Source organism: Arthrobacter arnarulunnguaqae (assembly GCF_051262515.1).
Lineage (GTDB): Bacteria > Actinomycetota > Actinomycetes > Actinomycetales > Micrococcaceae > Arthrobacter_N.
The window spans coordinates 1-57,671 of sequence record NZ_JBIMER010000003.1; the positions used below are offsets into that span (position 1 = coordinate 1).

The 57,671-nt window shown below is 66.0% G+C and carries 44 protein-coding genes and 2 pseudogenes (1 of these 46 running past the window's edge); 29 read left to right on the forward strand and 17 right to left on the reverse strand.

The genetic code is table 11. The features are described from left to right. Nucleotides 1–918 precede the first annotated feature (918 nt). The gene (locus tag ACHAAJ_RS03805) at nucleotides 919–1,218 is read left to right on the forward strand and encodes a hypothetical protein (protein WP_435726600.1); all 300 of its coding nucleotides are present in this window, start codon (nucleotides 919–921) and stop codon (nucleotides 1,216–1,218) included. Between the two features lie 526 nt (nucleotides 1,219–1,744). Here ACHAAJ_RS03805 and ACHAAJ_RS03810 read toward each other — a convergent pair. The 3 genes from ACHAAJ_RS03810 to ACHAAJ_RS03820 form a co-directional block, all read right to left on the reverse strand. Further along, nucleotides 1,745–2,455, reverse strand: a complete 711-nt coding sequence (locus tag ACHAAJ_RS03810; protein WP_435726601.1) for a hypothetical protein — start codon at nucleotides 2,453–2,455, stop codon at nucleotides 1,745–1,747. 368 nt (nucleotides 2,456–2,823) lie between these two features. Then, nucleotides 2,824–3,792 (reverse strand): hypothetical protein, encoded by a 969-nt coding sequence (locus ACHAAJ_RS03815; protein WP_435726602.1) that lies wholly within the window; start codon nucleotides 3,790–3,792, stop codon nucleotides 2,824–2,826. A gap of 171 nt (nucleotides 3,793–3,963) precedes the next feature. Beyond that, complete coding sequence (locus ACHAAJ_RS03820) at nucleotides 3,964–5,034, reverse strand: endonuclease VII domain-containing protein (RefSeq protein WP_435726603.1); 1,071 nt, start codon at nucleotides 5,032–5,034, stop codon at nucleotides 3,964–3,966. On the opposite strand from ACHAAJ_RS03820, the gene ACHAAJ_RS03825 reads away from it, so the two are divergent. Next, complete coding sequence (locus tag ACHAAJ_RS03825; RefSeq protein ID WP_435726604.1) at nucleotides 4,964–5,149, forward strand: SOS response-associated peptidase family protein; 186 nt, start codon at nucleotides 4,964–4,966, stop codon at nucleotides 5,147–5,149. The genes ACHAAJ_RS03820 and ACHAAJ_RS03825 overlap by 71 nt on opposite strands. Nucleotides 5,150–5,241: 92 nt before the next feature. Here ACHAAJ_RS03825 and ACHAAJ_RS03830 read toward each other — a convergent pair whose 3' ends face one another. Beyond that, a complete protein-coding gene (locus ACHAAJ_RS03830) occupies nucleotides 5,242–5,634 on the reverse strand; it encodes a Fic family protein (RefSeq protein ID WP_435726605.1) in 393 nt (130 codons plus the stop codon). 165 nt (nucleotides 5,635–5,799) lie between these two features. On the opposite strand from ACHAAJ_RS03830, the gene ACHAAJ_RS03835 reads away from it, so the two are divergent. The 3 genes from ACHAAJ_RS03835 to ACHAAJ_RS03845 all read left to right on the forward strand — a co-directional run bounded on the left by ACHAAJ_RS03835 (nucleotide 5,800) and on the right by ACHAAJ_RS03845 (nucleotide 12,051). Then, nucleotides 5,800–5,988, forward strand: a complete 189-nt coding sequence (locus tag ACHAAJ_RS03835) for a hypothetical protein (RefSeq protein ID WP_435726606.1) — start codon at nucleotides 5,800–5,802, stop codon at nucleotides 5,986–5,988. Between the two features lie 569 nt (nucleotides 5,989–6,557). Further along, nucleotides 6,558–7,712: a hypothetical protein gene (locus ACHAAJ_RS03840; RefSeq protein WP_435726607.1), complete on the forward strand. Its 1,155-nt coding sequence runs from the start codon at nucleotides 6,558–6,560 to the stop codon at nucleotides 7,710–7,712. Nucleotides 7,713–9,687: 1,975 nt separating this feature from the next. Further along, a complete protein-coding gene (locus ACHAAJ_RS03845; RefSeq protein WP_435726608.1) occupies nucleotides 9,688–12,051 on the forward strand; it encodes an AAA family ATPase in 2,364 nt (787 codons plus the stop codon). 91 nt (nucleotides 12,052–12,142) lie between these two features. Here the strand turns inward: ACHAAJ_RS03845 and ACHAAJ_RS03850 are convergent, their stop codons facing one another. Continuing rightward, nucleotides 12,143–12,763 carry an Rv1352/Rv1906c domain-containing protein gene (locus ACHAAJ_RS03850; protein WP_435726609.1) on the reverse strand — a complete coding sequence of 207 codons (621 nt, stop codon included), beginning with the start codon at nucleotides 12,761–12,763 and terminating at the stop codon, nucleotides 12,143–12,145. A gap of 993 nt (nucleotides 12,764–13,756) precedes the next feature. Here ACHAAJ_RS03850 and ACHAAJ_RS03855 point away from each other — a divergent pair. Next, entirely contained in the window at nucleotides 13,757–14,017 is a 261-nt protein-coding gene (locus tag ACHAAJ_RS03855) for a DUF8108 domain-containing protein (RefSeq protein ID WP_435726610.1), read from the forward strand. 337 nt (nucleotides 14,018–14,354) lie between these two features. Here ACHAAJ_RS03855 and ACHAAJ_RS03860 read toward each other — a convergent pair whose 3' ends face one another. Both ACHAAJ_RS03860 and ACHAAJ_RS03865 read right to left on the reverse strand, forming a co-directional pair. Then, a complete protein-coding gene (locus ACHAAJ_RS03860; RefSeq protein ID WP_435726611.1) occupies nucleotides 14,355–15,155 on the reverse strand; it encodes an ATP-grasp domain-containing protein in 801 nt (266 codons plus the stop codon). Between the two features lie 361 nt (nucleotides 15,156–15,516). After that, entirely contained in the window at nucleotides 15,517–16,875 is a 1,359-nt protein-coding gene (locus ACHAAJ_RS03865; protein WP_435726612.1) for a putative endonuclease domain-containing protein, read from the reverse strand. A 1,400-nt stretch (nucleotides 16,876–18,275) separates the two neighbouring features. On the opposite strand from ACHAAJ_RS03865, the gene ACHAAJ_RS03870 reads away from it, so the two are divergent. The 4 genes from ACHAAJ_RS03870 to ACHAAJ_RS03885 all read left to right on the forward strand — a co-directional run bounded on the left by ACHAAJ_RS03870 (nucleotide 18,276) and on the right by ACHAAJ_RS03885 (nucleotide 23,881). Continuing rightward, nucleotides 18,276–18,425: a hypothetical protein gene (locus tag ACHAAJ_RS03870; protein ID WP_435726613.1), complete on the forward strand. Its 150-nt coding sequence runs from the start codon at nucleotides 18,276–18,278 to the stop codon at nucleotides 18,423–18,425. 38 nt (nucleotides 18,426–18,463) lie between these two features. Then, a complete protein-coding gene (locus ACHAAJ_RS03875; protein ID WP_435726614.1) occupies nucleotides 18,464–20,209 on the forward strand; it encodes a DUF262 domain-containing protein in 1,746 nt (581 codons plus the stop codon). Continuing rightward, nucleotides 20,206–22,506, forward strand: coding sequence for a DUF262 domain-containing protein (locus ACHAAJ_RS03880; protein WP_435726615.1), 2,301 nt, complete (start codon nucleotides 20,206–20,208; stop codon nucleotides 22,504–22,506). The genes ACHAAJ_RS03875 and ACHAAJ_RS03880 overlap by 4 nt, the downstream gene beginning before the upstream one ends. A gap of 610 nt (nucleotides 22,507–23,116) precedes the next feature. Continuing rightward, nucleotides 23,117–23,881, forward strand: coding sequence for a DUF4839 domain-containing protein (locus ACHAAJ_RS03885; protein WP_435726616.1), 765 nt, complete (start codon nucleotides 23,117–23,119; stop codon nucleotides 23,879–23,881). Nucleotides 23,882–25,015: 1,134 nt separating this feature from the next. Here the strand turns inward: ACHAAJ_RS03885 and ACHAAJ_RS03890 are convergent. The 3 genes from ACHAAJ_RS03890 to ACHAAJ_RS03900 all read right to left on the reverse strand — a co-directional run bounded on the left by ACHAAJ_RS03890 (nucleotide 25,016) and on the right by ACHAAJ_RS03900 (nucleotide 29,181). Continuing rightward, complete coding sequence (locus ACHAAJ_RS03890; protein ID WP_435726617.1) at nucleotides 25,016–26,563, reverse strand: hypothetical protein; 1,548 nt, start codon at nucleotides 26,561–26,563, stop codon at nucleotides 25,016–25,018. Nucleotides 26,564–27,781: 1,218 nt separating this feature from the next. After that, the gene (locus tag ACHAAJ_RS03895) at nucleotides 27,782–28,936 is read right to left on the reverse strand and encodes a DUF6414 family protein (RefSeq protein WP_435726618.1); all 1,155 of its coding nucleotides are present in this window, start codon (nucleotides 28,934–28,936) and stop codon (nucleotides 27,782–27,784) included. Then, nucleotides 28,933–29,181: a hypothetical protein gene (locus ACHAAJ_RS03900; protein WP_435726619.1), complete on the reverse strand. Its 249-nt coding sequence runs from the start codon at nucleotides 29,179–29,181 to the stop codon at nucleotides 28,933–28,935. Before ACHAAJ_RS03900 ends, ACHAAJ_RS03895 begins: the two co-directional genes overlap by 4 nt. Nucleotides 29,182–29,545: 364 nt before the next feature. On the opposite strand from ACHAAJ_RS03900, the gene ACHAAJ_RS03905 reads away from it, so the two are divergent. Beyond that, nucleotides 29,546–30,217 carry a hypothetical protein gene (locus ACHAAJ_RS03905; RefSeq protein WP_435726620.1) on the forward strand — a complete coding sequence of 224 codons (672 nt, stop codon included), beginning with the start codon at nucleotides 29,546–29,548 and terminating at the stop codon, nucleotides 30,215–30,217. 822 nt (nucleotides 30,218–31,039) lie between these two features. Here ACHAAJ_RS03905 and ACHAAJ_RS03910 read toward each other — a convergent pair. After that, on the reverse strand, nucleotides 31,040–32,569 hold the full coding sequence (locus ACHAAJ_RS03910; protein ID WP_435726621.1) for a hypothetical protein: 1,530 nt from the start codon (nucleotides 32,567–32,569) through the stop codon (nucleotides 31,040–31,042). 108 nt (nucleotides 32,570–32,677) lie between these two features. Here ACHAAJ_RS03910 and ACHAAJ_RS03915 point away from each other — a divergent pair. The 3 genes and pseudogenes from ACHAAJ_RS03915 to ACHAAJ_RS03925 all read left to right on the forward strand — a co-directional run. Continuing rightward, nucleotides 32,678–33,183: pseudogene (locus ACHAAJ_RS03915) on the forward strand (IS30 family transposase); the annotation flags it as partial. Nucleotides 33,184–33,473: 290 nt separating this feature from the next. Beyond that, nucleotides 33,474–33,638: a hypothetical protein gene (locus ACHAAJ_RS03920; protein WP_435726622.1), complete on the forward strand. Its 165-nt coding sequence runs from the start codon at nucleotides 33,474–33,476 to the stop codon at nucleotides 33,636–33,638. A gap of 52 nt (nucleotides 33,639–33,690) precedes the next feature. Then, on the forward strand, nucleotides 33,691–34,440 hold the full coding sequence (locus ACHAAJ_RS03925) for a hypothetical protein (protein ID WP_435726623.1): 750 nt from the start codon (nucleotides 33,691–33,693) through the stop codon (nucleotides 34,438–34,440). 870 nt (nucleotides 34,441–35,310) lie between these two features. Here the strand turns inward: ACHAAJ_RS03925 and ACHAAJ_RS03930 are convergent. After that, nucleotides 35,311–36,105: a hypothetical protein gene (locus ACHAAJ_RS03930; protein WP_435726624.1), complete on the reverse strand. Its 795-nt coding sequence runs from the start codon at nucleotides 36,103–36,105 to the stop codon at nucleotides 35,311–35,313. Nucleotides 36,106–36,359: 254 nt separating this feature from the next. Between ACHAAJ_RS03930 and ACHAAJ_RS03935 the strand changes: the two genes are divergently transcribed. Then, complete coding sequence (locus ACHAAJ_RS03935) at nucleotides 36,360–36,998, forward strand: hypothetical protein (protein ID WP_435726625.1); 639 nt, start codon at nucleotides 36,360–36,362, stop codon at nucleotides 36,996–36,998. 655 nt (nucleotides 36,999–37,653) lie between these two features. Here the strand turns inward: ACHAAJ_RS03935 and ACHAAJ_RS03940 are convergent. Next, the gene (locus ACHAAJ_RS03940; protein ID WP_435726626.1) at nucleotides 37,654–39,012 is read right to left on the reverse strand and encodes a protein NO VEIN domain-containing protein; all 1,359 of its coding nucleotides are present in this window, start codon (nucleotides 39,010–39,012) and stop codon (nucleotides 37,654–37,656) included. Between the two features lie 1,062 nt (nucleotides 39,013–40,074). Between ACHAAJ_RS03940 and ACHAAJ_RS03945 the strand changes: the two genes are divergently transcribed. After that, nucleotides 40,075–40,875 (forward strand): lysophospholipid acyltransferase family protein, encoded by an 801-nt coding sequence (locus ACHAAJ_RS03945; protein WP_435726627.1) that lies wholly within the window; start codon nucleotides 40,075–40,077, stop codon nucleotides 40,873–40,875. Nucleotides 40,876–41,001: 126 nt separating this feature from the next. Then, a complete protein-coding gene (locus ACHAAJ_RS03950; RefSeq protein ID WP_435726628.1) occupies nucleotides 41,002–42,384 on the forward strand; it encodes a class II 3-deoxy-7-phosphoheptulonate synthase in 1,383 nt (460 codons plus the stop codon). A gap of 48 nt (nucleotides 42,385–42,432) precedes the next feature. Here ACHAAJ_RS03950 and pknB read toward each other — a convergent pair whose 3' ends face one another. Continuing rightward, nucleotides 42,433–44,499, reverse strand: a complete 2,067-nt coding sequence (gene pknB, locus ACHAAJ_RS03955) for a Stk1 family PASTA domain-containing Ser/Thr kinase (RefSeq protein ID WP_435726629.1) — start codon at nucleotides 44,497–44,499, stop codon at nucleotides 42,433–42,435. 166 nt (nucleotides 44,500–44,665) lie between these two features. Next, nucleotides 44,666–44,914 (reverse strand): WhiB family transcriptional regulator, encoded by a 249-nt coding sequence (locus ACHAAJ_RS03960; protein ID WP_435726630.1) that lies wholly within the window; start codon nucleotides 44,912–44,914, stop codon nucleotides 44,666–44,668. A 260-nt stretch (nucleotides 44,915–45,174) separates the two neighbouring features. Between ACHAAJ_RS03960 and ACHAAJ_RS03965 the strand changes: the two genes are divergently transcribed. Continuing rightward, nucleotides 45,175–45,591, forward strand: a complete 417-nt coding sequence (locus tag ACHAAJ_RS03965) for a hypothetical protein (RefSeq protein WP_435726631.1) — start codon at nucleotides 45,175–45,177, stop codon at nucleotides 45,589–45,591. Here the strand turns inward: ACHAAJ_RS03965 and ACHAAJ_RS03970 are convergent. Further along, entirely contained in the window at nucleotides 45,588–48,836 is a 3,249-nt protein-coding gene (locus ACHAAJ_RS03970) for an FtsK/SpoIIIE domain-containing protein (RefSeq protein ID WP_435726948.1), read from the reverse strand. The genes ACHAAJ_RS03965 and ACHAAJ_RS03970 overlap by 4 nt on opposite strands. 105 nt (nucleotides 48,837–48,941) lie before the next feature. After that, a pseudogene (locus ACHAAJ_RS03975) lies at nucleotides 48,942–49,508 on the reverse strand (FHA domain-containing protein); the annotation flags it as partial. A 151-nt stretch (nucleotides 49,509–49,659) separates the two neighbouring features. Here ACHAAJ_RS03975 and ACHAAJ_RS03980 point away from each other — a divergent pair. The 11 genes from ACHAAJ_RS03980 to ACHAAJ_RS04030 all read left to right on the forward strand — a co-directional run. Beyond that, complete coding sequence (locus ACHAAJ_RS03980) at nucleotides 49,660–50,886, forward strand: TadA family conjugal transfer-associated ATPase (protein ID WP_435726632.1); 1,227 nt, start codon at nucleotides 49,660–49,662, stop codon at nucleotides 50,884–50,886. Further along, entirely contained in the window at nucleotides 50,883–51,740 is an 858-nt protein-coding gene (locus ACHAAJ_RS03985; protein WP_435726633.1) for a type II secretion system F family protein, read from the forward strand. The genes ACHAAJ_RS03980 and ACHAAJ_RS03985 overlap by 4 nt, the downstream gene beginning before the upstream one ends. Beyond that, complete coding sequence (locus tag ACHAAJ_RS03990) at nucleotides 51,737–52,678, forward strand: type II secretion system F family protein (protein ID WP_435726634.1); 942 nt, start codon at nucleotides 51,737–51,739, stop codon at nucleotides 52,676–52,678. Before ACHAAJ_RS03985 ends, ACHAAJ_RS03990 begins: the two co-directional genes overlap by 4 nt. A gap of 64 nt (nucleotides 52,679–52,742) precedes the next feature. After that, nucleotides 52,743–52,979 carry a hypothetical protein gene (locus ACHAAJ_RS03995; RefSeq protein ID WP_435726962.1) on the forward strand — a complete coding sequence of 79 codons (237 nt, stop codon included), beginning with the start codon at nucleotides 52,743–52,745 and terminating at the stop codon, nucleotides 52,977–52,979. Between the two features lie 76 nt (nucleotides 52,980–53,055). Beyond that, entirely contained in the window at nucleotides 53,056–53,403 is a 348-nt protein-coding gene (locus ACHAAJ_RS04000) for a TadE family protein (protein WP_435726635.1), read from the forward strand. After that, entirely contained in the window at nucleotides 53,396–53,827 is a 432-nt protein-coding gene (locus ACHAAJ_RS04005; protein ID WP_435726636.1) for a hypothetical protein, read from the forward strand. Before ACHAAJ_RS04000 ends, ACHAAJ_RS04005 begins: the two co-directional genes overlap by 8 nt. Next, nucleotides 53,824–54,270, forward strand: coding sequence for a hypothetical protein (locus ACHAAJ_RS04010; RefSeq protein ID WP_435726637.1), 447 nt, complete (start codon nucleotides 53,824–53,826; stop codon nucleotides 54,268–54,270). The genes ACHAAJ_RS04005 and ACHAAJ_RS04010 overlap by 4 nt, the downstream gene beginning before the upstream one ends. Nucleotides 54,271–54,348: 78 nt before the next feature. After that, nucleotides 54,349–55,470, forward strand: a complete 1,122-nt coding sequence (gene prfB / locus ACHAAJ_RS04015; RefSeq protein WP_435726638.1) for a peptide chain release factor 2 — start codon at nucleotides 54,349–54,351, stop codon at nucleotides 55,468–55,470. Nucleotides 55,471–55,737: 267 nt separating this feature from the next. Further along, nucleotides 55,738–56,187 carry an SDR family oxidoreductase gene (locus ACHAAJ_RS04020; protein WP_435726639.1) on the forward strand — a complete coding sequence of 150 codons (450 nt, stop codon included), beginning with the start codon at nucleotides 55,738–55,740 and terminating at the stop codon, nucleotides 56,185–56,187. A 54-nt stretch (nucleotides 56,188–56,241) separates the two neighbouring features. Continuing rightward, entirely contained in the window at nucleotides 56,242–57,045 is an 804-nt protein-coding gene (locus tag ACHAAJ_RS04025) for a CoA transferase subunit A (protein ID WP_435726640.1), read from the forward strand. A gap of 2 nt (nucleotides 57,046–57,047) precedes the next feature. Beyond that, nucleotides 57,048–57,671, forward strand: the 5' portion of a protein-coding gene (locus ACHAAJ_RS04030) for a CoA transferase subunit B (protein WP_435726641.1). It continues 36 nt past the right edge of the window; only the first 624 of its 660 coding nucleotides appear in the window; the start codon lies at nucleotides 57,048–57,050; its stop codon lies beyond the right edge, outside the window.

Sequence of the window (57,671 nt, forward strand, 5' to 3'; positions counted from 1 at the left end):
AATTGTTAGCGAGGGTGCGTTTTTCGACCTTGGGAAGGGAAGGGCCGGAATGAATGGAGTTGAGGACTGGCGGGCCGCGCGGCTGGTGCGCCGTTGTACTACAGTCGCGCCGCGCCGTCGTCACCGCCGGAACCCCGATCCGGGCACGGACCCTAGAGGGCACAGAGCGGATCACCTTTCCCGCGATAGCCGGCCGAGGGTTGGAGAGCTTCCGGTGCGGAGACAGACGCAGCAGGTCCCAGACAGCAACGCGAGTGCCGGCTTGTGCCCCACAGTGCGAGGTGGCGGCCGCCATAGGCCGCCCGCGGGGTTGAGGCTCTCGAGCAGTCCGAGGGAGTCCAACGAGCCAACGTGCAGCGGGGTGGTGTTGCGGCGCACCACGGTGGCCGCGCGAGCAGTCCGGGACGTGCGGATCCGGGTGATGCTGACCGGCTGGTTTGGGACTGGACGAACGGAATGATGGAATGTTGTGATTGGGGCTGGCCGGGCGTGGACGGAAGCCCGGTGAGGACGGCGGCCCATTGCGGGAGCCAGGCTGGCGCGGCGCACGATCCTGTGCCAGAGGCGGCGGACGCCGCTCGGACGAGCGGACCGATTAGGGTTCACCGCGCAGGCCAGACCAGCCCACGCCTCGCGCGTCCGTGCGATCAGGGTGGGCGGCGAGTTCCTCTCGATCTATTTCGTCGGTGGTCGTCCGTAGGCTGGCGGTATGGACTTCCTTATCAGTGTTGGTCTCATCGATTGGCCGGCCCGCAATCAGTTGGGAGCCCGCGACGCGGGACGCCGGGCAGACGAAACGCGCATGCGGATCGTTCGACGGTACCTCCTGCCCGACGGCAACGGTAAGCATGCCGCGCCTGACCGCGGAGCAGCTCCTGCCGACGATGACGGCCGGGCCGCACACGGTAAGCGCCGCTGTTGATCGCGGAGGATTGCGACGCCCGCGTTCACGGCGCTGCGCGGCTGCTGATCGAGACCGAAACGGGTAGCCGCTATCTGCTGGACCCGGTTGCCGGGACGTTGACGCGCGAACTGCGGGGAGTGCTCTCCAACGACCTCCGTCGGGACGGCGAGCCCATCAAGGTCCTGGCGGTGGTGCGCCTCAGGGTCGGTTCCCGGGCTGTGTTCGCCTTGGACTTGAGGTTGGATGGCGTGACGACCTTCCGACCGGTCACCGTCGTACAGCGCATCAGTGCCGTGCAGGATCCCGTGTCGTGACTCTGCTGGACGGTGGAGGAGGGGTGCGCGTGGCGGCGGTCATGCTATGCGTGCGTGGTTAAGGTGCGGCGTAGCCATTCCTGGTCTCTTGCGATGTGGACGCCGTCGCGGAGGATGTCGGTGAAGATGCGCGCCGGTGCGATTTGCGAGCCACGTAGACCAGCTGGCGCCGTTCGTGGGGGAGGTTACGTTGAGTGCAAGCATCAGGTCGGTGTTCGCGCGCGGATCGGGCGGTATTCGCCGCCGTCGACAAATGTCCGATAGGTTGTGCCGTTGTCCGCGGGCCCCTGACCCGAAAACGGTTGCTTGGAGCGGTTGTTCGTCCCAGACGGCGATTCAGTCGGCCAGGAATTGAACAACTCGACGCAGGAACGGCCCCTGATCGCCGTGTACCGGTGATCCTTTTCGGTCTGGCGTGAGCATGCCTTCATGATGCCACGGCGCCGTTGCCGACGTACCTGGCGATTGACAGGAATCGCTTTTTGAAGTTGATCCCCGGAGGGCGGGCCTAATCGCCGCACCACCATCAGGCCACGTCGGCGATGATGCTCCGCCATGCGCCCGGCTCGATCGCGTAGTCCGGGTCACGGGTGTCGACCGCGAGCATGGCCTGCTCGTCGTCGAGCAGGGGAGCGGCGTAGTACTGCAGGGCCAGGGACAGCGCGCGGGTCGGGAATACCGACTCGCGCCCACGGTAGCTCTGGTAGCGGAACGCGGCCCAGCGCAGGGCGCCCATGAGGGAGTAGACCATCGACTCGGCCTCCTCGGGGCTCGGGCCGATGAGCTTGTAGGAGAGTTCTGCGCGGTGCAGGGTCGCGGGCCAGCCCTTGGGGCCGGCGGCGAGCAGCGCCATGCCGGCGTCGTCGGGGGCGTCCACCAGCGCTGAGAGCAGGGCGTCCAGGCGCAGGTCGGACGAGGACGGGGGGATCAGGTCGGTGGCCGCGTCCCACGCGAGGGCGCCGCCGTCGTCCATGACGGTGTCGCCGTCCGCGGTGGTCTGCAGGTTCCGCCACGGGTCCTCGTCGGGCAGCGCCTGCATGAGCATGCTGATGGCCCCGGTGAACAGGGACGCGACCGACTGCGCCTTGGTGGTGGCGATGTCCACGATGCGGCGCTCGTACTCGACCTTGCGGCGGGCGTCGGTGAGCGGCTCGGTCACGGTGACGATCCACGCGGAGATCCAGGTTTTCTCCGTCGGGTGCAGGCGGAGGGAGTCGGGAAGGATTTGTTGGGTCATGGGGATTCTCCTTGTTTGTCGACGCGGCTTTCGCGTCCGGTAGGGCTTGAGAGCGCGGACTGCGCCGTTCGGTTCGCGTTGCTTCATCCAGACCATGCGGCCGCCCGCCAGGTGCTCTCAACGGTGTTACGCGCTGGTAGGGACCGCGGCGGGCACCGGTTCGGATCTGCGCTCATCTGCCGTTTCGTCCGTCATGCGGTCCGCACGGGTTTGGGTAGGTCAGACAGGTCGTGGGCTGCGTGGCTTGCAGCGGTCCCGTTGTCGCGGGCATGCTCGGGGCGGTTCGCCTGCACCGAAACCACCATCCTGTGAGGAGGCACTACATCGTTCGTCCTTGGCGGTTGCTGGGGTGGCGTTGGTGGTGCCGGTTACCACTGGATGCCGAAGTGGTTTCTGAATGCTCGGATGACGGCGTCCCCGTCGTCCAGATGGTCCACGGGTCGCGAGGCGGCTCCGAATTGCGTGGTGGGGGCGGTCATCCACATCAGAACGCTGGCCGGCTCGATGAGCAGCTCGTCGGCGGCGGCTTTCAGCCGGCCCATGAGCGGCCTGACCCGTCCGTCGACCAGCTGGAACCCGGGGTAGAGCACGCTGCCGTTCCTTTCGGCGCCCATGAGCATCTCGGCGCCCTCGAGGTCCTGGACCGCCGAGGCGTCAAGCAGTCCGTACTGCGCTTCGATCCGGCGCCAGACGCGGTCCCCAGCCAACTCCCGGACCCACTGGGACGCGCTAACACCTTGACGCCGGGCGGGGATGATGGCCGCCTCAATCATCCGCTCCAGCGCGGTAGGGCGCAAAGGACGACCGCCGGACCCCACGGGTGTAGGCCCTTCATCGGCCAGCGTGGCGTCGACCAGTTCGATCCACGCCGTCGCCTCAGCTGTGGCGGGCACCGTGCTCTCCCCGGGGGAGGGCAACGCAACGTCAATGCGTCCAAGCAGTTCATCGAGGCCTGATTCCGCTGCGGCCAAGCGCGCCAGGACCATCGCGCCGAGCGGGTCCCTCGACCAGACGGCTCGGGCCGAGGCGAGGAACCCCGCCCCGTCAACCGGCGAAATGTCCACGAGGGCCGAGGTGGTCCGGATTGTGGGGACACCGTTGCCGCGCAGGTCGAGAAGAAACTGCCCGGCACCACCGTGTTGCAGGCACACGAGGCTCAAGACGGGAAGCCGTTCGCCGCCACCCCGCAGGCTGCTGGACCCCGCGTCCCATCCTCCCATTGGCTCCGCTTCGGCCGGGAAGCGGGCCAACAGCGTGGCGTGCGCTCCGACCTCCAGAAGGTACACGGAGCCGGAGGCCGTTCGGAGCCGGAACGACGCGGGCCGAGGATCGTGCATTTAGTCCTCCTTAGAAGTGGTTGCTGGACCCGTCCGCTCGGACGCGGTGCGCGTCGTGGTTGCGATTAATCGCGCTGCGGGGCGCCGCTTCCGGGCGGCGGCACGGCGGCCGCCGTCCCGGAAGCAGCTAGCGCACTTGGCGCAATAGGCGTTTCAGCAACGGTCCAACCGTCACGGCACCCGGGTCGGGGCTCCGCTGGCGGGACCTGCCCAGCGGAGCGCGTACCCCAGGAGCCCTTCGATACGGCGCGGATCCTCACCGAGGTGCCCCAGCGATACGTTGCATCCGAAGCAGAGCAGCGCGCGCACGGCTCCGGTTCCATGATCGTGATCGACGTTCAGGCTCTTCTTCTCGGCCGGTGGTCCGCCGCACGCGGCGCACAACCCGCCCTGTGCCGCGAGCATGGCATCGAATTGCCCCCGGGCCAACCTGTACGTCCGGGCCCGGACATACTCGCGCACTGCGCGGCGGCAATCCGGGCAACGGCAACCGGAGACGTAACCGGAGCAGGTCCCGTGCGCATGCGTCCCCTCGGCGGCCTTCCGCGCCCGCCATTGAGCCAAGTATTCACGGTGGGCACCCTTACACAGGTCGCAGCGGCACCCGGAGGTGTACGAGGAATTTGTGCCGTGAATGTACGCGCCGGCCTTCTCGTGCCGAGCCGCGCGCTTGACCCTATACGCCCGGCCCCCCGCTTGGCACAATGCGCACCGGCATCCCATCGTGTACCCGGTCAAGGTCGCGTGCGCGTAACCGCCCGTGACCCTTTTCTGCGCCCGGTACGCTTGCGTCGCCGCGCTGTGGGCCGCCCGGCATTCCTTACAGCGGCATCCGGTTCGGTATCGCGAAGTCTTCCCATGCGCGCTGCCCGGCAGTTGTGCCATTTTCTCCCCATTCCCTACGTAGCGCCCCCATGGCGCCTGGTCGGAGACTACGGAAAGGGTCCGACAGTTTGGACCAGCGCGCTTTTCCTTCGGTGCCGTGGGCACCTCGGCCAGCCGGCATGGACGTTGCCGCTCCCGGACGTGCCGGCACAGCGTCTCTCCCGGGGACGCCGACGCTTCCGTAGCAGCTAGCGATGGCCACAAGCACAGGAGGCTGCCCCGCAGCCCCAGCTGGTCGCTAAACGCCCGCGCCACGCGTTCGTAGCCGGGCACTGGCCGGTAGCCATTGGGCCACCCCGAACCGATCGGTGGTCTACCGATTCTGACCCGGCCGGCGGCGGACGCGCTCGGGCACATCCACGACCGCACTCCGGTGATCGTCCCGCCGGACCTGCAGGGGGACTGGTTGGATCCGGGCACGACGTCGAAGGACGACGTCCGGTCGCTGTTGGAGGCGATCCCGGACCTGTAGCTGGTGCCCCGGGTGATCGGCAAGGAGGTCGGCTCGGTCCGCAACAACAGGGCGGAGCTGACCGCCGCGGCGGGTTGAGTGTGCAGGGCCTTTCAGCGCCGGGTTGGTTGGCTGGCGCGGGCCGCGAATGCGTCGAGGGCGGCGAGGATGTCGGTGGCGACCCACACCTGTGTTCCACGGACCTTTCCGGCGGGCTTCAGGATTCCGGCGGCCACCAGCCGCTCAGCCGACCGGAAAGCGGTCGCGGCGGGCATCGAGGTGTGCGCGCCGAGCAGGGCTGCCGTCACCGCTGGCTCGGCGGGGAGGAGCTCCAGGACACGGTGAACCGAGGAGGGGCTGCGGGGTACGCGGTCCCGGTAGCCGGCCACCACCGCGCGGACCTCGGAAACGAGCTGCCAGCGTAGCGTGCGCAGCGAATGCGGGGGAGGGGCGGGAATGGGGGTGGCAGACCACCGACTTGCGAACGTACGCAGGGGCACACCCATGCAGGTGGGAGACGGCCGCCGCTCTGCGGGGTCCGACGGAGGAATCGAACCGCGTCTCGGTTGCCCATGGGTGCCTGCCAGGGGTTGGTTCATCCGGTATCTGGCGGGCTTCTCCCAACGCGTCGGAGCCGGTCGCTAGGCTGGCATCAACGAAGGGGCGGACTGATGGAAGCGTATATCGGCCTAGCGGCCCAGATGCTGTGGAGCGTCATCATGCTCGGCGTGTCCTTCTACTTCGTACGCGAGCTCATACGGGGACGCCGGCAGGAGAAACACGATGCAGCCATGCGCAGCGCGTGGCTGCGGGCCAAGCTCGACGAGGTCCGGGCGAAGTCCCGCCAGCGCGGCTTGTAATACGCTCTGCCGGCCGTCGCCGCGCCCGCCGAATCCCAGGGGCTCGTATCGGTGGCCACCCCGTGACGCAGTGCCCCCGGCGGGGCGCTCCACCTTCGGGAATCTCGCTCCCCAGACCGGCTGCGAACCGAACACAAACCCGGCCACTCTCACGGTGTATACAACCGAGAGGGAAATCCCGTGCGTGTAAACCCCATAGCGCTTCGGCACACCGCCAGTGCCGATGTGAACCGCCTGGCCAACGCGGCGGCGGCGGCGTGCCTTCGGCATGCCCGACCAGCCGTTGCCCCGGACGGACACGCTCCCACGCTGGATGCCCGACGTGGCCGCGCGCGGACGAGCTACCGCGACCCCGCGCCGGGTTTGGCCTCCTGGGGTGGGGGACCGCGCGGCGATTCGGCAGGCAACCCTGCCAACGGAGCGAGGCGCAACGTCGGAAATGATCCGTTGGGGATCATCCACTACCGCCCCGGGGGCAGCCACCTCGACTCGCCTGCCGGTGAGTCCGCGATCGCCACCCTGTCGCGCATTTTGGCCCGCCGCTGGATCGCCGGCTGCCGGGGCCAGCGATGACCGGCTACCCGGCGTTCGTGGTCCATTCGCGCGCCGACCCCCGGGCGCTGTCGACCGTCGAACGGAACGACCCGTACTGGACGGAGAGCTGGGTCTCCGGATCCCAAGCGGTGTGGTCGCCGGCGGGCAACCCCCGGGGTGGGACCGGCCTGACCCCGGAGACAGCCCTGCGGCTCTTCTCCGATGTCCGCCGCCGGGCGACCGCCCTGGGACTGCTCGCCTGCCTGGACGCCTGGGGGACCGTGACTGCCGAGCAGGCCGCGGTCATCACGGGGGACATGGCGCTGCTGGACCGGCGCACGATGGTGCCGCGCGCGCTGGAAACGCTCGGTCTCCTGGAGATGGGGACCTATGCGAACCGGCAGTTGCGTCGCGGTTCCACGAGGCCCGTGTGGCTGTACCGGCGAAAGCCATTCGGGCACCGCGCACTCGCGGGTCTGGCCAAGGAGCTCACCGACGGCGAGGTCCGCGCGGTGACGGGGGGCCTCCCATGGTCCACCGGCGCCTCGTTTGACCGGCACAACATACTGGCCGTCGAGCTGGCCATCCGTGCCGCCGAGTACCTCCCGGTCTGCGCGGTTTTGGGGGAGAAGTACGGCCAGGCCAACATGCTCACCGCGCAGCCGACCGGGGCGTACACGCACCGCGCCGATGCCCTCCTCATTCGACAGGACGGCCTGCGCATCGCGATCGAGGTGACTGCCTCCCGTTCCGCCCGGTTCGATGCCAAGGTCGCCCGCTGGGTCCGCTTCATGGAGCGCGAACCGCTCGCCACAACCGGCCTGGTCGTGTTGTTCGTCGGGGTCCCGCACCCGGGCGACGTCAGGAAACGCGGCGGGTCCACCGAGATCCGCCAGGCCATCCGGAAGGCCCTCCGCTTCCACCCCGAACGCGCGAAGTTCTCTCCGGCCGGGCGTATCGGCGTGGTCGACTGGGAGGACTGGTTTCCTTCCGGCAGCCACTTGAGCGACGCGTTCCTGAGTCTGGAAGCGTCCTTCCAGGTCGGCCGCGGCAGCGTGCCGGCGGAGCGGTGGCTGAGCGTGCCGCTGGCCAAGATATCGTTCGACCCGGCGGACAGCATCGACCCGCTCGCGCTCGTCCGGACCGCGCACGGGTTGTTGCACGTCCCGCACTGGCTGCGGCCGCGGTAAGCCGCCGGCGCGCCAGCGACGAGCCCCGGCCGGCAGGCCCAACCACGGTGGCTAGGCGCGGAGGAGAGGACATAAAGGAAGGGCGGGGCGAGGGAGCCCCCCGGGGACCGGGGGGGGCGAACCGCAACCGGGGGCGCGAGGCAGGATCCACCAACTTGCGCAGCCACCGCTCCTGCGCCCGCGCGGCGAACGCCCTGGCGATCCGACCCCTCCGACCGTCAGCCAACAGGTCGTGCCGACGCAGCCCATTTCCCGCGCCACCGACATCCGCCACGTCCACGGGGACATCCATTTCCCCGCACTCTCCGCACCCGCCTCGCCCACACCCGTAGTCCGGTCCGCACAGAGGGCCCGCGCCCGGGGTCCGCATCCGGCCTATCCGCACCGTCCGTCCGATCCACAGCGGCACGGGTCACCGGGTTCTCCCCGACGGACCGTCCGCATAGTGCTGTCCCTGCCTGCCGGAGGCACCCGCCCCTTCTGGTTCCCAGCCAGTCCTGGCGTTGGCAACCGGCTGCGCTGCGCGCCCCATCCCGCCGGTCGCACGGGCGATCCTCTCCCCGACCCCTTGGTGTCCTCCGCGATGCACCGCGTAGCGCACGCCACACCGGGGTCCAGCACCGGCGAGCCACACACCACCGGAGCCCAGAGCCGCAGGCTCATGCGCCGCAGGCAACCCGAGCCCCGACCCATCGTTTCTCCTCCGCCACAGACACCCATAAACGACTACTAAGCACGGCACCGCCAAAATGGCACGGAACTGGCGATCCAGGGCGACCCGAGTCCCCGTCCTGGCGTCGACCTCGCGCCGTTCTCCGCAGGCCCGCTGGCGCCCGGCGGCACCTAAATCACCAAGTGGTGTCGCTTTCTGGGGGAAGGACGTGCACGGGATTGACTGTCTCGCGGGCCCGCTTGAGATCTTCGGGGGGCCCGGAACTGCTTTCTGGTGGCGCGACGCTTAGGCCGATGTTGTCATTCCCGACGCGCGGCACTACACGTCCATGGCAAGCGACAGGCAACCGCCTTCGAAGTAAGTGCCTCGAAGCCCACTCAGTGGGGCTACCCCCAACGATGTGCGGCCTCATGTTGGGCGGAGGGGTGCCTCTTCCATGATCGTCGCACAGCCGGGAACAGACTCAACCGCACCGGTTAATGGGCAGGTCTGCCTACATCGCCTCCGCGCTGGGCATTGATGGTTCGGCCGCGACCGGCATGCACATGACCACAGGATGTGGTCGGCGGAGCAGACAAGGCGTGCAGCGCAGGAGACGCCGTGTGCGCCCTCCTGACGGTCCGTTCTACGCCGCGCGCTGGAGTATCGGCGCCAGCGCTCCGAGGCTCTGTGCGGGGCAGCTGTGTCGGTCCGCATGTACGTCGGGCGGACAGGACGGCAGGGGGGCAGTAGGTGACTCGGCGCCACAGGCGGTGCAGGGAAACGTCTTCTGGATCTGGGCCTTGACGCCATGGAGGATCCGGCGACGGGCCCCAGTGGGCGGGACCAGCGAGTGCCGGCACCATGGCCCGACGTCCGGGAGAGATCAGAGGTCGCTGGCGGTCGGGTGGTCCGAAGGCAGGCTGCCGCGCATTTTCCTGCAAGACCCCAACTTACCCGTGATCTGGGGCCCTTTATCTCACTCGCTATGTCCCCTCCCCCCTGTCTATAGACAGGGGGTGGAGGGGGGACATACCGGCTGGTGTCGCTATGTCCCCAGCGTCGTTGGGGACGTTAGGGGATGGAGGGATCTTGGTTGACACCCGTCGGAGGAGTCGGCCCATAGGGGTTGGGTGCAGGGTACGGAGCGTCGCGATGAACGGCCGCACACGGGTCCTGGTGCGGAGGATGCAACGCCTTCGCAACCGACTGTCGAACAGCTACGCATCGACAGGCGGCAGAACGGGTTCCCCTGCAGGGAGCCCGCCCGAACGGCCGGCACAGAACCCGGCCGCAACAGTATGAGGAAAGAGGAACCACCGCATGCGCAGTACCACCAGCACCCATCCGACTGTCCCCGGCATCGTGTTCGCCACGCTTGCCGAGACGGTCGAGTCACTCGAGGCCAATGGCCGCGAGAGCGGCGAATCCGGAATGTGGCAGTGCCCGGCCCACGACGACCGCACACCGTCCCTGTCCATCAGCACCAGCGCGAAGGGCGACGCGACACTGGTGAAGTGTTTCGCCGGCTGCCCGGCCGACGAGATCGGCGCGGCCCTGGGGCTGCGCACCAGCGCGGCGGGGAAGCGCCGTACCGCGAACGTCGTCCCGTTGTCCGCCAAGCGGGCACCCAAACAGGAACCCGCGGAAAAGCAGCCCAAGGACCTGGTCATCACCCGCATCAAGACGAACACCTACCCGTACAAGTCCCCCGAGGGCATAACCCTGTGGTCCAAGGCCCGGTACCGTCAGGTCCACGAGTCCGGCAAGGTGTCCAAGACCTTCACACAGTTTCCGGCCGTGCCCGGCAGGACCGTCTCCAAGGTCGTGGCGGCCTTGGTCGAGGCCGGCACGCCCGTCCCGGTGTACCGTGGCAACGACGTCCGCAAGCTGGTCGCGGACGGCAAGACCCACGGCGTCGTCGTCGAGGGTGAGAAGGACGTCGACGCGCTGTCCGCCAAGGGCTACCCTGCTGCGTGCTCGTTCGGTGGGGCAAAGGGCAAGGTCGACCTCGCGGACTGGGACGTCTTCGCCGGCTGCGAGCTCGTCACCATCATCGCCGATAACGACGAACCCGGCGCCGAGTACGCCCGCCTCGTCACGGCGCAGCTCACCGTCCGCGGCATCGCGTCCGAAATCCTGCGCAGCCCGCTCGAGACGCCCGGTGCCGATTGGTGCGACCACGCCGAAGCCGGGCTGTCCTTCGAGGACCTGATCCCGCTGTCCCCCGTGCCGGCCGCCGCCGGGAACGAGGACGGGCGCGACTCAGACTCCGACGGGGAGGTCGACTGGGAAGCAGAGGGATTCCCGGAAGGCGACGCCGGGGACTTCGACAACTCGCAGGCCGATCGCAAGGAACAGGCCCCGTCGTGGAGGCCGGTGGACCTCGCCCGGATCCTGTCGGACACCGTCGAGGAGGAGACGGCGACCGTGCTCACACGCAGCGACGGGGCGTGCCTGTTCTACGCCGGCAAGGTCAACGGGGTGTTCGGCGAGAGCGAGTCCGGCAAGTCCCTGGTCCTGCAGTGGGGCGCCGCGGCAGCGATCCTCGCGGGCAAGGACGTTCTGATCATCGACTTCGAGGACACGGCGAGGACCGTCGTGCGCCGCCTGCGCGGAATGTTCGGCGTCACGGACGAACTGATCTCCCGGCACCTGACGTGCATCAACCCCGAGCAGCACTTCGACTCGACCGACGAGGAGGGGGCGGCGTTCGAAGCGCTCTGCAAGCGGAAGTTCGAGCTGGTCATCATCGACGGAGTGAACGAGTCCCTCGGACTCGCCAGGGCGTCGCTTCTGGACAACGGGGAGGTCACCGAGTGGAACCGGACGTTCCCGCGCCGCGTGGCCTGGGAGACGGGGGCGGCTGTGGTCACCATCGACCACGTCAGCAAGTCCAAGGAGTCCCGCGGCCGGTTCGCGATCGGCGCGCAGGCGAAGCTGGCCTCGATCGACGGCGCCGCGTACATCGTCGATGTCATCGAACCGCTCGGCAAGGGCCGCACCGGCACCCTGCGCCTGCTGGTGGGCAAGGACCGCCCGGGCTCTGTGCGGGGCGTGTCGGGCCCGGTTGGTGCGGACCGCACGCAGGAGACGGCGCGGTTCACCGTCGACAGCACCGACCCGGACGACGTCAAGTGCGCACTCGACCCGTTCGACGCCGACGACGCAGGGGCGAAGGACTGGGTGTACATCATGGCCGACAACGTTTTCCGGTTCCTCGAGAACCGGCGAAACGGCGCGTCGGCGAAGTACACGGAAATCGAGGACGGCGTCAAGGGCAACAAGAAGACGAAGAAGGACGCAGTCCAGGCCCTGGTCGACAACGGATACGTCACGCTCGAAAAGGTCGGACGGGCACACATGTATAACGTCGCGGAAGGGGTGCGGTTCTACAAGGGAAGGCCGCTGCGCCGCGACGGCGTCGAGTACGACGTCCCGGAGAAGTACCGGTTCGACGGGGGCAACAGCGAGGAAGAGCGCTTGGCCGCGTGGGACGAAGAGTGCGGCCGTATCGAACCGGGCGCCGCCGGCCAAACGGGCAAGCAGTTCAACAGGTCCGCCGCCGAGACTGAGTCCGCCGAACCCGACGGGCACTGGGCTGGCACCGAGGACAAGGGGTGGACCGACGACGATTTCCCGCCGTTCGTGTGGGGAGCCGACGAGGACCTCGACTACGCTGCCTAGGCGGCACGCAGGGCACGTGCGGCAGGGCCCCGGGCTTGACCAGCCCGGGGCTGGGCGGACCTGCGCGACGAATTCCCGCGTACCTGCCGGGCTACTGGCGGACGAAGCTGTCGCAGGAGCCGATTTCGAAGAACTGCCCGTTGCGCAAGGTGACGACGGCCTGGCCCCGGACGATGTTGTTGTCCACGATGTCCGCGTCCGCCTCCGACGAGGACAACCACGCGTAGTAGCAACCCACCGGGTTGTCCCCGTTGGGACCGGTCGTCTTGTATTTGCCGGCCTTCACGTCGACACCGACCTCGTAGAGGCCCGAACCGATGGTGTTCGCCTCGCGGTCCGCGACCGCGCCGTCGAACTCCTTCTGGTCCGACTTCAGCTGCTTTTCGGCTGCCGCGACCACCTTCTCGCGCTCCAGGAGCTTCTCCGCGGCGGTCTTCTGCTCCGCTTTGAACTCGGCGATCGTCGACTCCGCGTCGGTGGTCGCTTGGCTGGCCAGGTCCTGCTGCTCCTTGATGGCGTCCTCGTGTCCGGTCGCGTCGGCCTCCAGCGCGTGGGCGCGCGTGGTCGTCGTCGCCAGGGACGAGCGCAGGGTGGATACCTGCTGTTCGAGTCCCGCGATGGGGGCGGATCCGACGGAACCGCCGACGGTCCCGCCGACGAGCAGGCCCGCGGCGGCGGCGATCCCGGCCGGCACGAGTACCGCCCTGGCCATCCAGGGCTTCCTCGTCCTGGGTGCGCGCGGTGGTGCGACGGGCGGCTCGGCCCCGAAGTGCGGTGGTTGTGGCGTGTTGTCCATGGTTCCCCCCGGAAAATGCCGTCCCTCTGGATGGTGCGGCCTTGCCGTGATCCTAGGTCCGAGCACGGACGGTTTGGGTGTTTACCCCAAATTGTTGCGGAAACGTGCTGGAGTGGCAGGCGGGGCCAGCGAGTTGCTATGAGGGTTCCGGACCCGCATCGAAACCTATGCCTAAGCGGTGCACGTACTCCCAGCCGATCGCCGCTTCGTTAGGTGCGATTGAATTGGCTGGATGCAAATGATGTAGCGATCCCTATCTTCTGAAGCCCTGCCATGTGGAAACGCCGCATGACCACGTCATGCATTCTCGACGAGTCCCGCCGACGGGTGCTCCGGTCCCCGCAATGCTGCTTCCGCGCTGGACTCCCCAAATGGGGCGACTTCGCTTCGGCGGCGCCCTCCACCTTGGAATCGACGACCGCCGTTAGCCAATCGAATACATATTCGATTATAGTGACCGGGTCGGCACGTGAGAATGCCGGTGCGCAGCCTTTCCCCGGTTGCGCTGGGAAGCGGGCGCGCCCCGTCCTTGAAGGGCGGGGCAACGTCCCCCAAGCGGGCCCAGTGGTGAACAAGCACGACGCGGAGAAATCGTTGCAGACACACGTGAGGCGGACCGGGAGCTAACGGCGCCATACCAGGCGAAAGCAAAGGAGCCGGCAACAGCCTCGCCTAAAAACCAGAAGCCCGCCTCATCCAGCCGCGTCAACAACTCCTGCCCAACGAGTTTCCGCCCAACACCCACCCTGACGACTGGGAGCCAGACTGCGAGGACGAGCGGGGACCGCGGTGCAGGAGTTCCACCAGCGGGACTCCATGCTGCAGGCGCCGTGGGCTGACAACTTCTAGCGGATGCCTGCTAGCGTTCCTGACGGATATATTCTCAGGAGGAAATTCTCAGGAGGAACTTTGGACCAGATCGTCGCGGACTACGTTGCGCGAGGTTGGCGCGTCGCAAGTCGCACCGAAACGCAGGTGATTCTCACCAGACAGCGCCAAATGCGCATGGTGTTGCATACCCTACTGACGATTTTCACGGGCGGTTTTTGGCTCATCGTCGTTTTGTTCCTGTGGCTCAACCGTAAAGACGATCGGGCCACCGTCACGCGGCGAGCCGATGGAGGCACGGATATTCGCGAGACCCTGTCTAACGAGCACCATAGACAATGAAGATCGGCCGCGACCCGGTACACAGAAGTCCACTCAGCCGGGACAGCTGACCAGAACGGCCGCACGTCCGGCGCCATCGAATCGCACGCCATCGGGGCCGACCGTTCGGTCACCCGATCGTTCTACACGGCACCAAGCAGGTCTTCGCCGTCATCATCCTGGCCGACGCCGCAAACGGCGTGGTCCTGGAGGGGGCCGGCGGATACGCACACCGGGTCCCGGCGAACTCCGGCGCAGCCTTGACCGGGACCGCAAGAGACGACGGCACCGGTAAGCCCGCGGGCAGGAAGGTCAGCCGCTGAGTCGTCGCCACAGGGGGGGCCAGAAGTTTCGGGAGCTATTTTGCCGGCAGATCGTCGAGTTTGTATGTGAGCATCAGAGCGGCGTCATCTATCAGGTACCGGGGAATGTCGGGTGTAGCGCTCACCTTGAGCACGGCACCGTCGGAAGTAAGGTCAACGCCAGCGATCACAGCGCCGCAAGCATCCGCCGCTGCAACGGCTACATCCAAGTCGTACAGATCGAGGTCCGATACCCGTTCGATTGAAGCAGCTTCGTGCGGATCATGGGGCGCCTGGCGGTAGGTACCTAGGGGTCGTCCGTCTACTACTAGGACGCGCGTAATGCTCCCACCCCACATCGCGTTTTCTTGCTCGATCCATGGCGACTGAATTCCGAGGGGCACCCTATGTGGTGCGCCTCCGGCAGCCAATTCCCCGACGACGATTCCACTGCCACCTATTGCAGACTTCGCGATGTAACGGCGTCTAACTAGATGCCCTGGCAGGACGACTTGATAGGGGACAGCGTCCACATCACATTCGGCCAAACGGACGTAAGCTGACCGCCAGTCAGAGCACAGGTCCAGCGTTCGAGATGAATTCCATACGGGCACGCCGCGTTGTTCGTAGGCTTCGAGTATAGGCCGTACTGCAGGAAGCATGGATGCAGGCAACATCCATGCCACGGCGTCCACATCGAACGCATCGTCACGTTGGTAGACGACTTCGCCATTCTTGACCTGGAATTTAGGGGAGTCCAGCGCCAACCACTCCGTCCCACGGCGGGAAAGTGCCAGACCCAGCGGTGGCCGTCCGCGCATGCCCGTGTCCATGACACCTATTCGTTTAACTGTCATGGTCTACAGACGAATGAGAACCTGCGTTTTTGGGTATCATGCTTACCATCACTAGGGATTCTTGCGCATACACCGTTGGCATGTCGTCGGCCTCCGCCCAGAGAGCGCATTTGAGGAATCTGGAGCTCGCAGCCATGTTTGACTTCCCGTTGATCCCGTCACCTCGTGTGGCGGTAGTCTCAGACTAGCGATGTGCACCGAGTGTAGGTACATCACGCGTCTAGGGATGCACCGACTTGGCGCCGCCGGTCCTTCGGATTATGGAAACCCACAGGTGTGGGTACTCAACGGTTTCTTCCCGGGTTGGTGGCCACTCGAGGCTAACCAGACTCCGGAGGATCGCTACGCTTTCTCGTACCCTTCAACCGGTGTCACGCTCCAGGAGGACCCGCTGGTAGGGGCCCCGGTAGCCGGTGGCGTGCTCGAGATGGGCGATCCGCCAGCCGTACGCGGCCGCCCCCGGGTCCAGCGCCGCCAGGACGGCGCCGTCGCCGCGCAGGTCGGTGCCGTCAAGTTCGTCGACGCCTTCCAGGTTCGCGGTCCCCTCCCAGCGGTCGGCGGTGGGGTCGAACTTGTCCGGGACGTTGACCGCACCGGCCTGCGGGCCGGTGAACAATTTGTCCCCCCACGGGTACCGGGACATGGGGAAGAACCCGGCGCCGGCCTCCCGCGCGGACAGGACCTCCAGCAGCCGGCCCCGCCACTGGGCGCGGGGAACATCCTCCAGGCCGAGGTCGCACACGTAAAGCGGGAACCCCCACCCCGACTGCGCGGCCAGGTACGCCCCGTCGCCCATGGCGACGAGCCGGACCACCTCTCCGGCCGCGGTGGTCCAGGACACGTAGTGCGCCCGGTCGAAATATTTGTGCGCGCCCACGGCGCCGAGCGGGGACTTCGCCCGCGGGGCCACCGGTTTGGCGGCGACCCGGCGGACGGTCGCGGGGCGGCCGACGACCGCGTCGCACACCGCGTCCACGAGCGCGACCACGGCCGCTTGGGTCAGGTGGTCGGAGGAGGCGACGACGTCGTGCGCCCCCAGCGGCTCCAGCCCGCCCATCCGCAGCCGGACCACCACCCAGCCGGCTTCCTCCAGCAGCGTGTTGCGGCGCCGGTCGGTGACCTCATCGCCCCGGTGAGTGTAGGCGGGGTCGACTTCGATGCACACGTTCGCGCTGCGCACCATGTAGTCCGGGGTGATGAGCGGGTGGTTCCCGCGGACCGGTTCGTAACCGCACTGGACCGACAGGCGTTCCTTGCGCAGCGGGATCCCCGCCGCACGCAGTTTCGCTTCCACGGCCCGCTCCAGGGAGGAACCGGCCCGCGACTTGGACGGCACGACGGTCCCGACCGGGTACTTGGGGGTGCGCACCTTCGGGGGAGGGGTGCCGCCGTGGGTTTTCCGCGTGGGCGGGTCGGTCCCGGGAGGCAGCGTCGCGCACCAGCATTCCCAGCACGCGCGGGAACCGCCGGCCTGGTTCCGCCAGGCGGCCACGGACCCGCACTGAACGTTCGGGGATTCGAGGAACCGGTGCCCGGCCGGGCACCGCCAGAGGACCTTCAGCGGGGACGTCGAGGCGAGGTCCCACGGCCCGAAGCGTTCGTCGGACCACAGGTCCAGCACCTCCGGGCGGACCGCGGCGACCGTCACCTCCGGTTTCGGTGCCCGGCGGGGCAACCCCCACGCCTCCCGCGCGTCCGGATCCACCAGTCGTTCTCCCATGCCGTCCCCTTTGTTAACCGCGTAGCAGGCGCCCGTGCCGGCTCCTGCGCCGACCGTATCTGGGGCCTCCGACAGTTTGGTCGGCTGTGGACCGAGCGCGCGGTTCTTTGTCGCGAGATCCAGGACGGTAGACAGCGATGAGGCCCACGTCGTTGACTCCAAGTCGCCAACATTGACGGCCACAGTCCTTCTGCTGCTCAACACGAATTGGGACAACCAGAATTTGGATCCAAATCCTTGGCTCCTTACGAACCGCCAGCAGTTGTCTACGACGGTTGAGGCCCTGCTTGGCCGATCCGAAGTCCTAGCCCTACTCGGAGTCGACCGCGAAGACATCGACAAGCGGGCGGAGAAATTGAAGGGCGCCATCGCTGCGGCAACTGTTAAGCAGGAGGAGTTGGATCAGGATGCTTTGAACGTGGCATCAGTCCCGGAGGAGGCACACCAGCTATTCCGAACGCTTGTAACAGACGCATGGGAAGAGAAGCGATCCATGCTTGCACTGTTCCTTTCGGCTGGCGGTCGGCTGATGCAGGATGTCGGTGATGTTCCGACGAAGAGGTTGGCTTTGGCTCCCAGGCTGGAGTCCAAGCTGTGGGCCGTGGAGTACGCGAACCCATTTGGCTTTGGCTACATAGCCCAGCACTGCGGGCAAGAACTAGCGCAAGGCGAGAATCGACACCTCGTAGCAAGAATGCGCGATTCGGGCAGCACCGAGCACGAGGTCGAGTCCATCCCGCACGATTCGGACTGGGACGACCTACCGTCCCGGCTAGATGAGCTCGTCCGGCGTATGCGCGATGAGGGCTACCATCCATCACTACTTCTCCATCCTCGGAGTCGGCAACTCATTCGTTCGTTACCTGTCGAACCGATCGTGGATACCGAACTCTTAGATGGCCGAACAGCCAACATCAGAGGGCAGCGATGGGCTGATCGTTGCGCACACGTCCCTCATCGACGACCAAACCATTCTTGTCGTGGATTCCCGGGCATGGGGCGAATTACGGGAGGGGACGGAGGGCAGTGGAGGCGGCATCGAAAGGCGAGGGTCGCGCAGGACACGTTTCTCGAACTGCACAGTTCGGAGCAATACAATGCGGCGGCTTAGCAGTGTTGACCATAGGCGCCGACCTTGCCCGTAGACGTAGGGCCGGTCCTGAACTTGGCTGTCGTCGCGTTTCATGTAGGGCTCCGGATTGAGCTGCCCAAAGCCCACGTGAAAGGGAACGTGCGGGTGCCTTCGGTATTCGGCTCCGGTTGCGACGGTCCCATGTACACGTCATTAGGCATGTGCGCCTGAACCACCGCTTAGACGTGTCAGATTAGGACCCTGCACCGTGCACTTGGTGTCGCGTCCGTCCGACTCCTCGGTACTGCTGAGCAACTCGTCGGGGAGCATGAGCCGATTGGCGAGCGTTAGCTTCAGCGCCTTTTCGATCAACTCCGCCAAAGTCACGCGGTGCACGGCGCACTTGGGCGACAAGACCGAGATCACCCCGTTGTCGAAGGTCGCCAAGCGGTTCGGGATCGACCTCGGTTCGGTCTGAGCTCACAATACGAGACGGCATAGGAATACGGTGGGTGCATGGACGCAATACTCGAGCGACGTGCCGTCGGAGACATCGCGGGATCATTCTTCGTTCCCGCGTACCAGCGCGGCTATCGGTGGGGGGCCGAGGAGGTCGGGCGTTTGCTCGACGACATTTGGACGAGTAACGGGGACCCCTACTATCTACAGCCGGTCGTCGTGAAGCCGATGGGGGAGGGCAGGTGGGAGTTAATCGACGGACAACAGAGGCTGACCACGTTGTTTCTCATATTCCAGTACATGCGGAGCGAGGGCCTACAGAACGCCGGCGCAGGATTTACGATCGAGTACGAGACGCGAAGCGGAAGCGCAGATTTCCTGAGCAGTCCGACGGAAAAGCGCCGACGCGAGAACATTGACTTCCATCACATCTTCGCCGCCTACGCGCACATCAGCCGATGGTTCGATAAGTACGAGCACCGCAAGCAATGGGCCGCGAACCGGTTCTACGACTACCTTTTCGAGTCGGTCCGAGTGATTTGGTATGAAGCCGGGAAGGAACTTGACTCCATCGCGCTCTTCACGCGATTGAACGTTGGACGGATACCGCTCTCGGATGCCGAACTCGTTAAGGCTCAATTGCTCGCCAAACTCCAGCATTGCGCGGGTTTCTCTGACCGTAGCGAGCAGACCGCCGCTCAGTGGGACCAGTTCGAACGTGACCTCCGAGTGCCGGAGGTCTGGTCGTTCGTAACCACGCTTAGCGAGGATGAACCGACGCGAATTAGCTTGATTTTGGATACCCTCGCGGATCGTCGCGGAGGCACACCACCAGATGGGCATCGACCGCGGTACTACACGTTCGAGACGCTGCGGCCAGTGATCGACGAGGACCCGCAGGTGTTCTGGGACGACGTGGTTATGCTGCATTCTCTTATCGTCGGCTGGTACGAGGATCGCGACATCTTCCACAAGGTGGGTTACTTGGTGGCGACCCGCAAACACACGTTCGCGGGCCTTCTCGAAGCAGTGACCGGGCTGACTAGGCCCGCGCTCCAGGCCGTGCTCGATGAACTCATCGCCAAGCATTTGGACTTAAGCGCTGGCCAGGTCGCTGACCTTGACTACCAGAAATCGGGTTCGAGATGCTCGGACGTCCTCCTCCTGATGAATGTGGAGACAGTCCGCCTGCGATTCGACTCTACGGAGCATTACTCGTTCCATGCGCACTCACGTGGCGTCTGGTCGCTCGAACACATCCACGCGCAGAACGCCCTTGACCTCAAGCGCGACGAGAAGGTGTGGACCGAATGGCTCCGGCTTCACCGCGGCGCCATCAGCGACGTCCCGAGTATCGACGAGGACCTACGCAAGAACCTCTTGGCCGAAATCGACGGCGTCCTCGCGGCGATCGCCAACCCTCGGGTCGTCGCGGTGGGCACTCAGTTCGATCAGACCAAATCCCTCGTCGAGACTGCGCTAACCGAGGGAAAAGCTGATGGCGATGACGGCGTGCATACGATCTCCAACCTTGCGTTGCTAGCGAGCGGCGACAACAGTGCCCTGTCGAACTCGACATTCGAAGTGAAGCGGAGGGAGATCATCGGTCGGGACAAAACGGGCTCCTACATCCCCCCTTGCACCCGCAACGTGTTCCTGAAGTACTACACCGACGCTGACGACCAGCAGATCCATTTCTGGGGAGTTCAGGACCGAGAGGCGTATCTGGACGCGATTCTGGAGGCGATCCAGCCGTACCTGAGGCCCGACCCTGAGCTGAACGATGAGGAGTTCACCCCGTGAAGGGACACAAGACAACATTCGCCGGGATGTTCGGCCACGCGACGGGTGAAATGCCGAGGGTCGCACGAATCGAGATTCCCCTCATCCAGCGCGACTACGCGCAAGGTAGAAAAGGGGAACTCGTCGAGACGATTCGACATGACTTCCTCGATGTAGTCATCGAGGCGGTTGTCGGCGGCGAACCCTTGAATCTCGATTTCGTTTACGGGGAGATAGAGGACTCGGCGCTCAAGCCGTTGGACGGACAGCAACGCCTCACTACGCTCTTCCTCCTGCACTGGTACCTCGCGGCGCGAACCGAACGACTGGGTGACGCGGAAGGAATCCTCAAGCTGACGTACGCGACTCGCCCGACAGCCGAGCTCTTCTGTCGGCAGCTCGTGAACCCGCAGCATCCACTGACCGACGACTTCACCGTGCCATCCGAATGGATCACCAACCAGTCGTGGTACCTATATGCATGGCGGCACGATCCGACGGTCCAGGCGATGCTCGTAATGTTGGACGCCATCCACGATCGACTCGGCAAACCGCACGTCAATCTCGAGGAGGCGTGGTCGCGCCTGATCGCCGAGGATCGGCCGGCGGTCTCGTTCTACTTTCTCCCCCTTGATGACATGCCTTCTGGGGACGAGCTGTACATCAAGATGAATTCCCGCGGGAAACCGCTGACAGACTTCGAGAACTTCAAGGCCCGATTCGAGAAGCTACTCTCGGGGGGGATCGACGCGGAGAGGTTCGACCGCATCGTTCACAAGATCGATGGTGCCTGGACGGACGTCCTGTGGCAGTTCGACGGTGGCGACGACATCGTCGACGACGAGTTTCTTCGGTACTTCGAGTTCGTGGTCGAAGTGTGCGAGTGGCGGGACGGTGAGACGATGCAAAGCGCAACCCTGCTCGAGCGCACAGAGCGGGCTTTCGGGCCCGCGAATCCACGACGTGAACGGCACCTGGACTTCATGGAACACGCGTTCGACACGTGGGTGGGTGTTGACGACGTCCGCGCGGTGTTCGCGAGCGTGTTTACCGATTCGGATTGCGCACAAACGGCAGCCGACCAGAAAAAGATCCCGCTTTTCGACGCCACCGACATCAACCTGCTTGCGTCCTGTTTGCGCAGTTATGGCATTAAGCGTGGACGCAACCGTCAATTCCCCTTGGCGGAGACGCTGTTCCTGCTCGCCGTGCTTGTTCACCGGCAGTACAGAACCGATGATTTCGCGGCGCGAATTCGTGTCTTGCGCAACCTCATCGACCTTGCGGACAACGAGGTCCGTGAAGCTCGCATGACAGACCTTGTTCCGGGCGTCGAGATGTTGATCAGAGGCGCGTCGCTCGAGGAGCTTCGTGGTTTCAACCCCGATCGAGTCCGTGACGAGCAGGCAAAGCAAGCGTTCAACGGCACTGATCTCGAGGTGGTCATTCATCGCCTTGAAGATCATCCGCTTCTCCGCGGCCGAATCTTCGCGTTCGATCTGGATCCAGCAACGCTTGCGGCGCGCGCCAATGCATTCGTACGAGTGACTGAACCGAATGCGTGGGGACTCTTCGCTGCCTCGCTGCTCGCCAAAGGTGATTATGGCTTCGACCTCGGCAGCGGGCGTGTCAGACAATTCGGAACACCCGCGGTGAAGCAGGCGTCGCGATGGCGGGAAGTGTTCTCCCACTCCGGCCGCGGGAGAAACGGCGAGCTGCGTTCGGCACTTGCCGCCCTACTTGACGAGGTCTCCGCCTCCGACGAACCCACGCTGAACAGCCTGGCGCGCGCTGTCGCTGAGTTCGTCGCCTCCCGTCACGCATCCGGCAGGCTCGACTGGCGCTATTACTTGGTCGCCTACCCAGCAATGCGCGAAGGCGCAACGGGGATCTACTACGGCGAGCACCGACCCACTCGGGGAATTTGGGGCTACTCGATGTGCATGCTCCGCACCGCCTCGTTGACGGGAAGCGCCTACTATCGAGACCCCTACCTGCTCGCGATCTACCGCGCCAGCGCGGTCGAGGACCGACTCAATGACCCTTGGTTTCGAGGTTACGAGACGGCACCGCGATGGCTTCAGTTCTCGCGGAGCGGCGGCGGCATCCGGTGCGTCGAAGAAGGCTTCCAACTGGCAGCGCCCCAGGATGCCGACGCCTCAAACCGTTTTCACGCGATTTGTCGGGCGCACGGCGCCACAGGTGCGGGGTTCCTCCCCATCCGCCAGGTAGAGGTCGATGGAGAACTAATCGATGCGGAGGATCGAGTCGTCGTAGGTGCCGCACTCGTGCGGGCGCTGGTCGAAGCGGGAATATAAACTCAACGGCGTACCGTGGTCATCGCCTCGTGGTGGGAGGCGAAAAGTTCTACTCCAACATGTCACGGCCAACATGAAGTATACGTCGGCGGCGGCCCCGGCCGACCGGGATGCCCCCGCACGCGGGACACGTGTCCAGCGATCACCCGGATTTTTTTCTTGGTCCTGGCCGGCTGGAGGTGTCCCGGCGAGGGACCGGCTTATGGGCAACTTCTCACTCTCCATCAGATGAGGCATTGGTGTGACGGTGTCGACGCCACGGTCGATGAGACGATTCCCATAAGACCTGCCCGATAAAATGCCCGGTGAGGGTGCGCTAAACGCTACAGGTCAAGCATGCTCATCGGATACGCCCGCGTCTTGACCAACGACCAAGACCTAGCTGGCGGTGGGTTTCGGTCGTTCGGTCAATGGGTCTCCTTGGCCCGGGCAGCTCCGCTGGAAGGGAGTCCGGTGCGGGTTGGACCGGTGACGGGACGTCTTTTGAGTTGACGGGCAAGCCGGCAAGCCGGCCACGAACGTTTGTACCTTGCCGGCACGGGGCCACGACGTTGCTATGCTCACGATGGTCCACGAGTGATGAGTCCTATGGGGGGGGTTGCGGAGCCGCATGGCTGACGACGACGTAAAGTACGAATTGAAGACCGTGCGGACGATCCGCGGCACCGAAGCCAGAATGACGGCGAAGTGGCAGAAAGACGGCTGGGAGCTCGTCACCCAAAGCCAGGGCCGGCTGCAGGCGCAGATCACCTTCCGTCGCCCGAAGGCGAAGCTGCCGTGGCGCCTATTGGCAGTGGCGGGCGGCCTAATCATCCTCGCTGTCACCATCGGCGCGATCCAGGGCGGAAACGGCAGCCCCGAGCCAACCACTTCACCGACCGAGGGGGCGATCGCGCCGAGAGAACAGCCCTCGGAAGAACTCGCCGATGAACCGCTTTCAGAAAAGTCCACCGACGAACCGGCGTCGAGCGAACCGGCCGATGAAGAGGCGCTAACTGTAAAGAACAATGAGGATCTTGCAGCCCTTTTGGCAGGGTCGGAACAAGGTCCCGTTGTTGAAGACTTTGCAACCGCGTACGAGGGCAGAGTCATTGAATTCGATGGCAGTATCGGCGCTATGGCCCCTCATGGCGAATACCAAACACGCTATGACATCTTGATTTCGGCTGGGAATTACAGTGAAACCCACTCGTCGGGAGGACCTAACTTTCAGTTCCGCGATGTTAATACCACCCATGACCTACACCTCACCGGCGCTAACATTCCGGATTCGATCGGCGTAGGAGACAATCTTCGCCTTGTTGCTCGAGTCGGAGACTTCGACCCGGATAAGATCCTCTTCTTTCTTGAACCGATTTCCACCCAGTTCCGATAGATCGTCGAAACCTCGTGTTCCTGCCATGACTAAAGGTCGCGGTGGGGTGCCAGCTGGGGGAGGGATGCAACGCGCCCACGGACGGAGCCACCGGCTTGGGTCGCTAGGGGCCTTTAGTCAGTATTCGTTCGAGCGTAATGGACAACCGGCTATGAACCAGGGCGGTTCATTGAAGTCGGATCGCTTGACGCCCGAGCACGTGCAGCTGCCTTGCTGCTTGACTTGCAATACGGCTCTCAACGACAGATTCGAACTCCGTATCGAGCGTCCGTGGAGAAATTCCTTCCTAGCGGATCGCTCGGGGGGTTCGGAGGCCGAAGAAGTGGGCTTGTGGTTGCTTAAGACTTGTTTGCTGCTGGCGCACCCGGCCCAGAAGACAGGCTGGGGTGTGAACGAACTTTCGTGGTCGGGTGCCTCTAGTCCGCTTTCTTGCGATTGGATGATCTCGGGCAGTGGACCGCCAAGCGACATCAGCCTCTTCGCTCATCGTTTTTATGACGACCGGCTCGGAGTGCCGCCGTTCAAGGTGGCGCTGCCTGAACTCCGGGCGGACGACCACGTTTGGCTTTGCCAGAGTGTGCAGCTAGGACTTCGAGATTGGGGAATGACGCTGATTCATCACCCCGGATGGGTATTTGAGCACCCCTCCACGACACCTAACTCCGTCGTGGGAATCTGGCCCGCATCGGGCCCTATTAGTTCATCGTCGTTGGTGCCTCAGCCGACTTGCCCATGGATATACACTCGGGGGTCTCTCGTAGTACTCGACTCGATGATTTCGACTCATCGGCGGGCCTAAGGACGTGAGGGGCAGACACGGATTTCGGAGCGCTGCCAGGCGTCATGGCCATTGCGACGCCGCCAGTTGCCGATAGAGGCAATTGACGCAACACCCCGTAGACCGCACGGGTGACGGGTCAGTGGTGGTTGACCTACGCCCCAAGCAAGCTGCAACACGCAGCGCGGGTGACTGACCTGAAGGGCGCCCGGGGGTCGGAGATAAGCACCGATGTGTCCAGCCGCCTGGTATCCGGTCAGGGTGCGGGCCGGAACCGGTGGCAACGGTATCCACCGACCCCGGGAAGGGCGCGCATGGAACGGTTCCGTGCCCCGCACGCCCGGACCGCCTTGGCGTTAGATCCGGACGGACCCGGTGGTGGTGCTTGCGGTGAGGTAGCCGGCTTTGGTTCCGGTGTGCCGCACGGCGATGCGGTGGCCGATGTCGGTGCGCTTGATGACGTAGGTCCGGGAGGTAGCGCCGCGGATGGGCTTGCCGTCGCGCAGCCACTGGTAGGTGACCCGGGTGCCGGCGGTCCACTTCTGGAGCGGGTAGTTCCTTCCCGCCAGGGCGTTCCCGGGTTCCCACGACCCGTACGGTTCGATCCGGGGGACGGTGAGTTTGCGCAGGCTGGCTTTTATCGCCGGGGACGTGGTGGTCCGGATCGCGTAGCCGGGCAGCCGTCCGGTGACCTTGACGGTGATCCGTCGGGCGTGGTCCGCCGCGGTTGTCTTGTAGGTGGCGCGGGTCGCCCATCTGATGGGTTGGCCTTCGCGGAGCCACTGGTAGGTGAACCCGGTGCCTTTCGTCCAGGTGCCGGGCACGGCGCTCAGGGTCGATCCCACCCAGGTGCTGCCGGCGGCGCGCGGCGTGGAGGCCGTGAGGGTGCCGTAGCCGACGGTGCGCGTTGGGGAGTGCTGGACCACCGTCTGCTGGGCGAACGGTAGGTTGGTGGACGTGGTGACCCGCAGTTGGAGGGTCTTGCCGCGGTCCGCCGGAACCGGGGTGTAGCGGGCTGCGGTGGCGCCGGGGACCGGTTGCCCGCCGGAGAGCCACTGGAACTTCTGGGTGCTGGTGGCGGCGGTGTAGTTTCCGAGGATGCTGGCCACCGGCGTGTGCCCGCCGGATGCCGCGGTGCCGACCCGGACGGTTCCGAGGGTGACCGGTCCCAGCGGCAGAGTGCCCTTGCCGGGGACGAAGGTGGTGGTGCGTTCGCGGACCGTGCCGTCGTCCCATCGGGCGGTGGCCCGGAGAGTGACCGTGGAGCCGGCCAGGCCCAGCGGCAGCGTGAACGTCCGCGATGAGGACGAGGTGGTCAGCCCGATGGCCGACTTGCCCCACCAGAGGTGGGTGACGGTGGCGCCGGGGGCGTCCAGGTGGGCGGTGACGGTCGAGGTGGTGGTGCGGGTCCCGGAGACGGCGAGTTCCCCCACGGGGTGCGTGGGGTCGTCGACCGTGATGGACGGTCCGGGGGTCGTCCAGCTGCTGGCGGTGTAGTTGCCGGCGGCGTCGGCCATGCCGATGGTGCCCAGCGGGTAGGTGCCGTAGGGCACGTCGCGGGGGATGGCGTAGCCGAAGCTGCGGGTCCAGGTTCCGTCGCCGTTGTCCACGATCGGCCCGGCGGTGTAGTCGGGGTTGGACAGGCCGGGGTGGCGCAGGGGGAGGGTGGCGGTGAAGGCGAGGTTGGCTATGGCCCCGTCGTCGGAGGCCGTGGCCTCGAACGTGAACGGCTCCCCGGGGGCGACGGTGTCCGGCGCCCCGGTGAACGAGACCAGGGTCGGTGCGGTGGTGTCCGCGGCCGCCTCCGTGGCCGGTGGCTCGTCGGCGTGCGCGGCGGGCGGTGCCCCGGCGATGGCGATGGAGGCCGCCGCGATGCCCGCGGCGAGCTTGTTGATGACGCGCATTGGCGTGCTTCCTGCCTGTCGTTCCCCCCGGTTCGGCGGCAGCCGGCCCGTCCTGCGTGTGGAGATCCTATCCCAAGGTGCGCTCCTCTGACATGGAGATGTCCAGTTCTTCCCGAATATAGTCCAATTTCAGGAAGCGCTGCCCGGGCATGGTAAGACCGCTAGCCGAAATTTTCTATGTTGCTCAGGGCTTGCGGTTGGACCAGTTCGGTGTCCAAGTTGAAGGAGCGGGTGAAGAGTCGCCGACGGGCCCTTTACAGACAGCGCATTGGAAGTACGGTTTGTCCCCACCGCCGAAGTCGAAGTGTGGCCCAAAAGTATCGCAGCTGGGGCAGTCGTACATCGTGTAGAGGTTGCCCTGATCGTCCATTGAGATCGCCATGCGGCAATGCTATCTGGCGGCTCTGTATTTACGTTGCTCACATTAGTGAATTCGGCTGGTCGGAGAAGCGCAAGGCAGGCGGGCAGTGCCTGGGAACTTCCGCAGTGTCTGGAACGGCTCGCTAGTCTCGAGGAACCGTCCGACGTCGGACGACATGCCCCTGGGTGCATCGACGCAACGGCCCCTGCCGTCCCGCGTACCGGCGTGGAAGAGTGCTGGCATGTGTGGGCGCTACGTCATGAGTAAGGGAGTGGGCACTGCCTAAGCGGACGCCCGTCCGCCCGCAAGGGTTGCGCTGGCAACTGAGGTCCGCACGCCTTGATGTCTTGCGCGTCCCACGCAAGGTACACGTGTTTTCGTATGTGCCCCAGGTGATGTCGACATGGTCTGAACGCTCACCGCGGTAGTTTGCAAGAAGGGCCGGCGGTCGTTGCCCGTGTCGCGGCCGGAGGAGCCCTGACGGTTCGGGGGGCGGCCGCCTAAGCGCGAGTCGTTCCATTGTAAGGGCGCCGCTGCTGCCTGGACGGCTCCGGCCGGAGCGGGATCTTCGGCTCGGCCCAGTTTACGTCACGGGTTGCGGCGCCGGGGCGTCGGATACGGCCGGCGGGCGAAACCTGTTGTTTATCGAGTCTGGTCCCGAGGCGTCCACTCTGTTGGCATGTGGCAGGAGGGGCTGCGCCGGCCGAAGGGCGAACGGGCTACGTCAAGAGCAAGGCTGCCGATCCCCGCGACCAGTCGTGGAAATGGCTGAGGACGGCAAGAAACCAGGCTATCTCTGCGCCTATGCGGGGATCAGCACGGTGAGTCGCGCAGCATTCGTCAAGCGCTGGTTCCAATCAGAGGTAGATGGCGATGGGTATGACTCGCACGGACGCCCCAATAACTCGTGAGTCGAGGGTGAAGTTGAACATGTCGGCCGCAACCATGCCGTCGACGGCGTCATTCCCCTCGTCCCCGTCGCCATCGCGGTCGGGTCGGTCCGTTGTGTAGGCCGATTCGTCATCGTCCTCATCGTCGGCTTGTGTGAGGGCACTGACCTTCTCAGCCTGTTTGTGCACGGACTCATTCATGACCCGCACCAGTTCATCCACTGCCTCGGGGCGCATCCTCTCTAGCACTTTGTTCCGCGACAGGATCGGTTCATCCTGTGTCAGCGGTCCAGCTACCTTCCCGAGGACAGTGAAGTGTCCGTCGAGGATACGGTCCTCGTCCGCTACAACGAAGTGCTCCACATCGCACATCGTGATGAAGGTCAGCAGCTCGTCGCCATCTCCGATCTGCCCATAGAACTCGCGAGTCTTCGCGCTGCGGAAATCGGCGCGCACAGCCTCCGTCGCTGCCCGTCCTATCGCGCCCCAAGTCTCCATGTCCCCGTCGAGGCGCAGCTTGAATTCCTGCACTTTCTCCACGGTGCCGCCCTCGAAGGAGTCCATACCCTCGGTGAACCGGCTTCTTCGGACGATCTGCTCCACTAGGTCCGGGGTTGCGATGTCCAGCAAGGCGACTACCTGGCTCGGCGTAAACGATGCTGAAAACTCAACAAACTCTCCCGGTCGTAAATTGGTCGCGTCACCCCTGCCTTTTACGTCCCGGATCAGGCCCGTTTGGCGAAGCACGGAGCGGACGACGTGCAGGTAGTACGGCTGGGTGTAACGAGCTCTCGCCGTTGCCGTGCTGCCCGTGATTTGCTGGCTTCCAAGGCGTTTCTCATAGTCGGCTTCGACGGCCGCGTCACCAGCGAACAGGCCGGGGAATTTCGCAGCCAGGCCCACTTTGGCCTTCGCGCCATTGGTCGTGCCCTGCGAATCCTCGTGCTCGCTGCGGGCCTCGTTGGCGAACTCCGTGAACAGCGGCTGCCCATACGTTTGCTGGAGGATGCCTTCCACATAGTCAGGATTTTGGTAGATCGACACCGTGGGCGGCAGCGGCTTGGACGGCTCTGGGTCAACCCGCGGTTGTTCTTTATGACTCACAATGCCTCTCAGCTTCACTCTCTAACCAGTATAGAAATCTGCCTGAGCAGACTATGCGAGAACTGCGTGAGCCGGAAGTCGTGCGGTTGGGTGAGGACGATCGCCCGGTTGAACACCCACACGCCGGTGAGCTTCCGGGCGCAGTTGTAGACGCGTTTGGCGCCGTGGAGCGCCTTGGCGAGCACTAGGCGCGAGTGCCCCAGCTTCGGGTCGTGGGCGGCACTCTTCGGGATCGAAGTCGCCGGCCGGATCGAAGACAACATAGGTGGAGACGCCTTCTTTGCACTGCTTGCCCAGGAGCGTCCCTGAGACTCGCACCGGGGCCGTGTCGGCACGCTCTTCGTGGATGGTTGACGCCGTCTACAAGACGTCGTCTAGCCGTGGCTCCGCTTCTTCTTGGGCGCTTACGCACGTCTTGCTCCCGCGAGCCAGGGGCCTCGACCTCGTCGAGGACATCATGGACGACAGCGTCGCCGTGCTGTTCATCGGCGCCTTCGGGTCCTGACTCGCCACCCACAGGTTCCCGTAACGAATCGGCCACACCAGCTGCCCGAAACCTCAAACCGTCGCCAGTCGTGCCTAGAGTGATGTCCTGTAACAACCATCACTTTAAACTCCGGGGGAACCATGAAGAAGTCATTCGCGCTGGGCGCCGTCCTGGCCCTTACGCTCACCGGCTGCGGCGCTACCGCGGGAGAAACCGAATCCAACGTGTCCGTCGAACCCGCGGCCAGCTCCGCCGGGCCGACCACGGCCGCCAGTGCTCCAGAGTCGTCCGCCGCGCCGTCCGGGGCAATCGAAACCGAGGAAGCCGAAGCCTCCGAGACCGTTTCCGGCGACCTTAGCGAGCGGGGCAACATGGTCAAGAAGATCGGTGATTCCGCGGGCCTCACCGGCCCCGACGGGGAGACCCTCGTCGAGTTCACCGTCCACTCGATCGAGGTCGACCCGAAGTGCACCGGTCAATTCGCCGAAAAGTCCGAGAACGGACACCTGCTCGCCCTGGACGTGTCGGTCGCGACGAAGGCCGGCATGGAGGAGGCGCACTTCGGCGGATGGTCGATGAGCCCGTACAGCTTCAAAACGATCGCCCCGAATGGCACTACGTCCAACTCCGACCTGGGCACCATGCCCACCTACTCGTGCCTCGACGACTCGGAGGGGCTGCCGGACACCATTGGGGACGCTGAGAAGGCGCGCGGCATCGTCATCTTGGATGTGGAAAATCCCAAGGGCACCCTCGTGTTCGAGGACCCGCTCGCGCAGGCAGGTTGGGAATGGGAGTACCCCGCTGAGTAGCGCCCCCACAGCACACCGAAGCCCCGCCCCCCGGAACCAGCTGGCGCGAGGCTTCGCCGTGTCTGGGTCTGGACCGCGCAGCGTGGGGTGCTGGGCCCGCAACTGTTGATGCCTTGTCCTAGCCGGGGTGCCCGCCTACCCCGAGCCCATGTCGGGGGGTTGAAGAACGGGAATGGTGTTCGTTGACGCTGGTGCACGAGGTTGCGTCCCACGGCGCACAAACTCCTTGGCGCCCATTTGGCGCCTCGGTAGTCGCTTCGGGTCGGGAAATGGGGCGGTTTCCTGAGCGGCACGGGGACGTTCCTTGCCACCTACCTCGTCACCCTGCCCAGTCTCCCTATTCCCTTCTTAGGCGGGACCAAACAAGGCGACGAACAGTGCGTACAAGTTGGCTGGCACCACGTCGTGGAAGTTCGACAACCGCAACTGCGTCGCAATCGCTAAACCCGTCTCCAACGCCCGTGCGAACACGGTGAAGATCTAGGCGAAGGCCGGGGTCGCCTACTTCGTCAACGCGGCGCAGAAGCGCGCCGGCACCTACAAGTTCCGGAACTGCACGAGCGTCCCCTTCACCATGACGGCGACCATTGGATCCTAGAAGCCTTCCGGCACCCAGAAGTGGATAGCACGGCTCGGACCGTCACAAAGGAGAAGGCCCGGACCAATCAGCGGTCCGAGCCCTTCCTTGTTCCGGTCGGCCTAGAAGTCTGCCTTGTTCTTGCCCACCTTCAGCGTCGCCAACGTAGCCTTCTTTTCTCGCCGGCCTCCAAGGGCGGCGTGACGTAGGGCCTCGCCGCAGGGGCCGGGCCCTACCTCATACGGTTAGGCGGCCATGATGAGGAACAGCAGCAGCCACACCGTCGTTGCGACGCCGACGGCGATGCCGGTCCCGGCGACCATGCGGATCGCGGTCGTATGCAGGCCGGACGTCTCGGCCCGGTTGGCGCGGCCCAAGGCCAACTGCCCGAACAAGATGCCCAGCGGCCCGGTCAGCAGCGACAAGCCCGCGAGGACGCCCGCGGACTGCCGGTACGCGGACGCCTCCACCGCGGCGGCCGCCGCGTGGTTCTCCCCGTGGTAAGCCGTGAGCGCTGGGGTGAGGATCCGGAAGCCGGGGTCCCTGTCGAGCCGGGAGACCGCGACGAGCGCCAGGACCGCCAAGACAATGACCAGATGCATGAACGGTCCGAAGGCGGACCCGAACGACTGGAACACCAGGCTGACTGTGGTAAGGACCAGCAAGGCGGCGCTGGTGGCCAGCGCGGGCAGAACCCGGGCGCGGCGGTCCGAGCGGCGCACCGCCAGGTGCACGACGGCCGCGACGCCGGACAGGATGGCCAGCAGCTGCGGCCCGGTCCAAGACAGTACGGCGAGCGCCGGCGCGTTGACCACGAGGACGGCCGCGGCGGCGAGCGCCACCACCCACGCGGTCCCGTCGGCGAACAGGCGGGCGTCCGCCCGCGCGCGCGGGAACCCGAGGGCGAGCAGTCCGATGAGCATCAACATCGTGGGGAAACTCAGCCAGGAGGAAAACTCCCCGCCGATGCGGGTGGCGTCCGGTGACCCGGGGACCAGCAGGAGTGCGGCGAGCAGACCGATGCCGGCGAACGCGGCGACGGACCGTCCGGCCGGGACCGGCAGCCACAGCAGGGCGGCCGCGGCCGCCGCGACGACCAGCACGGCTGGGACGCTGCTTTCGGGGTTGGTGGCCTGGAATGCGAAGATGAGGTTGACGATCGTCAGGACCGTCAGCAGCCCGGCGGCGAACCAACCCCAGATGATCCGGGTCCGGATCGTGTCCTCGGTGCTGCGCGGGGCGCCCGCCAGGATGGCGAGGACGATCATCAGGACGAACCCGTTGCCGAGGCCCGGGTTGGCCTCGTTGCCGCTCAAGTCCAGGAACAGGCCGATGAGGAAAGAGAAGGACCCGAGCAGGAGCAGGGCCGCGGGGATCCACCGGACGAGGACCGCAACGAAGGACGCGACGAACCCCAAGGAGCGCAGGACCGCGGAGACGACCACGGCGGCGACAGTGATGGACGCGAGGATCAAAACGAGGAGTTCCTCGTGGACGGGTCTGGTGAACGTTTCCCCGGCGAAGAACATGGCGGCGAGTCCGAACCCGTAGACGACGATTGCGCCGAGGTCCTTAGAGAAGTCGCCGCGGGTCGGGCGGGTCGCGGGTGCACGGCGCGGCGGCCGGGGCACGGACGCCCACGTCTGCTGGCGCGTATGGCCGGCGGGACCGGAAGTGCCGGACGCGGGCGCATCGGAGTGCACCGGCTGGACACTCTCCTGGTCGATGAACGGATCCTCGGGTGTGTGCCCGGGAACGTGTGGTGTGGTGGTCAAGACGGTTTCCCCCTAGTTCAAGAGCCGCGGCGAGTGGACCCCGGCGACCCAATCCTAGGCGGGAGCGCCTGTCACATGGGCATCGCGCGGTCAACGCCAAGGGCACCCTCGATCCCGGGACATTGGGTGGGCGACCTCGTCACCGAAGCCCACAACCAGTCGGCGATCGCGACCCTCGTGGAACGCACCACCCGCTACGTGATGCTCGTGCACCTGCCCGTGGACCACAACGAATCGGTGCGCAACGGGCTCTTCAAGACCATGGTCACGCTACCGGACCGTCTGCGCGGCTCCCTGACCTAGGATCAGGGTGCGGAGATGGCACTGCACAAGTCCTTCGGCATCTCCACGGACATGGACGTCTACTTCTGCGACCCGGCCAGCACGTGGCAGCGCGGTTCGAATGAAAACACCAACGGACTGCTGAGACAGTACTTCCCATGGGCACCGACCTGAATACGTATGGGCCCGAGGACCTGGAGCACGTCGCCCAGGAACTCATTGGCAGGAGAACACCGCCGAGCTCTCCACGGTCCTGGGCATCGAAGGCGGAGGCACCTGGGAGGTCCTGGCCAAGCCGGCGCCGACCGTCCCGTGGACATGGTGGAAGCTGAAGGCGGTCGCGGACCATGTTGACGCCACGCGGCCGGACCTGGTCGCGTGGTTCGACGACGACCTGACCGCCGCGCCCGAGGCCGACGCGTGGCGCGCCGCCCGCCAGGGCCGCCTGCTGGCGATCGCCCCGGAATCCGGGACGGGTATCACCGCCGCCCACTGGGCTGCGCTGGAAGCCTTCACCGCGGGGAACACCGCCGTCCCGACCAAGCCGGTCGTTGGAGCCACGTACACCGAACGGGCCACCGGGGACGCCTACCTGCTCTCGCACCTGCGCAATCGCGGCGCCGTGATGGTCCACGAACCGCCAGGGGCGGACCGGCGGGTGCTGGACAGTGTCCCGTGGGAGGAGTTCGACGCGCTGTTCGAGTACGCCTCGTGCGACCATGCGGCGTACTGCTGCACGCACCACCGGTCCCACACGATGCCGCACCGCGGGTGCATGCTGCGCTAACGCGTCACCGCGCCCCGATACCATGGGCCAACACAACACACCGGGGGACATCTTGCGCAACGACCTGGCCACTGCGGTCGCCGACCACACCGAAAGCCAGGTGGTGCCGGCCCTCGTCCGCGCCGCCGAACGCACCGTCTCGGACGCGGACACCGTGTACGCCGTCACGGAGGCCACCGGGAGCACCGGCCGGGTCCTCCTGGTGGCCACCCGCACGGGGCTTCACCTGGTGCATGCGGACGGCCGGTGCACCCGGTGGCCGGCGGGGTCCTTCACCACGGAAACCATCGCCGGGAACCGGGCGCGGATCATCGAGGGCCCCACCGCAAAGGCCTCCACGGCGGACGCCCCCGCCGTCGAGCTCACCGTGTCCCCCTCAGGGTGGGGGAGGCTGCTGGACGCCCTGGAGCAAGCCGGGTCGGGGGAACCGCCACCGGAAGGCGCGCCCCCTGCCGAGGACTCTGCAGTCTCCACGGTCCGGACGGTGCTCGGCCTGGCACTGGCCGGCATGGTCGTCTTCGTGGGCTTCATGGTGTTCGGCGGGTCGTCCGCGCCGGCGGAGCCGCGCCTCAACGACCGCGCCGCCGTCCGGGCCTGCGAAACGGCCATCAAGGAGCGGCTGGTGGCCCCGTCCGGCGCCACATACGATTCGGAGCCACGCCTCAGCGGCGAAGACATCATCGTGGGCACCACAGTGGATTCGCAGAACGGCTTCGGCGCGACCCTGCGTTCCGAATGGCTGTGCAGGACCGTCGGGGCCGGAGACGACTGGACCCCGGTCGAGGTCTTCCAGAAGAACTAACCCATCCGGATGGCCCGCATCCCGGCCCCCCCGTCGAAAATCCCCGAGCCCGGCGCTCCACCCGGCAGGACGGGGCAGTGCCCGCGGTGCTGCCCGGACCCGGGATAGGGACGGTGCGTCCATCGGTGGTGCTAGGCGTGGTGCGGGAAACCAGGTTCCCGGGGCAGTCCGGGCGTCCTGGGCGGGCCGCCTGCCCCGCATGCGCCCTGAAGTGCACTTGAGGCCGGCCCAAAGGATGCTGGAGGGCCCTGTGCGTCTGCTGGGCCGCCGCTGACGGCTTCGGCGCGTGCCCGGTCGGGGCGCGCGCCAGGCCCGCACGGGCGCCTGACCGGGGGTGGCGTCCAGAGGCCGACGCGCGGCCGTTTTTTCGCCATACTGGGCCTATGCCAGGCCCGGCAGCCGCAGGGACAGCGGAACAACGGCGAGGAGGGCGTACCGCCAGCAGCTCCTCGAGCTGTACTCCACTCGCACTCGCTCTCCGGGCGTCGCTTTGCGACGGCTAGCATCTCTACGGCGAGGACATCCGGGTCGGCAGGCTGCGCCAGCGGCACCGCACTAAGTCGATGCTTTAGGAGACAGCATCTCCGCGATCGGTCGCGTGCCTGCCCTCAAGTCACAATCCATGCGGTCCAAATCGTCGGAGGTAAGTACCCGCGAGAGCTTCACCTCGGCAGAAAAACCGATGATGTCAGGGCGGCCAGCACGAGGCCCATGATCTGACCGATAGGGCGTGGGCGGATGAGCCTGGAGACCGGCTCGGGCCAGGGCATGAACTGGAAACCGTTGTGGTCGACGTCGAGGGGCTTGGTTCTGCGCATGCCACCATGTGTGCTGGATCCGCGTCGCCGCTCACCGACGATTGCAGCAGCCCTACATTCCCCTGGCGATCGCCTCTTCAATCGCGTCCTCGAGGTGGCCGGCGCGCTCCGGGCAGAAGTAGGCGACCGCGAGCCTGAGCGTCTCAGCACCATTACCCAAAGCAGGGTCGCCGTCGTGCGACACCCGCACTATCTGCTTGAAGTCGCTGAACTCTTCGGTGGGGTCGTCGGTGCACAAATTGTTCTCAAGGAACTGACCGTAGGACGTGGCGTCGTCCGGCACGACACCGATTGCAGCCAAATCGGCGGCGTAGTCGCCTGTTGTTGGTACGGGCTGGGGCTCGACTTCGGTTTGTCCAGATCCCGAGAAGTACGGGGTGCAGAGGTTGACCAGCTCGGTGCCGGCGGCTTTGAATTCGGTTGCGTCGAAGTTGTAGGTTGTTCCTCCACCTTCGGTAATTTCGATCATCTCCGTCATCGGGCTGGCGAAGCTTTCGAGGAAGGGCGTTAGGTCTTCCTCAGCGTGCAGGGCGAGACTGTCGACCTCGTCCTTCAGGCCACGCGACTTGGTGATGGTGGCATCGTCGATGTCCTGGAATTCGTTGACGAAGTCGATCGTCCGGTAAAACGGACCACCTTCGTTCTGGCCGAGAAGTTGAGTGCAGGTGGTCTGCCGCGACACCCTAAACGCAGGCTCCTCAGCGTCAATGGCTGACGCGCTGGGACTGGCGCTTGGACTCGCACTGGCCGTTGTAGCCTCCGCGGCCTGCTCAGTATCGGCCTCGGGTGCCGCGCACCCTGCGAGAAGGATCAGTGCAAGCAGGATGGCGGCGAAGCGAGTGTTCATGGGTCCCCCAGGAGTGAAGTGTGGATTTCAGAGTACTTGCGCGGACAGGATGGAGCACGGACGGTTTGGTTGGTTACCCCAAATCGTTGCGGAAACGTGCCGGAGTGGCAGGCGGGGCCAGCGAGTCGCTATGAGGGTTCCGGACCCGCATCGATACCTACGCGTGGGAGGGCGACGACCGGGTTCACGTGTACGGGTTTCAGGTGCATCCGATCGCTTGACACCGAATGCGGCTCGCGTCTTAGGCCGCTATGGTGAGCTACATCATTCGCATCACTTCCGGGGGAACCATGAAGAAGCATCTTGTTGTGGCGGCCGTTGCCGTTTCGGCGTTGACCGGGTGTGCCCTGTCAGCCGAGGAGGTTGCCGCGTCAGAGTCGGCGGTCGCGGCCGCTGCTTCGTCATCGTTGACGGCCGCGTCGTCCTCGGCGGCGGCTGCCTCATTGTCCGCAGCGGCGGAGTCCGAAGCGGCGGTGCAGGCGTCCCAGGACGCCGAGCTGGAGCAGCTCCAGGCAGACTTGGAAGCGGCGCAGGAGGAGTTCGAGGCGGCGTTGGAGGGCGCCGTCGCCGGTGGGACGCTCGGAGCCGAATACGCCGACACCGAGGAGTTGTTGGCAGCGTTCGAAGCGGCCGGGGGCTACTGCGAGGACGCGGACTTCAACGACGATCCGGGCACTTACTCGACATCGTCGGTCATTTGCGGCGACAACACTATCCTGTCGATTTACCCTTCCCAGTCGGCGGCCCTGGAGAACGCGGAGCTGGTGTACCAGCTGCTTCTCTCCACTGACGTCGAAACGAGCGAGTGGCTCGTCGGGGAAAACTGGGTGGTCAACGCCCCGGACAGCGTCCTCGTGCAAGAGACCATGGGCGGGGAGTTCTACACCGGTTAGGGCTCTAGATATGTAGGAACTTCCTGTTAAGGGGGCAAGAATGAGCGGTCCGCGGCAGGGTCGTCGTGGACCGCTCTTTTCGTTCCCTCTGTCCGGTGGTGGCCGGGTCTGGCGCTTCGTTGATCAACGGCGCTGTCAGACTGATATGCGAGGGTCGGATACCGCAAGGTGAGGTGTTCGACTGGAGGGTGACCGCTGGTCTAGGATGTCGGGCGTTGCCGAGCATTCGCCGGTTGCCCATAGTGTGTCGCGGGTTTCCTCCACGCTGCCGAGCCGCTCGAGCACCGGTGGAAGAGAGGGACGTCATTCAGTCGGCCATGGGCGCTTCCATCGCAATGGTGCGGCCAGAGACCAGCACCCTCCGGCCACACCACCGGGGATCAGCGGATGGGACTCTTGGAGGCCAGGACGCTGCTGGCGGCGGCGCACGCAGCCGGCGCCACCCCGGCCACCCATCTGGACCACGCGGTGTGGGAACACGAGAGGGACCACCCCTCGCACCGGATCGTCCACCGGCCCCGGCGCCGCATCGGCGCGAACTGCTCATCGTCCAGTGGGCCACCTGGCCGGGCCGATGGAGCTCGCCCCCGCCGCAGCCCCGAATACCTGTTCGTGGGCGCGGTCGCCACTGACAACGCCGGGGCCCGATACCTCGTCACGACGGGGGTGTACTTTGCGCCATTCGGTCCGCGCTCCAGGACGCGGCGCTGCTACCTTGGGCGCGGCTCCAGAGTGTCACCGAGGAATCGGCAACCCACCTGCCCTGTTGATCCTTGATACTGAATTTCCGCACGGCCTCTTCGCTGGTGAGCCAGTGCTCCTTGCGGTCCGGCCGGCGGGCGTGCGTCACGATGAGCATCCACCACTGACCCACGTTCAGGTCCTCCTCGGCGGCCCGCCGCTCATGGTGGGTCAAGGACACTCCCCAGGGGTTTGACGTTCCGGTCCCTTTCACCTCAACACGGACCTCCGACACGGATCCGTCAACCTCATAGGAGCGACCCCACAGGTCGGCTCCGGGACCGTTCGCGCCCCTTTCGTCCTCGGTGGACACAACGGCGAACCGTTCCCGGCGCAACGCCTTGACGGCCGTGTTGCGCGCGTTGGCCTCGACCTTGTTGCGGTGGTCGACCGCCTTGGCTCCGTCACGAATGCGCTTTTCAACCTCCCAGGGCGGCCCCAGCTTCAGTCTTGCGCACAGGGGTGCAAGCCGGTGGTGGTCGGTCTCCGACAGCACGCTGGCGGGCAGCCCGCAGGCCCGGGCCATGTGCAGGGCCTCGGCCGGGCTCAGTTCGATGAAGGCTCTCCGCCGGCGGTCGCGAAGGGCCGCGATTCGTTCGAAGTCGGCGTCCATCTGGCCCGTCTCGACGACAGGGACGGGGAAGTCGAAACGCCGGATGGGGAACCCGGCGGCTTCCACATACTCCCTGGCGTTCCCGTTCCCGTCGTCGTAGGTCCCGGTCTTGATGGACTCGATCCACCACAGGCCGACGACGGTCCGGCGGGCGAGCTGGTGCACGTCCTGGTCGAGGTGTTCGGTGCGCATCACAAACACGAGATCGCCGGGATTCGCCTTCTCGAGTTCCTCCTTGGATCCGCGCATAAGCTGGCTGTTGATCCACGGATCCCGGATGGCCTCGAGGGGGTCTGCCCACTCGAAGTCCTGCCAGACGTCGGAGGCAAGCACGGAGGGGTCCGCGACGGGAAGGTGCGCCTCCTGTTGCGCCCTCGTCGGGTTGTACTTGGCGACCCATGCAGCACGGACCACCTCCACGTTGCCTCCGATAGCGTCCGTCGCCGGCGCGAGGGGAAGGCGCTGCTGCCTCGGGGGGAGGCGCCCGCCAGGGGTGGGTGGGACGTCAAGATCGACGCGACCGGTCAGCCGGTCGAGCTCGGCTTGTCGGGACCGCTGCCGGTCTTCGAGGGAAAGCACGCGGAGCTCCTTGTATCCCTTGGGCGGGAACGGTTGTCGTTTCGTCGTCGCCCGCAGCTGCTTCGGTATCTGGTGCTCCATTGTCGTCCTCCGAACGTTGTGCGCACGCGCGACCGCCTGACTCCTATTTCTCCTTCACCTTTCCCGCAGAAGGGGCGGCTTGTCCAGCCGGGCCAGGTCAGCCGGGCAGGCGAAGAGGCGTTCTTCTGGTTTTTCGAGCTGGTGACGTCTACTGACTGTCTGGAGACCATTCCGCCTTGAGTCGCCCCGCGCCTTTAGGGCTCCGGGACGTCCGCGCCGCACCTGGGTGCGGCTACCTGGTCGATCCTCAGTGGACTAACCCGCTCTCGTTGAGTCGAACCCGAAAGGCGCTTTTTTTGGATTCCTTTGCCTGCGTAGTCCAAGGTTCGTCATCGAGCCTCTTCGACGAGTTTGTTGGCGTAGCAACCATAGTCATCGCCGTCGTGGCTGTAGTCGTCTCGATTGCCAGTGCGTACGCATCCTTCAGTAGAGACAAAACCCAACGCGAGGATGAGGCCGTTCTGTGACTCGTTGAAGACCTCACTTCGGCTGGCACAGAGGGACACAGAGCCTTCCTGAAGTTTGTGCTCAGCAGAGGTAGCTATGGTGATTCTGAGGAACCAAGACTAATTGAGTCCTACCTTGTCCTGCTGCGTTCCATCGCTAAGGCTAAAGCCGTTTTCGACTTCTGCAGGACAGATCGTCCTGGTGATCAGATGAAGGATGAATTCGGAGAGAAGAAGGCCGGTCGAGCTTGGAAGGCCCAATACTTGACGCTTCTTTGGCTGCTGGCGGAGATGACAGAGGACGCTGCGACCATACTGGGGGAGCGTCCGACGCTAGTGTGGTGATATGAACCGCTGGAATGCAAGACCCGTCCCGCACCGTCCTGAGCCCAGGCGCGACATTCTAATAGGCCCGGGGCATGCGAAGTGGACAAATGTTGGTCGTGCCAACTGTTCGATTCAACTCTGTCAAAAGTCTTCCACGAAACCCCCAAAGACCCCCAACGTCCCCTAACCAGCCCCATTACAATGGATGGTACAAACATCCCGCTAACGCCCGAAATGTAGGGTTTTCCGCCCCATCTCGAGGGACCCCAAAAGGTGAGAGGCACTACGCGTGTTTTATTGGATCATGAAGCGGCTGTTCATCGGGCCGCTGGTCAACCTGTTGTTCCGTCCCTGGGTCAAGGGGCTGGACAACATTCCCGCCGAGGGCGGCGCCATCCTGGCCAGCAACCACCTCTCCGTCTCGGACTCGATCTTCATGCCGGTCGCCGTGGGCCGCCCCGTGGTGTTCCTGGCGAAGAGCGAGTATTTCACCGGCGCCGGCATCAAGGGCAAGGTCACGGCCCTGTTTTTCCGTCTGACCAACCAGCTGCCCATGGACCGCTCGGGCGGAACCGCCTCGGCGAACTCGCTGGGGGCCGGCGAGGCCATCCTTTCCTCGGGGCAGCTCCTGGGCATCTATCCGGAGGGAACGCGCAGCCCGGACGGGCGCCTGTACCGCGGAAAGCTCGGGGTCGCGAAGCTCGCGCTCGCGACGGGCGTGCCCGTCGTTCCAATCGCCATGATCGGAACCGACAAGGTCCAGCCCATCGGCAAGACGGTCCCCAACATCCGCCGCGTCGGAATGATTGTGGGCGAGCCACTGGACTTCTCCCGCTATGCCGGCATGGCCGACGACAGGTTCGTCCAGCGCTCGGTCACCGATGAGATCATGTATGCCCTCATGCGGCTCTCGGGCCAGGAGTACGTCGACGTCTACGCCGCCACCGTCAAGTCGCAGCTGGCCGCCAAGCGCCAGGCGGCCGTCGCTGCCGTGAAGGCTAAACTCGCGGACCGCAAACACGTCTCCGGGAGCGCCCCGGAAGGCGCGGACGAGGACGCCCATGAGGGCCCCGGCCGCCCGGCTGCCTAGTCCGTCCCGGGACCGGAAACGCCGTGCGCATAGCGCGCAACGCGACGCTGGGCGCACTGTGAACCGACGTCGTTGGTCCTTTACGCGCGAATGTCGCCGGGCGGTGGCGGGGGCTAACCTTGAGGGGTGATCGACGTAACCTCCTCCAGTTCCCCGTCCGCCGCCGGCAGCGTCCCCGACCTCGACGCGTGGCGTTCGCTGCCCATCCAGCAGCAGCCCAGTTGGCACGGCACCGAAGCGCATGCCCGGGCCGTCTCCGAGCTCTCCAGCCTGCCGCCGCTGGTCTTCGCAGGCGAGGTGGACGTCCTGCGGGAGCGCCTTTCCGAGGCGGCGCAGGGACGGGCGTTCCTGTTGCAGGGCGGCGACTGCGCCGAGACCTTCGGCGGGGCGACGGCGGACAAGATCAGCGCCCGGGTCAAGACCATCCTGCAGATGGCCGTTGTCCTCACGTACGGCGCCTCGCTGCCGGTCGTCAAGATGGGCCGCATGGCCGGCCAGTTCGCGAAGCCGCGCTCCTCCAACGACGAAACCCGCGACGGCGTGACGCTGCCGGCGTTCCGCGGTGAGATCGTCAACGGATACGACTTCACCGCAGAGTCCCGCGCACACAACCCCGAGCGCATGGTCAAGGCGTACAACACCTCCGCGGCGACGCTGAACCTGATCCGCGCCTTCACGCAGGGCGGATTCGCGGACCTGCGTTCGGTCCACAACTGGAACAAGGGGTTCCGCGCCAACCCGGCGTACGCCGCCTATGAGTCGCTGGCCGCCGAGATCGACCGCGCGGTCCGATTCATGGCCGCGTGCGGCGCCGATTTCGAGGCGCTGAAGCGCACGGAGTTCTTCGCCAGCCACGAGGCGCTGCTGCTCGACTACGAGCGGGCGCTCACCCGGATCGATTCCCGAACGGGCCTGCCCTACGACACCTCGGGCCACTTCCTCTGGATCGGGGAACGCACCCGCCAACTCGACGGCGCGCACGTGGACTTCCTGTCCCGGGTCCGCAACCCGATCGGCGTGAAGCTTGGCCCAAGCACCTCCCCGGACGACGCCCTCGCCCTCATCGACAAGCTGGACCCGAACCGCGAGCCCGGCCGGCTCACGTTCATCACGCGCATGGGCGCCAAGAACATCCGCGAGAAGCTGCCGAACCTGGTCGAACGAGTCACCGCCTCGGGCGCCCAGGTCCTCTGGGTCACCGACCCGATGCACGGCAACACCGTGACCAGCCAAAACGGGTACAAGACGCGGAACTTCGACGACGTCATGGACGAGGTCCGCGGCTTCTTCGAGGTCCACGACTCGCTGGGCACGTTCCCGGGCGGCCTGCACGTGGAAATGACCGGGGACGACGTCGCCGAATGCCTCGGGGGTGCCGATCCGATTCGCGAGGACCAGTTCGACGACCTCTACGAGTCGGTCTGCGACCCCCGCTTGAACCACCGCCAGTCCCTGGAGATGGCGTTCCTCGTGGCCGGCGCGTTGTCCAAGCGCGGCCCGCGCAGCTAGCACACCGGACGTCCCCGTCGGATCGATATCCGCCGGGGACGTCCCTGCCTAGACCACGACGAGTGTGATCGTCGAACCCTCTTCCACCCGCCCGGATTCCGGATCCTGCGAGCGGACGGTCCCGAAGAAGTTGCCCAGCGGCGTCTCCACGACGACCTCGAAGCCGAGCCGCTCGAGCTCTGCCTGGGCCTGGTCGAGCTGGTTGCCGACGAAGTTCGGGACCTCGACCATGCGGGGACCCTTGGAAACCGTCAGCGAGACCGCGGATCCCCGGTCGAGCTTGCCGTTCCCCGGGCTCTGTGAGACGACGGCCCCCGCGGGGACGGCGCGGTTGAACTTCTCTTCGGTCTTCTCCACCTTCAGCCCGGCTGATTCCAGGATCTCCGTGGCCTCCCCGGCCGGTTTTCCGACCACGTCGGGCACGGCGACGGGGGCTGGGCCTAGCGAGACCACGTAGGAGACCTTCGTGGTGCCGCGCACCTGCTTGTCGGGCTGCGGTTCCTGGGAAACCACGCGTCCGGCCGGCACGGACTCGTTGTGGGTCACCGTGGCCTTGCCCGCGGACAGTGCGGCCTCCTCGATCACGGATTGCGCATCGGCGGCGCCCCGGCCCACGATGTTGGGCACGTTGAACAACTCCGGCCCGCGGGAAACTAGAAGTTCCACATCCTGGAACTTTCTGATTTCGGTCCCCGCGGCCGGTTCGGAGGCGACGACCGCTCCCCGTTCCCGTTTCTCGTCGAACACTTCGCGTTGGGTGGCGCCCACGCCGAGCACGGCCAGTTCCTGGACGGCGCTCTGGACGGGCTTTCCCTGTAGCGACGGCACGTTGACGGCTGCCCCGGGTCCCATCCCAAAGAACCACCCCGCCGTCGCCAGAAGGGCCGCCAGCACCATCACGGCGGCCGCGAGGAGCCATCCGCGGCGCCGTGCGCCCGGGGACTCGAGCGACTCCAGCGGGCGTTGGGCCGCACGGTTCCATTCCTTGCGTGCGGCCTTGGCGTCGCGTTTGTTCTGACGGGCCGACGGCGGCCGAGCGGGGCCGGCGTCACCGGGGACGGACGGGGCGGCCGCCGGCGGGGCGGGATCCCGGCGAGGCATCGCCCGCGTGGCGTTGCGCCCCGCCGGGATGACCGACGTCGCGCCCTCGATTCCGGAGATGACCTCGGTGGCCCCGTGCGGTTGCCCGGCGGTGTCGAGGGGGGTGCCTTGCGGGGTGTCGCGGCGCCCGGGCGCCGCGGTGGGCACCGGCGGGCCGAAATCGAGTTGTTCATCGGTGAGGGTGGCGCGGATGTGCCGCAGCTCCAGCAGGAGGGCCTCGGCGTCGTGCGGCCGTTCCTCCGGATCCTTGGCCGTGCACCACTGGACGATCTCGTCGATGTCCTCGGCGAGTCCCGGGAGGAGATTCGAGGGCGGGGGAACCACCTCGTTGACGTGGCGGAATGCCACGTTGATGGGGAGCGCCGCCTCGAACGGCTGCCGACCGGTCAACAGTTCGTAGAGCATGATCCCGACGGCGTAGATGTCGCTGCGGGCGTCGGACGGAGCTCCGGTGACCAATTCGGGGGAGATGTAGGCGACCGTGCCCACCAGGGTTCCGGTGGCCGTGTGGTTGCTTGTGGCGCGGGCGAGGCCGAAGTCGGCCACCTTGACGCGTCCGTCGTGGGACAGGAGGACGTTCTCGGGCTTCATGTCGCGGTGGACCAGGCCGGCCACGTGGGCGGCGGACAGCCCCTCGAGGACATCTTCGAGCAGATCCAGCGCTCTGCGCGGCGACAGCCTGCCTCCGTCGCCTAGGAGGTCGCGCAGCGTTCGTCCCCGCACGTACTCCATGACGAGATAGGCGATGTTTCCGTCGACGCCCTGGTCCAGCACGCTCACCACGTGGGGGTGCGAGAGCCGGGCGGCGGTGATCGCCTCGGCCTCGAAGCGCTGGACGAACCTGGGATCCTCGGCGAGGTGGGGGTAAAGGACCTTGACCGCCACATCGCGCTGCAGGCGCAGGTCCGTCGCCAGGTATACGGTGGACATCCCGCCGCGGGCCAGTCGGTCGTTGACCCGGTAGCGGCCGTCGACCGTCCTCCCGATGAGGGGATCGCTCCCGTGTTCCGTCATCCTTCGATGGTAGCCAGTCGGCGTTGCGGTGGGCCGGACATACGCGGCGGTGCGCCAGTGCGGTTACCGGCCCGCGCTGGCCGCGGCCCCCGTGGGGGACGCACGCTTAAATGCGGCGGGGGCCGAATCCGTGGATTCGGCCCCCGCCCGCAAATTCCGTTCGCCGCTAGCTCGCGCGGCGCGCCCGTGCGGCGCGGCGCTTGAGTGCGCGGCGCTCGTCTTCGCTCATGCCGCCCCAGACGCCGGCATCCTGGCCGGACTCGATGGCCCACTGCAGGCACGTATCGAGCACCGGGCAGCGACGGCAGACGCTCTTGGCCTCTTCGATCTGGAGCAGGGCCGGGCCGGTGTTCCCCACGGGGAAGAACAATTCGGGGTCCTTGTCCAGGCAGGCTGCGCGACTACGCCAATCCATGCTCGTTGATGCTCCTTGAAGTAGGTGTCTGATGGTTGCCCGCATTCCAGGGAATCGAGGGCGTTGGCAGCGTGATGAACGCGTGTGGGCTTCCCGTTTCGCTGCCTAGTAAGGTTTTCATGTTACGTAAACGTAAACAAGGGCAATGAGTTATGAATTCACCTGTTGGCCCTGAGGTATTCGTCACAAGTCCAGTTGTTGCGCATGGGCCCACCGTACTCGGGGAGGTTGGCCGGCCCGGGCTCGGGTAGATTTTCGGTGTGAAGGATAAGCCGAGGAATGCGTTGACCAGACCGCCGTCGATCGCGGTCGTCGCGGCCCTGCTGTCCATTGAGGCGTTGGCGGTGCTCGCGGCGGGGGTCGTCTTCGGCAGCGCGTTCGGCCAATCGGGCCCCGTGCCGATGACAGGCCGCATCTTCATGTTGGTTCTGATTCTTGCGGCTGGCGCCGGACTCGTTTGGGTGGCCGTCAACGTCTTCCGTGGCCGCCCCTGGACGCGGGCGGCGGCGCTGGTCTGGCAGGTGTTTCAGGTGATCTTCGCGGTGCCGTTGACGGGCGGCTCCACGACCTGGCTGGGATGGGCGCTGTTGGTGCCGGCCGCGGCCATCATCATCCTGCTCTTCGACCCGCGCGCGACCGCTTTCTTCGGGGATCGGGCCGAACGCGGGACCCGTTAGCCACCGCCGTCGGTCGGAGGGAGGGCTTCGGTGGGCATTGCGCATTGCACCGCCCGCGGACTCCCGTCAATCATCACGAAGCCGCGGCCAGGGATGTCGCGTTCCAAGGGCCGTACGCGCCAGCCGAGGAAGTCCGCGTCGGCCGTCGAACGCGGGTTGAGCAACAGTGCCGAGCCGGCCTCGCGGGCCAACGCAGCCAGCGGCAACGCAGAGTAGAGCCGGGACGAGGGCCCCGCGGCCATGACGATCCGCGCCCCACGGGAGTGCCACTCCTCGACGCGGCGACGGTCCGTTTCACTTAGGTCGGTCGCGTCGTCGACCACCACGAGCTCCGGTGGGCCGGATCCGGACGATCCGTCGTCGACCCACGCCGATGCCCCTTCCGGGTTTCCTGCGTCTGCGAAACCGAGAAGTGCGACTTTGCAAGCCGCGCTGGACGCAATCTGGCGCAACGCCGTCGTTTTTCCGCTGCCGGGGCGGCCAAGGACGAGCCCTACCGAACCGGGTGCCCAAGCCCAGGGACGGTTGTCTGGACCCGTCAGACCGTGGAGGCCTTCGCGCGGTGTGCCGGCGAGACAACACCCGGCGGTTCCGGGATCGGCGGGGCACGACACCCGGATCGGTAGCGGCATCGAGCGCGACATCGCCATCGCGGGAGAAGGGAGGTCGCCGTCGGGACTCGAGGGGTCCGGGTCGAGCAGTTGCAGCGCCATTCCAGGCGGTGGGATGTCGGGTCCCAAGAGCACCGCCCGTCCCGGCGTGGCTCGAACCCGCCGCAGCCGAGGCCAACCGAGTGTTGTCTCCTGTCCGAGCCCGAAGGGACAGTAGAGGCGGTACTCGGCGAGCGCGAAGAACCGCGACGAGGTCAGATCGCGATCACCCATCACCGCCAGGGACAGCCGTTTTGCGGCGGCGTCGCGTGCCAGAGCGGCCAGACGGTCGTCGAAGTGGCCGGAGACCGCCGCGCCCATCGCCGTCTGCCACGCGGCCAACCCCGTGACGACCAGTATCCGATCGGCGATCCCCGCGGGGGGCGGTTCTTCCAGAATGCCCATCAGCTCCAGGGCGCGGTCCGGCTCGTCTGGACCCACATGTCCCGCCACACGGGGGACGTTGGTCGCCTCCGTGAGTGCAGAAGCACCATCCAGCAGGTAGATATGGCATTCCGGATGCCGCCGGGCGGCTCCGCGCACCAACGAGCGGAGCGCGGACACGGCGCCTCCGGCGGGGCCGGACACGATGGCGAGGCGCCGATGGATGGAGGGTTGCCATGCGAGGGGCACGTGTCGCTGCCGTCTGACGTCATCCAGGAGACCAAGCGGCACGGCCGCGTCCGGGCAACAGACCAGGACCCGTCGAGGAATGCGCGTTAGCTGTTCCGGAAGCGGATCGGAGAACAGGGGAGTGGGACTCTCCGCGAAACCCGATCCCCGGGCGTCGACGATGCCGCGCATGGTTTCCAGTGGGGTTGCGGGGACTTGATCGGGCGCGTCGATGTGCAGTGCCGGCCCGTAGTCGCCGAGCGTCGCCCCGACCGGTGTGACCGTCCAACCGCGCTCCTTAGTACCGACGGAAACCGCATGAAAGACTACTGGATCTCCACCGCCGCATCGCAGGTAGGCCCTGCCGGGCAGGTCGTTGGGGATGCCGGCGGCAGCGGAGGACCCCAGCAGGTCGTTCGAGTCGAACGAACTCATCAGCCGCAGGCAGACGACGGCGTTGATGTTGGCGCGCATCTCCGCCGAGACGACACCCTGTGGCCGCTGTGTGGCAAGCACGAGATGTATGCCCAATGAGCGTCCGACCGCTGCGATCCGCATGAGTTCACCCAGAGCGTCCGGCAGTTCGTCGGTGAGGACACGAAATTCGTCGACCACGACAACCAGACGCGGCATCGGTTCGGCGCTACGGTCGTCCAAACCGCGGTATTGACGGTAATCGGGAGCGCCGACCGAGCCAAGGAGCCGCTCACGGCGCGCAATCTCTGTGCGCAGGCTCTCAAGTGTTCGCTCGGCCGTCTCGACGTGCAGGTCGCTGACAAAGGCGTGGCAGTGCGGGAGGTGCCGGAACGCCCCGAGGGTGGCCCCTCCCTTGAAATCGATCAGCATGAGTGCCAGGTCCTTGGGCGCGTACCTACAAGCCAGCCCGAAGGTGAGGGATTTGACGAGCTCCGACTTGCCGGATCCGGTGGTTCCGGCGATCAGCATATGTGGGCCGTCCCGAACGAGATCGAAGTCCACCTCTCCTCGGCGCCCCACGCCCAGGACAGTGCACAGTTCCTCGGCCGAAGACTTTTCCCACGCGTGGTGGGGGAGCGCGAACGGAACGGAGCTCGGCAGCATCACGTCGCCCATGGAAGGTCCGGCGCTATCGGGTTCCCCGACGCTCGCGTCTGCTAACCGCGCTGCGAAAGCGGCCAGGGTCTCGATGCGCATCCGATCCGCGGCGACGTGTCGGTTGCCCGATGCCTCGGAGACGCGTTTTTCCGCCACGGATAAGCTCCAGTGCGCCACGGGGGCCGCGCTCCCGTCATCCATGCACACCATAGCCGGCGTACCTGCCCCGCCTAAGTCCGACGAGCATGCATCGAGCCAATCTGCGTCGGGCGAGGCTAGGATGACGACCGCAGGTGTCAGCCGCTCCCGTCGCAGGCGCGTGATCTGCGTGGGTGAGTGGAGCATGCGGACGCCGGGCACACGGCGGAGGTCGGAGGGTAGATCCGGTGCCGGACCCTGAATCCAGGTCCCCCAATCCTGATGCGCGGCATGGACCGCCAATTGGGCGACCACTGCCCGCAGCGCGCCGGCGCTCGCCGTCGACGGTCCCTCGATGACGCCGATGTCACCCGGACGGAGTTCGACGATGACGCTTCCATCGGGAACGGTTTCGACCTCGTCCGGGTCGCCCACTACTCCGGGGACGATGTCGGGGCGCACGTCGCCGCGGCCCAACCTCACGGGCAGGGACGCCATAACGGCACCGTCTCCGGGGGACCCGTGGGAATGGGGTGGGGCTGCCAGTGCCAGGTCGCCGGGCGACGGCGCTGCGCGTTCGAGCTTGGACAGGTAGACGGTCGCGGCCGCGCGCAAGCGCCGGGCGTACAGGCGTCTGGACCGCAGCTCGGCGATTGCTGGAATACCGCCCGTCAAGAGTCCGAGCCCGCTGAACGCTAGAAAGTACCAAGAGCCCGTGGCCGCGACCAAGCCGATTCCGACAACGAGCGGGAGGACAGCTCCAACCAGCATGAGCCATGGGCGGCCTCCCCGTGGCGGGCGTTCAACCGTGGGCTTCGATAGCGGCCAGGCCTCGGGCCTTAGCATGGCTTTGCGGCCGCCCGCTGTCAGCAGAAAAGTGGTTGACCCGAGCACAAAGCGATCTCCGTGCGACAATCGCAACTCGGGGACGATTCGGCCGTTGTCGACGGCAGAGTTCCCCTCCGTGCATCGAATCGTGATCGACGTGGCGTCCACGACGAGATCGGCATGGTGCCGTGACAGAGCGGGATCCATAATGCGGATGGCGCACGCACCCCTCCCCACCGAGTAGGTTCCGCGCGGAATGGGGAAGGTTTGTCCGGCATCGGGTCCCTCTGCGGCCGCCAGGATCATCGGCGCCGGTCCGCCTAGAGCCGCCGGCGGGTGCGGGAAAGGCGTAAGCACCAGATGTCCCTCCGCCGGGAGTTCCTCGACGTCCGCTAGGGGAGTTCCCCTGGCGTACAAGTCGGCATGACCCGCCGCGCGGAGCGTCTCGGCCAAGGCGAACCCCCGCAGGCCCGCGGGCCCCTCGACGTCGTACTGGCGGGGCCCGCTATCCGGTGCAGCCACACCCAGAATGCTCACATGCAGTTTCACGTTCCGCCTTTCGCCCGGTCCTGCCCATGAAACTAGCCCGCTAAACGTGGGAGCCGGGCCGGACATGACAAGTTGTGGAAACTTTTCTGGTTATCCACACTTGAAGGGACTCCAGTTGTGAATGCGCGCCACCGATCGGTAACCTCGATCGAGGCAGATACATCGGTTCTACGAACCGCAAACGCGTGGACCGCCAATATTCCGGGGAGGCGGACCAATGGACGGGATAGCCATCATTGAGGAGCAGGTCAGGGAGACCATTCGACGGCGGGGACTGGACCCTGCCCGGGCTGTGTCCGATGTGCGGCGGATCGTCGAGGAAGCGGTCCGGGACTACGACGAACGTTCGTCGCTGGGCGTACTTCCACGGCTCGGCCAATTGGAAGAGGCTTCGCGGGTCGTGTACGACGCGGTGGCCGGTTTCGGGCCGTTGCAGCCGCTCCTTGACGATCCCGCGGTCGAGGAGATTTGGATCAACTCACCGACTGAGGTCTATGCCGCCCGTGGCGGTAGTTCGGAACTGACGTCCGTACGGTTGGACGAGTCCCAGGTTCGGATCCTTGTTGAGCGGATGTTGAAGACCTCCGGCCGGCGACTGGACCTTTCGTCGCCGTTTGTGGACGCCGCGCTGCCCGACGGTTCTCGGTTGCACGTGGTCATCCCGGACATCACGCGGGTCCACTGGTCCGTGAATATCCGGAAATTCATTGCGCGGGCATCGAGGCTGGACCACCTCGTGGACCTCGGCTCCCTGACGCGCCATGCGGCGGACTATCTGGGTACTGCTGTTTACGCAGGCATGAACATCCTGGTGTCCGGGGCGACGCAGGCGGGCAAGACCACGCTGCTTAATTGCCTGACCTCGGGCATCGGAAGCAGGGAGCGCGTGATCACGGTGGAGGAGATCTTCGAACTCAAGATTTCCCTGCGCGACGTGGTGGCGCTACAGTGCCGCCAACCGAACCTTGAGGGTGGCGGCGAAATTGACATGCGGCGCCTCGTGAAGGAAGCCCTGCGGATGCGACCAGACCGAATCGTCGTTGGCGAGGTGCGCGAGGCCGAGGCTCTGGACATGTTGATAGCCATGAATGCCGGCCTGCCCGCCATGGCAAGCGTCCACGCCAACAGCGCGCGGGACGCCGTCACCAAGATCTGCACGCTTCCCCTATTGGCCGGCGAGAACATCTCGTCGCATTTCGTGTTGCCGACGGTCGCGTCCTGCATTGATCTTGTCGTGCACTGCGAACGGTCACCGTCGGGCAAACGGCAGGTGTCCGAAATCCTCAAGCTCGGTCGACGGGTGGAGAACGGCATCATTGAATCCACGGATCTCTTTGTGCGCAGCGGAGACGGCCTCGTCCTCGCCCCCTCGGCTGACTTATCCCACGAGAAGCTTGTGCGGGCCGGCGTGGACATTGCGCGACTAGCGGAGGTTGTGCCATGAGCCTAGTCTTGGGATTGGGCCTGGGCCTGGGCATGTTCCTCGTCTGGTGGTCTTGCTGGACGGAGCCGAGGGCCGTGAAGCGGCGGACGCAGAGCATGGGGCGCCTCGAGGAACTTCTGCTTCGTGCCGGGATGGACAAGGTGGGACCCGGCGGCTTCGTCTCCGCCAGCACCATTTGCGCTGTGACCGTTTTCGTGGTGGTCCTGGTGGCGACCGGCGGGCCGGTGATCGCACTGGTGTTTGGTGCTTTTGGATGTGCCGTGCCCCTGTCGGTGGTGAAATGGAGGGCCGCCAAACGTTCCGCCCTCTTACGGGAACAGTGGCCGGACGTCGTCGACCACCTCCGTTCGGCCATCCGGGCGGGGCTCTCCCTGCCCGAGGCGCTCGCGCAGCTCGGCACGCAGGGGCCCGGGCAACTCAGGCCGGCGTTCCGGGACTTCGCTGCCGACTACCGGGCTACCGGACGGTTCGACGACTCAATCGACCGCCTGCGGAGTCGGTTGGCGGATCCGGTGGCAGATAAGATCATCGCCGCGCTGCGCATCACGCGCGAGGTTGGCGGGTCGGACCTGGGAGAAATGTTGTCCACCCTCGGAAGCTTCCTCCGGGAGAGCGCCAGAACACGCGGGGAGTTGGAAGCGCGGCAGTCGTGGACCGTGAACGCGGCGCGCCTGGCCGTTGCGGCACCATGGGTGATCCTGCTGCTGCTCTCCTCGCAGCCGGAAGCCGTGAGGGCCTACTCAACATTCTCCGGTGCCATGGTTCTTCTGATCGGGTTCGGCGTCTCGGTTGTCTGCTACAGGGTCATGTTGCGAATTGGAACCCTGCCGCAAGAGGAAAGGGTGATCGCGTGAGTGGGACAACCGCCTGGTCGGTGGCACTGGGGATCGGCGTCGGCTGCGGCTTGTGGGTGGCATTCGTGCGGCTTCCGGTCATGCGGCAGCTTAGCTTCGCCGACAGGTTAGCACCGCAGCTGCGGCCCGGCGTGGCAGCGCGGAGACCGGGAGCTGGCGCTCCCACGTCCCTTTCGCCCTTTGGGCCCCTCGGCCGGATATTTGAACCGGTTCTCAATGACGTGATCGCAAGCATCAACCGTCTCAACCCATTGGGCGACGCCCTTGAACGGCGACTAAAGAAAGCGGGACTGTCCCTCAGCGTCGCGGACTTCAGAGCGTCCCAACTGCTATGGGCAGGGGTCGCACTCATTCTGGCCGGTTTGTTCATTGTGGCCTCGGCCATCGGGGGGAACTTCAATGGGTTCCTCGCGCTGGTTTTGTTATTCGGTTCCACACTCTGCGGCTTTGTGCTGCGGGATTGGTACTTGGGGGAGCAGGTGCAAAAACGGGGCAGGCGGATTCTCGGTCAATTCCCGGCAGTCGCCGACCTCATGGCGTTGGCCATAGGTGCAGGAGAAAGCACGGTGGGGGCGCTGGAACGCATCGGCCGCACGTCGCGCGGAGACCTCTCCGGCGAGTTCCGGTTGACGCTCGCCGAGGTCCGAGCGGGGAGCGCGCTCGTCGTCGCGCTGCGCAATATGGCCGACCGCATCGATTTGGTGGCCATGACGCGCTTCGTAGACGCCATCGTGGTCGCATCGGAACGCGGAACACCACTGGCGCAGGTGGTCCGTGCGCAGGCACAGGACGTGCGGGACGCGGCGAAACGGGAGCTGATGGAAACAGCAGGGCGGAAGGAAATCGGCATGATGGTTCCCGTCGTCTTCGGGATCCTACCGCTGACCATCGTCTTTGCGGTCTACCCCGGGCTTTCCCTGATCGACATGAACTACTAGGCGACACAATCGCCCCTCCACCCATCCGGACCGACTCGTCACATCAACCAAGAGGGAGCACGACATGAACAAGCACACACAGGCACTGGCAGCACTAGCCGTCACGGCCTCACTCCTGTGCCTGGGCCGTATGGAAGACGCGGTTCATGGCATCAGGAGGGATCAGCGCGGCGACGTTCCCGGCTGGGTGATGATCACCCTGATGTCAGCCGTTCTCGTCGCGGCGCTCCTGGCCATTGCAGGACCGCGTCTCGGCGAACTGTTCAACCAGGCCATCAATCGGGTGTCCGGTCTCGGCTGATTCCGCAACCGTGCCTTCCCGAATCGCAGCACCGCCTGCGTCCGTCTGTCCCGCAGGAGGGCAATCGGGCTCGGCCGTGGCCGAATTCGTCATGGTCACCGCCCTCCTCACCGCCGTCTTCATCTCGGTGCTTCAGCTGGCGCTGGTTCTGCATGTGAGGAACACGTTGCTCGATGCGGCGGCAACGGGGGCGAGGTACGGCACGCTCGCGGACCGTAGCCCGGCCGAGGGAGCCGAACGGACGCGCGGCATCATTGCTCAGAGCCTGAGTCCGCGCTTCGCGGATGGCGTCTCGTTCGAGTCGACGACCATCGGCGGCAACGCGGCCGTGAGGGTCACGGTCGCAACGGGTTTTCCGCTGATGGGGTTCCTTCCGATCGCCGGCGAACTTCGCGTTCACGGAGAGGCCGTCCGGTATGGATGAGACGTCGACCGGTCTTGCCGCGGGGGAACGGGGCTCCGCGATCGTGGAATTCGTGTTCCTCGGTGTGCTCCTGCTCATCCCGATCGTCTATCTCGTCATCACCGCATCTCAACTCCAGGCGGCGTCCTATGCCGCGGTCGGAGCGGCGGACCATGCCGCCAAGGTGTTTGTCGGCGCGGCGACCGAATCGGAAGGTGCGGCCAAAGCGAACGACGCCGCGGGACGTGCCGTTGCGAACATGGGGATCGACGGCGGGGCGGCCTCGCTGAACTACAGCTGCTCCGGCCCATGCCTGCAGTCAGGGACCACGGTCACGGTGAGCGTCAAGGTGGAGCTGGCGCTCCCGTTCCTGCCTCCGGGCTTGGACGCCCGGGTGGGTTCCGCCTCTTCGACGTCAACGCACCGGGTGGACCGGTTCGGATGAGGCTACGCAACGCCTCCCACGAGGAGGGGCAGACGATCATCCTGATCATCGGTTACGTGGTGATCGCCCTCCTTGCCGTCAGCGCGACACTCGCCGCCACACTGGTCAACACGGAGGCGCGGCGGTTGCTGAGCGTGGCGGATGGGGCCGTCGCGGCGGCCGCCGACAGCTTCTCGGTGTCTCCGGCAACCGGACGGAACAGCGTGGGGCTTGAGCTGATCGACGGGGCCGTCCGTGCCGACGTCTCCGGATACCTCTCGGACACCGGTGCCGCCGCACGCTTCGACGGCCTGGGCATCGTGGCCGCCGGGGCCACGGGTGACGGAACCACGGCGTACGTGCGTCTGCGGGCGACCGTGCGCCCGCCGATCGTGGGATGGTTCGTTCCGGCCGGCATCCCCATCCATGTGGAGAGCAACGCCCGGACCATCCTGACCCGCTAATCCCTCCGTCCCGCGCGGAGCCGGTTCGTTCGCGACGGAAGGGACTCCGGCAACCCGATGCCGTAGGCTGGAGCCACCATGGCTGCAACTGACTTCACCGCGGAAATCCGCGCCCTCCGGACCACCTACGCCTCGATCGAAGCCGTCACCGACGTCGAACGCATCAGGGCAGACATAGCCGAATTGTCGGAACAGGCGGGCGTTCCGGACCTGTGGGACGACCCGGCATCGGCGCAGAAGATCACCTCCAAGCTGTCGCACCGCCAGACCGAGCTCGAGCGCCTCAACAAGCTCGCCGAACGCATCGACGACCTCGAGGTCATGGTCCAGCTGGCGGAGGAGGAAGACGACGCCGACACGCTCGCCGAGGCGGAAAAGGAACTTCCCTCGCTGCACAGGGCGCTCGCCGACCTCGAGGTCGTCACGCTGCTGTCCGGAGAGTACGACGAACGCTCGGCCGTGGTCACCATCCGCTCCGGCGCCGGCGGGGTCGACGCCGCCGACTTCGCCGAGATGCTGATGCGCATGTACCTGCGCTGGGCCGAACGCAAAGGCCACCCGACGACCATCATGGACACGTCCTACGCCGAGGAGGCCGGACTGAAGTCCGCCACCTTCGAGGTCAACGCCCCCTACGCCTTCGGCACGCTCTCGGTCGAGGCAGGCACCCACCGCCTGGTCCGCATCAGCCCCTTCGACAACCAGGGGCGCCGCCAGACGTCGTTCGCGGCCGTAGAGGTCATCCCGCTCATCGAGCAGACCGACACCGTGGAGATCCCCGACAACGAGATCCGCGTCGACGTGTTCCGTTCCTCGGGACCGGGCGGGCAGTCCGTCAACACCACGGACTCCGCTGTCCGCATGACGCACATCCCCACGGGGATCGTGGTCTCGATGCAAAACGAGAAGTCCCAGCTCCAGAACCGCGCCGCCGCGCTCCGCGTCCTCCAGTCGCGGCTGTTGCTGGTCCAGAAGGAACAGCAGGACGCCGAGAAGAAGGCGCTCGCCGGCGACGTGAAGGCGTCCTGGGGGGACCAAATGCGCTCCTATGTCCTGAACCCTTACCAGATGGTCAAGGACCTTCGCACGGAACACGAGGTCGGCAACACCTCGGCCGTGCTCGACGGGGAGATCGACGACTTCATCGACGCCGGCATCCGCTGGCGGGCCAACAACCGCAACGCGGCCGCCGACGCCTAACCGCCCATGGCCAACCCGCGGGCGCCCGATTAGCGGACATCCAACACGCCGGGTCGGCATTGATGTGCGCGCACGAACGACGCGTTGACAAGTGGTGATGGGCGCCATACGTTTTTCGTAGCCTGGATCACCTTTCAGGCCGTGTTCCCCCGGAGGACGTTTCCGCCAACGGTGCGTGCCTGCCCGCAGCGAAAGGCGTGCCATCGCGATGTCCGTCCCGAGAAAGCACCAAGGTCCGCGTCCCCGCGCACTCTCAAGGTTGAGACCATGACCGAGGCAGGGACCGTCGGCGAATTGACCGGACGGCGCGTGTTGGTCACGGGCGGGGCCAGCGGAATCGGGGAAGCATGCGTGCGGGAGTTCGCGGGCCTCGGCGCCTCCGTGAGGGTGGCGGACCTGAACGGCGACGACGGGCTCGAGGGCCTTTCCAAGGTCACGGCCCTCGAGGGGGGCGAACGCGGCGTCACCAGCAACTGCATCAGTCCGGCCTATGTGCGCACGCCGCCGCTGGTCGAGCGCCAGATCTCGGACCAGGCCGCGGCGCACGGGATTGCCGAATCGGAGGTCGTGGCCAAGGTGATGCTGACCGAAAGCGCGGTCAAGCGACTCGTCGAGCCGGAGGAGGTGGCCTCCCTGGCGGCGTGGATGGCCTCGCCGCGGGCCGGAATGGTCACCGGAGCCTCCTACACGATGGACGGCGGATGGACCGCGCGGTGACCTGGGCACGGTCCGCGGGCATGGAACAGACGGCTAGCGAAGGAGGTCGCCGACGTGGCAATTGACAAGGCGTACGCGAGTGCGGCGGAGGCGGTCGCGGACATACCCGACGGCGCGTCGCTGGCAGTGGGTGGATTCGGCCTCTCGGGCAACCCGATCCAGCTGATAGAGGCCCTGCTGGAGCAGGGGGCCGGCGACCTGTCGGTGGTGTCCAACAACTGCGGCGTCGACGGCTGGGGGTTGGGGGTGTTGCTGGACGCCGGACGGATCCGGAAGATGACGTCCTCCTATGTCGGGGAGAACAAGGAGTTCGCGCGCCGGTACCTGACGGGCGAGCTGGAGCTGGAGCTCACGCCGCAGGGCACGCTGGCCGAAAAGCTCCGCGCCGGCGGCTCGGGCATCGCGGCGTTCTTCACCCGGGCCGGGGTCGGGACGCAGGTCGCCGAGGGTGGCCTGCCGCAACGGTACGACGCCGACGGCAACGTCGCGCAGGCGTCGGAGCCCAAGGAGGTGCGTGCGTTCGCCCCCGGCGGAGTGCCGGGCGAATACGTGCTGGAGGAGGCCATCGCGACCGACTACGCGCTGGTCCACGCCCTGCGAGGGGACCGCCACGGGAATCTGGTGTTCAACAAGGCGGCCCGGCAGTTCTCGCCGCCCGCCGCGATGGCGGGACGCGTCTGCATCGCCCAGGTCGAGGAACTCGTGGAGCCCGGGGAGCTCGATCCCGACCAGGTCCACCTGCCGGGGGTGTTCGTCCACCGCATCGTGGAGGTCGGGCCGGACATCGAAAAGCGCATCGAGAAACGCACGGTCGCGCCGACCTCGTCCGGCGGCGACGCCAACGGGAAGGGGGCCTGACCATGGGATTGAGTCGTGAGCAGATGGCGGCCCGCGCCGCGCAGGAGCTCGGCGACGGGGACTACGTGAACCTGGGCATCGGCCTTCCGACCCTCGTGCCCAACTACGTTCCCGCGGACCGAACGGTGGTCCTCCAATCCGAGAACGGCATCCTCGGCGTCGGCCCGTACCCCACCGAGGAGAATGTGGATCCGGATCTGATCAATGCGGGCAAGGAGACCGTGACGGTCAACCCCGGGGCATCGTTCTTCGACTCCGCCACGAGCTTCGCCATGATCCGCGGCGGAAAGATCGACGCGGCCATCCTCGGCGCCATGCAGGTTTCCGCGGCCGGCGACCTGGCGAACTGGATGATCCCCGGGAAGATGGTCAAGGGGCCGGGCGGCGCGATGGACCTGGTCCACGGGGCCAGGCGGCTGATTGTGCTGATGGAGCACACGGCCAAGGACGGGACGCCGAAAATCGTGAACGAATGCTCCCTTCCGTTGACGGGAAGGGCCGTGGTCCACCGCATCATCACGGACCTCGCGGTCATCGACGTGACGCCGGAGGGACTGGTGCTGGTCGAAACCGCGCCCGGGATCAGCGTCGAGGAGGTGCGGGCGGCGACGGAACCGGAGCTGCGC

Coding starts and splice junctions, on each gene's coding strand:
- ACHAAJ_RS03810 (WP_435726601.1), bottom strand. CDS start 2,455: ATGACCCAACAAATCCTTCCCGACTCCCTCCGCCTGCACCCGACGGAG.
- ACHAAJ_RS03815 (WP_435726602.1), bottom strand. CDS start 3,792: ATGCACGATCCTCGGCCCGCGTCGTTCCGGCTCCGAACGGCCTCCGGC.
- ACHAAJ_RS03820 (WP_435726603.1), bottom strand. CDS start 5,034: ATGTGCCCGAGCGCGTCCGCCGCCGGCCGGGTCAGAATCGGTAGACCA.
- ACHAAJ_RS03830 (WP_435726605.1), bottom strand. CDS start 5,634: ATGGGTGTGCCCCTGCGTACGTTCGCAAGTCGGTGGTCTGCCACCCCC.
- ACHAAJ_RS03835 (WP_435726606.1), top strand. CDS start 5,800: ATGGAAGCGTATATCGGCCTAGCGGCCCAGATGCTGTGGAGCGTCATC.
- ACHAAJ_RS03840 (WP_435726607.1), top strand. CDS start 6,558: ATGACCGGCTACCCGGCGTTCGTGGTCCATTCGCGCGCCGACCCCCGG.
- ACHAAJ_RS03845 (WP_435726608.1), top strand. CDS start 9,688: ATGCGCAGTACCACCAGCACCCATCCGACTGTCCCCGGCATCGTGTTC.
- ACHAAJ_RS03850 (WP_435726609.1), bottom strand. CDS start 12,763: ATGGCCAGGGCGGTACTCGTGCCGGCCGGGATCGCCGCCGCCGCGGGC.
- ACHAAJ_RS03860 (WP_435726611.1), bottom strand. CDS start 15,155: ATGACAGTTAAACGAATAGGTGTCATGGACACGGGCATGCGCGGACGG.
- ACHAAJ_RS03865 (WP_435726612.1), bottom strand. CDS start 16,875: ATGGGAGAACGACTGGTGGATCCGGACGCGCGGGAGGCGTGGGGGTTG.
- ACHAAJ_RS03870 (WP_435726613.1), top strand. CDS start 18,276: ATGAGCCGATTGGCGAGCGTTAGCTTCAGCGCCTTTTCGATCAACTCC.
- ACHAAJ_RS03875 (WP_435726614.1), top strand. CDS start 18,464: ATGGACGCAATACTCGAGCGACGTGCCGTCGGAGACATCGCGGGATCA.
- ACHAAJ_RS03885 (WP_435726616.1), top strand. CDS start 23,117: ATGGCTGACGACGACGTAAAGTACGAATTGAAGACCGTGCGGACGATC.
- ACHAAJ_RS03890 (WP_435726617.1), bottom strand. CDS start 26,563: ATGCGCGTCATCAACAAGCTCGCCGCGGGCATCGCGGCGGCCTCCATC.
- ACHAAJ_RS03900 (WP_435726619.1), bottom strand. CDS start 29,181: ATGTTGTCTTCGATCCGGCCGGCGACTTCGATCCCGAAGAGTGCCGCC.
- ACHAAJ_RS03905 (WP_435726620.1), top strand. CDS start 29,546: ATGAAGAAGTCATTCGCGCTGGGCGCCGTCCTGGCCCTTACGCTCACC.
- ACHAAJ_RS03930 (WP_435726624.1), bottom strand. CDS start 36,105: ATGAACACTCGCTTCGCCGCCATCCTGCTTGCACTGATCCTTCTCGCA.
- ACHAAJ_RS03940 (WP_435726626.1), bottom strand. CDS start 39,012: ATGGAGCACCAGATACCGAAGCAGCTGCGGGCGACGACGAAACGACAA.
- pknB (WP_435726629.1), bottom strand. CDS start 44,499: ATGACGGAACACGGGAGCGATCCCCTCATCGGGAGGACGGTCGACGGC.
- ACHAAJ_RS03960 (WP_435726630.1), bottom strand. CDS start 44,914: ATGGATTGGCGTAGTCGCGCAGCCTGCCTGGACAAGGACCCCGAATTG.
- ACHAAJ_RS03970 (WP_435726948.1), bottom strand. CDS start 48,836: ATGCTGGTTGGAGCTGTCCTCCCGCTCGTTGTCGGAATCGGCTTGGTC.
- ACHAAJ_RS03980 (WP_435726632.1), top strand. CDS start 49,660: ATGGACGGGATAGCCATCATTGAGGAGCAGGTCAGGGAGACCATTCGA.
- ACHAAJ_RS03985 (WP_435726633.1), top strand. CDS start 50,883: ATGAGCCTAGTCTTGGGATTGGGCCTGGGCCTGGGCATGTTCCTCGTC.
- ACHAAJ_RS03995 (WP_435726962.1), top strand. CDS start 52,743: ATGAACAAGCACACACAGGCACTGGCAGCACTAGCCGTCACGGCCTCA.
- ACHAAJ_RS04005 (WP_435726636.1), top strand. CDS start 53,396: ATGGATGAGACGTCGACCGGTCTTGCCGCGGGGGAACGGGGCTCCGCG.
- ACHAAJ_RS04010 (WP_435726637.1), top strand. CDS start 53,824: ATGAGGCTACGCAACGCCTCCCACGAGGAGGGGCAGACGATCATCCTG.
- prfB (WP_435726638.1), top strand. CDS start 54,349: ATGGCTGCAACTGACTTCACCGCGGAAATCCGCGCCCTCCGGACCACC.
- ACHAAJ_RS04020 (WP_435726639.1), top strand. CDS start 55,738: ATGACCGAGGCAGGGACCGTCGGCGAATTGACCGGACGGCGCGTGTTG.